At 71.2% G+C, this 56234-nt stretch carries 52 protein-coding genes and 1 pseudogene (1 of these 53 cut by a window edge); 27 read left to right on the top strand and 26 right to left on the bottom strand.

All coding sequences use genetic code 11. The features are described 5' to 3' along the window. The 3 genes in view from ACFSKW_RS16505 to ACFSKW_RS16495 are tightly spaced (at most 39 nt apart) and all read right to left on the bottom strand, a layout consistent with a single transcriptional unit that may run on beyond the window. A protein-coding gene (locus ACFSKW_RS16505) for a type I polyketide synthase (RefSeq protein ID WP_379573122.1) crosses the window boundary here: on the bottom strand, window positions 1-1083 show its 5' end (the start). 4302 nt of this gene lie to the left of the window's left edge; the window shows 1083 of its 5385 coding nt (coding positions 1-1083); its start codon is at window positions 1081-1083; its stop codon lies off the left edge, out of view. Between the two features lie 39 nt (window positions 1084-1122). Beyond that, entirely contained in the window at window positions 1123-5955 is a 4833-nt protein-coding gene (locus tag ACFSKW_RS16500) for an amino acid adenylation domain-containing protein (RefSeq protein WP_379573121.1), read from the bottom strand. Next, window positions 5952-7421, bottom strand: coding sequence for a thioesterase domain-containing protein (locus ACFSKW_RS16495; RefSeq protein WP_379573120.1), 1470 nt, complete (start codon window positions 7419-7421; stop codon window positions 5952-5954). Before ACFSKW_RS16495 ends, ACFSKW_RS16500 begins: the two co-directional genes overlap by 4 nt. A gap of 673 nt (window positions 7422-8094) precedes the next feature. On the opposite strand from ACFSKW_RS16495, the gene ACFSKW_RS16490 reads away from it, so the two are divergent. After that, on the top strand, window positions 8095-8298 hold the full coding sequence (locus ACFSKW_RS16490; RefSeq protein ID WP_379573119.1) for a DUF2283 domain-containing protein: 204 nt from the start codon (window positions 8095-8097) through the stop codon (window positions 8296-8298). A gap of 151 nt (window positions 8299-8449) precedes the next feature. Here ACFSKW_RS16490 and ACFSKW_RS16485 read toward each other — a convergent pair whose 3' ends face one another. Then, window positions 8450-9421 (bottom strand): LLM class flavin-dependent oxidoreductase, encoded by a 972-nt coding sequence (locus tag ACFSKW_RS16485; protein WP_379573118.1) that lies wholly within the window; start codon window positions 9419-9421, stop codon window positions 8450-8452. A gap of 77 nt (window positions 9422-9498) precedes the next feature. After that, entirely contained in the window at window positions 9499-10845 is a 1347-nt protein-coding gene (locus tag ACFSKW_RS16480; RefSeq protein WP_379573117.1) for an SGNH/GDSL hydrolase family protein, read from the bottom strand. A gap of 93 nt (window positions 10846-10938) precedes the next feature. Here ACFSKW_RS16480 and ACFSKW_RS16475 point away from each other — a divergent pair, with 93 nt between their 5' ends. Further along, the gene (locus ACFSKW_RS16475; protein ID WP_379573116.1) at window positions 10939-11568 is read left to right on the top strand and encodes a TetR/AcrR family transcriptional regulator; all 630 of its coding nucleotides are present in this window, start codon (window positions 10939-10941) and stop codon (window positions 11566-11568) included. Window positions 11569-11715: 147 nt separating this feature from the next. Then, a complete protein-coding gene (locus tag ACFSKW_RS16470; protein ID WP_379573115.1) occupies window positions 11716-13497 on the top strand; it encodes a serine/threonine-protein kinase in 1782 nt (593 codons plus the stop codon). Here ACFSKW_RS16470 and ACFSKW_RS16465 read toward each other — a convergent pair. Both ACFSKW_RS16465 and ACFSKW_RS16460 read right to left on the bottom strand, forming a co-directional pair. After that, entirely contained in the window at window positions 13487-14647 is a 1161-nt protein-coding gene (locus tag ACFSKW_RS16465; protein ID WP_379573114.1) for an MFS transporter, read from the bottom strand. The two genes, ACFSKW_RS16470 and ACFSKW_RS16465, sit on opposite strands and share 11 nt — an antisense overlap. Window positions 14648-14735: 88 nt before the next feature. Next, complete coding sequence (locus ACFSKW_RS16460) at window positions 14736-15164, bottom strand: nitroreductase family deazaflavin-dependent oxidoreductase (protein WP_379573113.1); 429 nt, start codon at window positions 15162-15164, stop codon at window positions 14736-14738. A gap of 57 nt (window positions 15165-15221) precedes the next feature. On the opposite strand from ACFSKW_RS16460, the gene ACFSKW_RS16455 reads away from it, so the two are divergent. Next, entirely contained in the window at window positions 15222-15743 is a 522-nt protein-coding gene (locus ACFSKW_RS16455; RefSeq protein WP_379573127.1) for a GNAT family N-acetyltransferase, read from the top strand. A 39-nt stretch (window positions 15744-15782) separates the two neighbouring features. Here the strand turns inward: ACFSKW_RS16455 and ACFSKW_RS16450 are convergent, their stop codons facing one another. The 5 genes from ACFSKW_RS16450 to ACFSKW_RS16430 all read right to left on the bottom strand — a co-directional run bounded on the left by ACFSKW_RS16450 (window position 15783) and on the right by ACFSKW_RS16430 (window position 19777). Then, window positions 15783-16307 carry an SMI1/KNR4 family protein gene (locus tag ACFSKW_RS16450; protein WP_379573112.1) on the bottom strand — a complete coding sequence of 175 codons (525 nt, stop codon included), beginning with the start codon at window positions 16305-16307 and terminating at the stop codon, window positions 15783-15785. Between the two features lie 77 nt (window positions 16308-16384). Then, on the bottom strand, window positions 16385-17566 hold the full coding sequence (locus tag ACFSKW_RS16445) for an ABC transporter permease (protein WP_379573111.1): 1182 nt from the start codon (window positions 17564-17566) through the stop codon (window positions 16385-16387). Continuing rightward, complete coding sequence (locus tag ACFSKW_RS16440) at window positions 17563-18222, bottom strand: ABC transporter ATP-binding protein (protein WP_379573110.1); 660 nt, start codon at window positions 18220-18222, stop codon at window positions 17563-17565. Before ACFSKW_RS16440 ends, ACFSKW_RS16445 begins: the two co-directional genes overlap by 4 nt. Beyond that, the gene (locus tag ACFSKW_RS16435) at window positions 18219-19259 is read right to left on the bottom strand and encodes a peptidoglycan-binding protein (protein ID WP_379573109.1); all 1041 of its coding nucleotides are present in this window, start codon (window positions 19257-19259) and stop codon (window positions 18219-18221) included. The genes ACFSKW_RS16440 and ACFSKW_RS16435 overlap by 4 nt, the downstream gene beginning before the upstream one ends. Continuing rightward, window positions 19256-19777 carry a hypothetical protein gene (locus tag ACFSKW_RS16430; RefSeq protein WP_379573108.1) on the bottom strand — a complete coding sequence of 174 codons (522 nt, stop codon included), beginning with the start codon at window positions 19775-19777 and terminating at the stop codon, window positions 19256-19258. The genes ACFSKW_RS16435 and ACFSKW_RS16430 overlap by 4 nt, the downstream gene beginning before the upstream one ends. Window positions 19778-19860: 83 nt before the next feature. Between ACFSKW_RS16430 and ACFSKW_RS16425 the strand changes: the two genes are divergently transcribed. Both ACFSKW_RS16425 and ACFSKW_RS16420 read left to right on the top strand, forming a co-directional pair. Beyond that, window positions 19861-20505: a response regulator transcription factor gene (locus tag ACFSKW_RS16425; protein ID WP_379573107.1), complete on the top strand. Its 645-nt coding sequence runs from the start codon at window positions 19861-19863 to the stop codon at window positions 20503-20505. Then, window positions 20502-21689 (top strand): sensor histidine kinase, encoded by a 1188-nt coding sequence (locus ACFSKW_RS16420; RefSeq protein WP_379573106.1) that lies wholly within the window; start codon window positions 20502-20504, stop codon window positions 21687-21689. The genes ACFSKW_RS16425 and ACFSKW_RS16420 overlap by 4 nt, the downstream gene beginning before the upstream one ends. Here the strand turns inward: ACFSKW_RS16420 and ACFSKW_RS16415 are convergent. Then, window positions 21679-22980 (bottom strand): serine hydroxymethyltransferase, encoded by a 1302-nt coding sequence (locus ACFSKW_RS16415; protein ID WP_379573105.1) that lies wholly within the window; start codon window positions 22978-22980, stop codon window positions 21679-21681. The genes ACFSKW_RS16420 and ACFSKW_RS16415 overlap by 11 nt on opposite strands. Window positions 22981-23053: 73 nt before the next feature. Here ACFSKW_RS16415 and ACFSKW_RS16410 point away from each other — a divergent pair, with 73 nt between their 5' ends. Beyond that, window positions 23054-24025, top strand: coding sequence for a helix-turn-helix domain-containing protein (locus tag ACFSKW_RS16410; RefSeq protein WP_379573104.1), 972 nt, complete (start codon window positions 23054-23056; stop codon window positions 24023-24025). A 418-nt stretch (window positions 24026-24443) separates the two neighbouring features. Here the strand turns inward: ACFSKW_RS16410 and ACFSKW_RS16405 are convergent. Beyond that, window positions 24444-24584 (bottom strand): annotated as a pseudogene (locus ACFSKW_RS16405) (ClpX C4-type zinc finger protein); the annotation flags it as partial. An 18-nt stretch (window positions 24585-24602) separates the two neighbouring features. Then, the gene (locus ACFSKW_RS16400) at window positions 24603-24929 is read right to left on the bottom strand and encodes a hypothetical protein (protein ID WP_379573103.1); all 327 of its coding nucleotides are present in this window, start codon (window positions 24927-24929) and stop codon (window positions 24603-24605) included. A gap of 346 nt (window positions 24930-25275) precedes the next feature. Here ACFSKW_RS16400 and ACFSKW_RS16395 point away from each other — a divergent pair, with 346 nt between their 5' ends. The 4 genes from ACFSKW_RS16395 (at window position 25276) to ACFSKW_RS16380 (ending at window position 29691) form a co-directional block, all read left to right on the top strand. After that, the gene (locus tag ACFSKW_RS16395) at window positions 25276-27114 is read left to right on the top strand and encodes a glycosyltransferase family 2 protein (RefSeq protein ID WP_379573102.1); all 1839 of its coding nucleotides are present in this window, start codon (window positions 25276-25278) and stop codon (window positions 27112-27114) included. Between the two features lie 68 nt (window positions 27115-27182). After that, a complete protein-coding gene (locus ACFSKW_RS16390) occupies window positions 27183-28193 on the top strand; it encodes an energy-coupling factor ABC transporter permease (protein ID WP_379573101.1) in 1011 nt (336 codons plus the stop codon). A gap of 2 nt (window positions 28194-28195) precedes the next feature. Beyond that, the gene (gene cbiQ / locus ACFSKW_RS16385) at window positions 28196-28954 is read left to right on the top strand and encodes a cobalt ECF transporter T component CbiQ (protein WP_379573100.1); all 759 of its coding nucleotides are present in this window, start codon (window positions 28196-28198) and stop codon (window positions 28952-28954) included. Further along, the gene (locus tag ACFSKW_RS16380) at window positions 28951-29691 is read left to right on the top strand and encodes an energy-coupling factor ABC transporter ATP-binding protein (RefSeq protein WP_379573099.1); all 741 of its coding nucleotides are present in this window, start codon (window positions 28951-28953) and stop codon (window positions 29689-29691) included. Before cbiQ ends, ACFSKW_RS16380 begins: the two co-directional genes overlap by 4 nt. Here the strand turns inward: ACFSKW_RS16380 and ACFSKW_RS16375 are convergent. Further along, the gene (locus ACFSKW_RS16375; protein WP_379573098.1) at window positions 29669-30685 is read right to left on the bottom strand and encodes a potassium channel family protein; all 1017 of its coding nucleotides are present in this window, start codon (window positions 30683-30685) and stop codon (window positions 29669-29671) included. The genes ACFSKW_RS16380 and ACFSKW_RS16375 overlap by 23 nt on opposite strands. Window positions 30686-30758: 73 nt before the next feature. Here ACFSKW_RS16375 and ACFSKW_RS16370 point away from each other — a divergent pair, with 73 nt between their 5' ends. The 4 genes from ACFSKW_RS16370 (at window position 30759) to ACFSKW_RS16355 (ending at window position 33576) form a co-directional block, all read left to right on the top strand. Further along, window positions 30759-31097: an STAS domain-containing protein gene (locus ACFSKW_RS16370; RefSeq protein WP_379573097.1), complete on the top strand. Its 339-nt coding sequence runs from the start codon at window positions 30759-30761 to the stop codon at window positions 31095-31097. Window positions 31098-31196: 99 nt separating this feature from the next. Beyond that, complete coding sequence (locus ACFSKW_RS16365; RefSeq protein WP_379573096.1) at window positions 31197-31970, top strand: SDR family NAD(P)-dependent oxidoreductase; 774 nt, start codon at window positions 31197-31199, stop codon at window positions 31968-31970. 10 nt (window positions 31971-31980) lie between these two features. After that, window positions 31981-32748, top strand: a complete 768-nt coding sequence (locus ACFSKW_RS16360) for a crotonase/enoyl-CoA hydratase family protein (RefSeq protein ID WP_379573095.1) — start codon at window positions 31981-31983, stop codon at window positions 32746-32748. Between the two features lie 204 nt (window positions 32749-32952). Continuing rightward, the gene (locus ACFSKW_RS16355) at window positions 32953-33576 is read left to right on the top strand and encodes a rhomboid family intramembrane serine protease (RefSeq protein ID WP_379573094.1); all 624 of its coding nucleotides are present in this window, start codon (window positions 32953-32955) and stop codon (window positions 33574-33576) included. 91 nt (window positions 33577-33667) lie between these two features. Here ACFSKW_RS16355 and ACFSKW_RS16350 read toward each other — a convergent pair whose 3' ends face one another. Further along, entirely contained in the window at window positions 33668-34276 is a 609-nt protein-coding gene (locus ACFSKW_RS16350; protein ID WP_379573093.1) for a TIGR00645 family protein, read from the bottom strand. 107 nt (window positions 34277-34383) lie between these two features. Between ACFSKW_RS16350 and ACFSKW_RS16345 the strand changes: the two genes are divergently transcribed. After that, window positions 34384-34509: a hypothetical protein gene (locus tag ACFSKW_RS16345; RefSeq protein WP_379573092.1), complete on the top strand. Its 126-nt coding sequence runs from the start codon at window positions 34384-34386 to the stop codon at window positions 34507-34509. Here ACFSKW_RS16345 and serC read toward each other — a convergent pair. Then, window positions 34506-35615: a phosphoserine transaminase gene (serC, locus tag ACFSKW_RS16340; protein ID WP_379573091.1), complete on the bottom strand. Its 1110-nt coding sequence runs from the start codon at window positions 35613-35615 to the stop codon at window positions 34506-34508. The genes ACFSKW_RS16345 and serC overlap by 4 nt on opposite strands. Window positions 35616-35752: 137 nt before the next feature. Beyond that, window positions 35753-36859, bottom strand: coding sequence for a citrate synthase 2 (locus ACFSKW_RS16335; RefSeq protein WP_379573090.1), 1107 nt, complete (start codon window positions 36857-36859; stop codon window positions 35753-35755). 233 nt (window positions 36860-37092) lie between these two features. Between ACFSKW_RS16335 and pdxH the strand changes: the two genes are divergently transcribed. Further along, window positions 37093-37734, top strand: a complete 642-nt coding sequence (pdxH, locus tag ACFSKW_RS16330) for a pyridoxamine 5'-phosphate oxidase (RefSeq protein WP_379573089.1) — start codon at window positions 37093-37095, stop codon at window positions 37732-37734. Between the two features lie 10 nt (window positions 37735-37744). Further along, window positions 37745-38977, top strand: a complete 1233-nt coding sequence (locus ACFSKW_RS16325) for an MFS transporter (RefSeq protein ID WP_379573088.1) — start codon at window positions 37745-37747, stop codon at window positions 38975-38977. Here the strand turns inward: ACFSKW_RS16325 and ACFSKW_RS16320 are convergent. After that, window positions 38946-39569 carry a UdgX family uracil-DNA binding protein gene (locus ACFSKW_RS16320; RefSeq protein ID WP_379573087.1) on the bottom strand — a complete coding sequence of 208 codons (624 nt, stop codon included), beginning with the start codon at window positions 39567-39569 and terminating at the stop codon, window positions 38946-38948. The genes ACFSKW_RS16325 and ACFSKW_RS16320 overlap by 32 nt on opposite strands. A gap of 77 nt (window positions 39570-39646) precedes the next feature. On the opposite strand from ACFSKW_RS16320, the gene ACFSKW_RS16315 reads away from it, so the two are divergent. From ACFSKW_RS16315 to ACFSKW_RS16305, 3 genes are all read left to right on the top strand, one after another. Continuing rightward, complete coding sequence (locus ACFSKW_RS16315; protein ID WP_379573086.1) at window positions 39647-40351, top strand: metal-dependent transcriptional regulator; 705 nt, start codon at window positions 39647-39649, stop codon at window positions 40349-40351. A gap of 120 nt (window positions 40352-40471) precedes the next feature. Then, window positions 40472-42700, top strand: a complete 2229-nt coding sequence (locus tag ACFSKW_RS16310) for an ATP-binding SpoIIE family protein phosphatase (protein WP_379573085.1) — start codon at window positions 40472-40474, stop codon at window positions 42698-42700. A gap of 17 nt (window positions 42701-42717) precedes the next feature. Beyond that, entirely contained in the window at window positions 42718-43509 is a 792-nt protein-coding gene (locus ACFSKW_RS16305; protein ID WP_379573084.1) for an alpha/beta fold hydrolase, read from the top strand. On the opposite strand, the gene ACFSKW_RS16300 is transcribed toward ACFSKW_RS16305, so the two are convergent. From ACFSKW_RS16300 to ACFSKW_RS16280, 5 genes are all read right to left on the bottom strand, one after another. Continuing rightward, the gene (locus ACFSKW_RS16300; protein ID WP_379573083.1) at window positions 43472-43636 is read right to left on the bottom strand and encodes a hypothetical protein; all 165 of its coding nucleotides are present in this window, start codon (window positions 43634-43636) and stop codon (window positions 43472-43474) included. The genes ACFSKW_RS16305 and ACFSKW_RS16300 overlap by 38 nt on opposite strands. Window positions 43637-43651: 15 nt before the next feature. After that, window positions 43652-44797 (bottom strand): acyl-CoA dehydrogenase family protein, encoded by a 1146-nt coding sequence (locus tag ACFSKW_RS16295; protein WP_379573082.1) that lies wholly within the window; start codon window positions 44795-44797, stop codon window positions 43652-43654. Window positions 44798-44890: 93 nt separating this feature from the next. Next, window positions 44891-45667, bottom strand: coding sequence for an ABC transporter permease (locus ACFSKW_RS16290; RefSeq protein ID WP_379573081.1), 777 nt, complete (start codon window positions 45665-45667; stop codon window positions 44891-44893). 44 nt (window positions 45668-45711) lie between these two features. Continuing rightward, entirely contained in the window at window positions 45712-47289 is a 1578-nt protein-coding gene (locus ACFSKW_RS16285; RefSeq protein WP_379573080.1) for an ABC transporter permease subunit, read from the bottom strand. Further along, the gene (locus tag ACFSKW_RS16280; RefSeq protein ID WP_379573079.1) at window positions 47286-48218 is read right to left on the bottom strand and encodes an ATP-binding cassette domain-containing protein; all 933 of its coding nucleotides are present in this window, start codon (window positions 48216-48218) and stop codon (window positions 47286-47288) included. Before ACFSKW_RS16280 ends, ACFSKW_RS16285 begins: the two co-directional genes overlap by 4 nt. 126 nt (window positions 48219-48344) lie before the next feature. Here ACFSKW_RS16280 and ACFSKW_RS16275 point away from each other — a divergent pair, with 126 nt between their 5' ends. From ACFSKW_RS16275 to ACFSKW_RS16250, 6 genes are all read left to right on the top strand, one after another. Next, entirely contained in the window at window positions 48345-49613 is a 1269-nt protein-coding gene (locus ACFSKW_RS16275) for a sensor histidine kinase (RefSeq protein ID WP_379573078.1), read from the top strand. Then, window positions 49610-50293: a response regulator gene (locus tag ACFSKW_RS16270; RefSeq protein WP_379573077.1), complete on the top strand. Its 684-nt coding sequence runs from the start codon at window positions 49610-49612 to the stop codon at window positions 50291-50293. Before ACFSKW_RS16275 ends, ACFSKW_RS16270 begins: the two co-directional genes overlap by 4 nt. Before the next feature lie 181 nt (window positions 50294-50474). Next, window positions 50475-51860 (top strand): hypothetical protein, encoded by a 1386-nt coding sequence (locus ACFSKW_RS16265; protein WP_379573076.1) that lies wholly within the window; start codon window positions 50475-50477, stop codon window positions 51858-51860. 13 nt (window positions 51861-51873) lie between these two features. Beyond that, window positions 51874-52644, top strand: coding sequence for a class F sortase (locus ACFSKW_RS16260; RefSeq protein WP_379573075.1), 771 nt, complete (start codon window positions 51874-51876; stop codon window positions 52642-52644). A 144-nt stretch (window positions 52645-52788) separates the two neighbouring features. Then, the gene (locus ACFSKW_RS16255) at window positions 52789-54150 is read left to right on the top strand and encodes a hypothetical protein (RefSeq protein WP_379573074.1); all 1362 of its coding nucleotides are present in this window, start codon (window positions 52789-52791) and stop codon (window positions 54148-54150) included. A gap of 4 nt (window positions 54151-54154) precedes the next feature. After that, window positions 54155-54904, top strand: a complete 750-nt coding sequence (locus ACFSKW_RS16250) for a class F sortase (protein ID WP_379573073.1) — start codon at window positions 54155-54157, stop codon at window positions 54902-54904. Between the two features lie 8 nt (window positions 54905-54912). On the opposite strand, the gene ACFSKW_RS16245 is transcribed toward ACFSKW_RS16250, so the two are convergent. After that, complete coding sequence (locus ACFSKW_RS16245) at window positions 54913-55830, bottom strand: ADP-ribosylglycohydrolase family protein (RefSeq protein WP_379573072.1); 918 nt, start codon at window positions 55828-55830, stop codon at window positions 54913-54915. Window positions 55831-56234 lie beyond the last annotated feature (404 nt).

The raw sequence follows: 56234 nt of genomic DNA, 5'->3' as shown, positions 1-56234 counted from the left end.
CGCGGACTGCCCGAGGTGGCCGATGTTGCTCTTGACCGAGCCGATGCCGCACCACTGGGTGTCGCTCGTGTCCCGCGCGAACACGCTGGACAGCGCCGCCACCTCGATCGGGTCGCCGAGCGCGGTGCCGGTGCCGTGCGCCTCGACGTAGGTGACCGTGCGCGGGTCCACGCCGCCCACGCCGAGCGCCTGGGCGATGACCGCGGCCTGGCCGTCCATGCTCGGCGCGGAGAAGCCCACCTTGCCCGCGCCGTCGTTGTTGATCGCGTTGCCGCGCACGACCGCGCGGATGTTGTCGCGATCGGCGATCGCCTCCGACAGCCGCTTCAGCACGATCACGCCGCCGCCGCTGCCCCAGATCGTGCCGCCCGCGTTGGCGTCGAAGGGGCGGCAGTGGCCGTCGGGGGAGACGATGCCGTCCTGGTCGTAGACGTAGCCCTGACCCTGCGGCAGGTCGAGCATGGCGGCTCCGGCCAGCGCGATGTCGCACTCGCCGTTGCGCAGCGCCTCGCACGCGATGTGCAGCGCCACCAGCGCCGTCGAGCACGCGGTGTGCACGGTGTAGCTGGGACCGCGCAGGTCGAGCTTGTAGGAGGCGAGCGTGGCGCAGTAGTCGACGTGGTTGCCGACCATGATGGCCAGCCATCCGGCGTTGGCGTGCGCCTGGGCGTTGCTGCGGATGTTGATCCACTGGTAGAAGTCCGAACCCGACCCGGCGTAGACGCCTATCTCTCCCGGGTAGCGGAACGGGTCGTAGCCCGCGTCCTCCAGCGCCGTGTGCGACAGCTCGAGGAACAGCCGGTGCTGCGGGTCGCGAACCTCGGCCTCCCTGATCGACATGCCGAAGAACGCCGCGTCGAAGCCCTGATGGTCGTCCATCACCATCGCCGCCGGCACGAAGGCCGGGTCGGCGAGTGTGCTCTCGGACACGCCCAGCGCCCGCTGCTCGTCCAGCGTGTAGGTGGTCAGCGACTCCACGCCGTCGGCGAGGTTGCGCCAGAACTGCTGCGCGTCACCCGCTCCAGGGACCCGGCACGACAGGCCGATGATCGCGATCGGCTCAACCGTGGGCTCGTCGGTCATGCGCCCTCCCTGTGTGATTGATGACCTGGACAAGCTCGGTCATGGGGTCGTCCCTTTCTCGGTTCGGTTCCTCAGCCGGTCTCGCCGCACGGCGAGGCGGCGGGCCGCCCTGTCCAGGCCGGGGCTGCCGCCCCCGCCGTCGAGGTGGGCGGCGAGCGAGCTGATCGTGGGGTGGCGGAACAGCTCCACGATCGGGATGTCACGGCCGGTCGCGGCCTTCAGCCGCGCCTGGACGGCGGCGATGGCGAGCGAGTGGCCGCCGATCTCGAAGAAGTTGTCGTCGGGCCCGAGCCGTGGCACGCCCAGGACGGCGTGCCACACCTGGGCGACCACCTTCTGCGTGGGCCCGTCCAGATGGCTGTCGCCCTTGGCCGTCTCGGCGGCCCGCGCGGGCCGGCGGCGCAGTGCGTCCCTGTCCACCTTGCCGTTGGGCGTGAGCGGCAGCGCGGGCAGCAGCACCACCTCGCCGGGGACCGCGTGCTCGGGCAGGACGCGGCGGAGCTGCTCCAGCACCCGGTGCGCGGTCAGTCCCGGTCTGGCGGGCACCACGTAGCCGGTCAGCGTCCCGCCCTCCGCCAGGGCGGCGGGCACGGCTGCGGCGGCCCGCACGTCCTGGCAGGCGGCCAGGGCGGCCTCCACCTCGCCGAGCTCCACCCGGAAGCCGCGGACCTTCACCTGGTCGTCGGCGCGGCCGGCCGGGGTCACGGTGCCGTCGGGGTTGAGCCTGCCGAGGTCACCGGTGCGGAACCTGTCGCCGTCGAAGCGGTCCTTCGTGAGCTCCTGGTCGAGGTAGCCGGTGGAGAGGTGGCGGCTGCGCACCACCACCTCGCCCAGCTCGCCCACCGCGGCGCGGCGGCCGTCCGCGGCGAGGACGAGGATCTCGCTGCCCTCGACCGGCCGGCCGATGGGCACCGGGTCCGCCGTGGGCTCGCCCAGCTCGTACCACGCGTGGGCCTGCGGCGTCTCGGTGGTGCCGTAGAAGGCGACCAGCCTGGCACCCGGCACGAGCCGCCGGAGCCTGGCGGCCTCGGCCCAGGTGAAGCGATCGCCGCCCACGCCGACGAGCCTGACGGCGGGCAGCGTGGTGCCGGTGCCCGCCAGCATGGCGGCGAGTTGCGGCGTCAGGTGCAGGACGGTGATCGCGTGCTCGGCCAGCCACGCGGCCAGCCGTACCGGGTCGCGGAGGAGCTCCTGTTCGGGGACGGACAGCGTCGCGCCCGCTCTGACCGGGACGAACATGTCGCGCAGCGCCGGATCGTGGCCGAGTCCCGACAGCAGCGCGAACCGGTCCTCCGGCGTTATCCCGAACGTCCTGACGTACCAGTCGGCGAAGTGGGCGAGCGGGCGGTCCGTGGTGACGACCGGCTTGGGGTCGCCGGTGGTGCCCGACGTCAGCGACAGGTAGCCGCGCTCAGGGTGGATCGTGGCGTCCTCCTCGTCGGTGAGGACGATCTCGGGCAGCCCCTCCAGGCCGGGCGCCAGCTTGATCACCGCCCGCGCCCCCGCCGCCTGCCTCTCCTGTACGGCGGGCGGATGGGCGGAGTCGACGACCAGCCACCGCGCCCCCGAGGCGAGCACGCCGAGCAGCAGCCCCGGCAGCTCGGGCACCCTGGACGCCAGCACGGCGACCGTCTCGCCGGGCCGTACCCCAGCGCGCCTGATGGCCGCCACGGTCCTGCGCCGCAGGCTGCCGTAGGCGTCGCCGTCCAGCAGCCCAGGGCCGTCCCAGCCGGGAAGCTCGGGCTCAGGGGCCTGCGGCTCACGACGTCCGGTCAGCAGCTCGCCGAGCAGGTCCACGTAGCCCTTGAGCATCGCGTCCATGCGTTCGGCCGAGTACAGGTCCGGGTTGTAGACCAGTTCGAGCGCGTAGCCGTCGGCGCGCTCGCTCACGTACATGGTCAGGTCGAACAGCGCGCCGGGCAGCCCAGGCCGCAGCGGCTCGCTCGCGCAGCCCGGCAGGTCCAGCCGCGCCTCGGCGAAGTTGTACATGTTGAACAGCACCTGCGTGACCGGGTTGCGGCCCAGGTCGCGCGGCAGGCGCAGCAACTCCATCAGCGGCGTCAGCGGCACGTCCCTGTGCCTGATGGCCGCGTTGAGCTCCCTCGCGCATGCCGTCACCTGCTCGTCGAACCCGTCCTTGGGCCGCAGCCGCAGCGGGAGGATCTGCACGCACATGCCCACCAGCCGGTCGAAGGCCACGTGCGGCCGGTCCGCGTACGCCGCGCCGATCACCAGGTCGTCGCGGCCCGACAGGCGGGCCAGCTGCAGGCCGAAGGCGGCCAGCAGCACCGAGTAGGGCGTCGCGCCCAGCCTGGCCGCCAGCGCGCCTACCTGGCCGGCCGTCGCCGCGTCCAGTCCCGCGCGGCAGGCCGCTCCCCTGAACGTCTGCTCCGGCGGCCTGGCGTGGTCCCTGGGCAGGTCGAGCACCAGCGGCGCGTCGTTCAGGTGGTCGCGCCACCAGGTGAGGGCGCCGCCGCCCTGCTCGCGCAGCCAGCGCACGTAGTCGGCGAAGCCGTGGTCCGGCTCGACCAGTGAGTGCCCGCGGTAGGCGGCCGCCAGGTCGCGGTACAGGACGTCCTGGGACCAGCCGTCGAAGACCAGGTGGTGGACGGTCAGGCAGAGGACGTGGTCGTCGGGTGCCAGCCGGATCAGCCTCGCCCGAAGGAGCGGCCCCGCGGCCAGGTCGAACCTCGCCCGCGCCTCGGCCTCCAGGAGCCCGGCGAGATCCTCCGCGTCGGCGAGCTCGTCGACCGGGAGCTGGACCTCGTACGGCGGCGCCACCGACACCTCGGGCATCCCGTCACGCGAGGCGACCCGCCAGCGCAGCACCTCGTGCGCGGTCACGACCGCGGTCAGCGCGCTCCTCAGCGCCGCCGGGTCCAGCGGGCCGCGGACCCGCTCGGCCATCGCGATGTTGTGCGCCGTCGAGCCTGGCGCGAGCTGCTCCACGAACCACATCCGGCGCTGGGCCGGTGACAGGGCCGCTGGGCTGCCGGTGGGCGGGGCGTCACCGGTGTCGAGCGGCGCCCGCTCGACCAGGGTGTTCAGCCCGCCGAAGGTGCGCGCCGCGTAGACGTCCTCGACGGAGACGTCCCTGCCGAGTTCCGCGCGGACCGCGGCCACCAGGCGCATCGCCCGCAGCGAGTGGCCGCCGTGCTCGAAGAAGTCGTCCTCGTCGCCGGGGACGGGCGCGTCGAGCACGCGGGCCCAGATCCCGGCCAGCCCGCCGGCCTCGCCCACCTCTTCGGCCCGATCGGCCCGCGCCGTCCCGCCGGCGGTCGGCCGCGCCTGCGCCGTCCCGGCCTGGGCCGCCGCCTTGAGCGCCGCCAGATCCACCTTGCCCGAGGCGTTCAGGGGCAGCATGGCCAGCCGTACCAGCCTGCTCGGCAGCATGTACGGCGGCAGCCGCACCGACAGGTCCGCGCGCAGGGCCGCCAGGTCGGGCGCGTCCTCCGGCGTCACGTAGGCGACCAGCTCGCCCGCGAAGTCCACGACCGCCTGCAGCACTCCCGGGTGCGCCCGCAGCGCCGACTCGACCTCGCCGATCTCCACCCGCTGCCCCTGGACCTTCACCTGCCGGTCGAGGCGGCCCATGAACGAGATACGGCCGTCGTCCTCCCACGCCACGTGATCGCCCGTCCGGTACAGCCGCGCCCCGGGCTCGGCCGAGAACGGGTCGGGCACGAAGCGCTCGGCCGTCAGGCCTGGACGGCCGAGGTAGCCGCGGCTGACCTGAGGACCTCCGATGAACAGCTCGCCCGGCACGCCCGGCGGGCACTCGTTCAGGTCCTCGTCCAGGATGTGCGCCCTGCAGCCGCCCAGCGGACGCCCGATCGGCAGCGGGCGCTCCCACACGCCGTCGAACGCGCCGCCGACCACGCACACCGTCGACTCGGTCGGGCCGTACCAGTTGTGGAAGCGCGCGTGCGCCGACCAGCGCGCCACCTGCTCGGGGCCGGGCGGCTCGCCCGCCGTCACGAGATCCAGCAGGTGCGGCAGCCGCGCGGGATCGACGAGCGGCAGCAGCGCCGGAGGGATGAAGCCCCAGGTGACCTCGTGCTCCTCGAGGAAGCGCTGCAACCTGGCGGGGTCCACCCTGTCCTCGTCGGGCACGAGCTGCACGCATCCGCCCGCGGTGAGAGGAGCCAGCATGTCCATCACCGAGACGTCGAACCCGAGGGCGGAGAAGGCGATCGAGCGGCAGGACCCGTCCAGGCCGAAGTGCGCGACGGTCGCGGTGGCGAAGGCGACGGCGCTGCGGTGGCTGACGACCACGCCCTTGGGCCGGCCCGTAGACCCCGAGGTGTAGAGAACGTATGCGGCGTTCCCCGCCACGGCCGGTCCCGCCGTGGCGCTGTCGCCTCCTGTGCCGTCCGTTCCGGGGCGCGTTCCTAGGCCGTGCGATCCGGCGCCGTGGGATGCGGAGCCGCCGGCCCCTGTGCCGTGGGCCGCGACGAGCGTGCGGCCGCAGCCGTCGAGCAGCTCCCTGCCGGCTCCGTCCACGACGACCACGGCGATCCCGGCGTCGTCGAGCACCTCTTCGAGCCGCCTGCGCGGATGCCCCGGGTCCAGCGGCACGTACGCGCCGCCGGCCAGCAGCACGCCCAGCACGGCCACCGGCATCAGCGGCGTCCGCCGCGCGCACAGGCCCACGCGCGTCTCCGGACCCACCCCGAGCTCGGCCAGCCGCGCCGCCAGGCGTGCCGCGCGCGCGACCAGCTCGGCGTACGTCAGCGTGGCGCCCCACTGCCGGATCGCCGGCGCGTCGGGCGTCCGCGCGGCCTGCGCCAGGATCAGGTCGCTCAGCAACCCGTCCGGTGGCGTGTGCGCGGGCCCGTGCGTCCAGCTCGTGCCGAGCGAGGTCAGCGTCATCCTGCGGCCTCCACGCGATGCGGTTCCGTCTGGCCCTGCCGTACCGTTTCGAAACGCAGGCGGAAGCGGGGGGAACGCACGGCGAGCGCGCCGATCGCCCGCCCCAGCGGCAGGTGCGTCACCCGCCACTCCGCCAGCCTCGCCACCTCGGGCGCCGCCTCGGGAACCCACGTCGCCCCCGGCTGCTGCCCCGCGAACCCGAACAGCGCGGGATCCACCCGCAGCCCGTCCCCGCTCGCCTTGAGCACTGCTTCCTTGGCCGTCCACGTGCGCAGCGCGCTCTGCAGCCGCAGCTCCTCGGGCAGCGCCGCGAACTCGGCCGCCTCCCGCTCGTCGAGCGCGCCCTCGCAGAACGCCTGCTCGTTGGCAAGCGGGCGGATCCGCTCGACGTCCGCGCCCACCTCGCGGCCCCAGGCCAGCGCCACCAGCACCAGCCCGCCCGACTGGCTCATGCTGAACGTCAGGTCCGTCCCCGTGTACGGCTTGCCGCCTGGCTTGATGCGCAACTCCTCGACGCCGGTCTCGACGCCGTAGTCGCGCAGCAGCCGCCTGAGGACCACCGAGCGGCCCACGTACCAGTCCTTGTGCTCCTGGCGCCGGAACCTGGCGGCCCGCGCCGCCTCCTTGGGCGACAGCTCGCCGACCGCCGCGCACGCCTCGGGCAGCCGCGCGAGGTCGGCCAGCCAGACGTGCACATCGTCCTCGCCGGGCTGGTCCGGGGTGCCCGTGCCGTGGAAGTCCTCGGCGATCGCCCTCGCCACCTGCTCGCCGTGCGTGTTGAGGAAGAGGTGGCCCGCGTCGAGCGTGTGGAGGCGGAACCCGGAGGAAGTGTGGCGGGCCCAGCCGAGCATCGACGGGTCAACCACTTCGCGGTCGTGCGCGCCGGCGAAGGCGACGATCGGGTGCGACAGGGGGGCCTGCCGCGTGTGGCGGTAGCCGCGCAGCCACGCCATGTCGGTGCGGAGCGCGGGGACGAGCAGCGCCTTGACCTCGGGCTGCGACCGTAACTCCGTGGGCGCGCCGAGCCGGTGGATCACCTCGTCGAGGAGTTCCTCGTCGTCCAGGCTGGTCCACCGGGCGAGCGTCTCCTGGCGCTCCGGCGGGTGCGCGGCGCCGACGTAGAGGCGCAGGGGCGGGTGCGCGCCGAGCCGCCGTAACTCGCGGACCACCTCGAAGGCCAGCCGCGCGCCCATGCTGTGCCCGTAGATCGCGTACGCCGGGCCGGCGACAGGGGGGAGGTGGGCGGCGATGGAGCGGGCGATGGATTCCGGGGCGAGTGCCCCGGGCCTCGCGATCCGGCCATCACGGCCGGGGAGCATCACCACCCGCACGTCGAAGGCGCCCTCGAAGGCATGCCGCCACGCCCAGAAGGCGGAGACGTCGCCGCCGGCGTAGGGGATGCAGAACAGCAACGGAGCGCCGGGCAGGGATCGCGTCAGCGAGGCGAACGGTGGATCGAGTAGCACGTCATCCTGTCGCATTGCTACGCGAAGTCACCCCCAGACGGATCCGTCAGCCCATGCGAGGTCGTCGCACGAACAGCGGAGTACGGGATCGCTCGTGCAGGGTTTCGTCCTGCCGAGGATCGGTCAGCGCCAAGCCACGCCCTTCCTATTATTTCGTCCGAAACTCAGTCAAGGGGTGAAGTTTCAAGCAATGTCTAAATATTGATTTCGGGCATTGTGACAAATTGGACATTCAATTGTCTCGAAACGAACAAGATCGAGGTCATGGGGGGTTTCGGTTGGGGCGAGGTCTGACGGTTGGGGCGCTGCGCTCCTGGTGCGACGTCGTATCGGACACTCCCTGTCACGGTGGATCACCAGGAGGATATGACCGAAACGAGTGTTCCGGTCCCTTACTTTCGGGCAACGGACGCCCGAATCGACCTGTGGAGTCGATTTTTGGTCAACCAATGTGTCAAACAGGGCATAAGTGCTGGCTGACGCGTTACCGGCGTGTTTACCAGGAGAAATGGCGCGTTCCATTCCGTCCGGTCAGGTGCTCAGTCCGTGGTCGACCTGACCGGTCGCCTGCCGCCGCCGGGCCGGCAGGCGGCTCGGCGACGCGACCGTGACGGGCAACTCTGCTTTCCTGTTCGTGCAGGACGACGTCGCTCGCCGGCCACCAGGAGGCTCGATGACGCTGGAAAAGCATCCAGGCATGTGGACCTACGATCCCGAGGCCGAGGCGGCCTACATCTACCTGCGCGGGCCGATCGCGCCCGGCGGGGTGGCCAGGACGGTCCCCGTGGACCACGCGATGGTGAACCTCGACCTGGACGAGGACGGTCAGGTGATCGGCATCGAGATCGTCGCCGCCTGGCCGGCGAAGGGGGCCTGAGGCGGGTCGAACGCTCTCCTGCGGCTCGGGCCGGTCACGCGGTGGCGGGGACGTCGTCCGGGGCTCGGAGTGGTCACGCGGTGGCGGGGACGTCGTCCGGAGCTCGGAGCGGTCACGCGGTGGCGGGGACGTCGTCCGGAGCTCGGAGCGGTCACGCGGTGGAGGGCAGGACGTCGTCGGCGATCCGCTGGAGTTGGCTCGCGAGCCGCTCGGGAGGGAACAGCCAGAGCCCCAGGGAGTCGGCGCCGGCGGCGCGCAGCTCCAGGAGCCGGTCCCGCACCCTGCCGGGGGTGCCGGCCACCGCGAACTCGTCGATCCAGGCGTCCTCGACGACGAGGGGCTCGCCGTCCGCCAGGCCCGCGATCCGCTCCCGTACCTCGGCGCCGTGCTTCGACCGCGTGACCAGCGCCGTGTGGGACTCCGCTCTGAGGAAGAAGCCGACGGCCTCCCGTACGGACTCCCGCGCCACCTGCTCGTCGTCGGACACCGAGGCCAGGACGAACGCCGTGATCGGCGGGGCCGGCCGGTCCGCGGCGGCCGACCGCTCCCTGGCCCAGGACACGTAGGAGGGGCCAGCGAGAACGGACAGCAGGATCCCGTCGGCGACGGCCCCCGCGGCTCGGAGCGCGCGCTCGTTGACGGCGCCGATCCACAGCTCGGGCGGCCGCTCCGGCGGGAACTCCAGTCGGATCCCGGCGAACTCGTGCGTGCTCGTCCGGCGGTCGACGGCGGCGCCGTTCAGAAGCTCCCGAAGGACGCCGAAGGTCTCCGTGACCGCCGTCAGCGGGCGCTCGGGCATCAGGCCCATCTGACGGAGCCAGTGGCCGTTGCCGAGCCCGACGGCGGCGCGGACGCGTCCGGGATGGATCCGGCTCAGGCCTGCCAGCTCCATGGCCAGGATCGCCGGATGCCTGGTCATCACGCTGGCCAGGCCGAGGCCGGCCGGCACCGTCCGCGTGGCGGCGAGGAGCCGGGTCAGCCCGGACAGGCCGCCGGTGAAGAAACAGTCCTCGGAGAACCACAGCTCGCCGAAACCGAGCCGCTCGGCGAGCGCCGCGCCCCCGGTCAGTTCCTCCGGCGGCGTCAGGCTGCCGAAGACGACCCCGATGTTGCTCGTGTCCATCGTGCTCCCTCCGGATCGGAGGCCAACCGGACGGTGTGCCCATTTGGCATGGAACCGTAACCGGACGGATCGTCCACTTATTCCGAGAGGCGCAGGGCGGTGGCGACCGCCTGGCTCATGGCGCGGTAGCCGGCGTCGTTGGGGTGCAGCTTGTCCCCGCTGTCGTAGGCGGGGTCGAGCAGGTCGGGGTCGGACGGCGCGGCCATCGCCCGGTCGAGGTCGGCCACGGCGTCGTACTCACCGGAGGTACGGATCCACCGGTTGAGCTCGTCACTGACGGCCGCCGCGTGCTCGCCCCAGTGGTCGGAGCCCTTGAACGGCAGCAGCGTCGCGCCGATCACCTTGAGGCCCCTGGCGTGCGCCTCCCTGATGAGCCGCCGGTGCCCGTCGATCATCTCGCGTGCCGACACGACGGGATTCGGCTTGTAGGTGGGTGTGTCCGACTCGCTGAAGCCGATGTCGTTGACGCCCTCCAGGACGATCACCGTGCTCGCCCCCGGCTGGTCGAGCACGTCGCGACGGAACCGGGCCGTCGACCTCTCCCCGTACCAGGCGGAGTCGTTGAGCACCATGTTCCCGCCGATCCCGGCGTTCAGCACGGGCCGTGGGTCGCCCGCGGCGGCGAGAAGCTCGGCCAGCTCGTCCGGGTAGCGGTTACCGGCGTCGTTCGTGGACCCGAAGCCGTCGGTGATGGAGTCGCCGAAGGCCACCACCGCGCCGCGGCCGCCCGCGCCGCCGATCACGTCGACGCCGGTGAGGTAGTACCACGAGTGCGTGGTCCGGGTGAACGCGGCACCGCCCTGGTCGTCGCGATGGTCGCCGGCCGCGCGGTAGCTGGTGGCGTATGCCTGGGAGTGGAAGGTGGCCGGACCGGTCGTCCCCGCGAAGTACAGGGTGACGGTCAGCGACTCCATGGGTTCGACCTGTAGCGGCACGGGGTCGCTGGCCGCCTGGCCGTGCGCGGGGACGAGCGTCGACCTCGTCCGTCCGAACGTCAGATGCCGGAGCGAGCCCGGCCGTATCGAGGCGCCGTCGCCCGCGCGGGCGACGGTCGCGCCCGTCAGCCGCAACGGCGAGGTGCCGTAGAGATTGGACAGCCGGACACGGAGCGCCGAACCGCCGGCGGTCATCCTGACGACCTGCCGCACGCTGTGCTGGGAGAAGCCCTCCTCCGACCAGTTCGGCTCGAACCCCGCGCTCGCCCGTTGCGGCGAGGCGATCCAGCCGGCGGTCCAACCGCGACCGCCCGCCGCGGCGGTGGGGGCCGCGCTGGAGGCCGGGGTGGTGGCCGTCGCGTGAGCGGGGGTGGGGGCGGCCTCGGGTGGCTGTGCGGCGGCACCCTCGACGCCGACCGCCATCGCGGAGAGCGCGAGCAGCGGAGCGACGAGCAGCCCTGCGCGGATCTTGCGCTTCAGCGGGCTCATGGAGATCTCCTTCGTTGCATTCCACCTAACGGGGCTGTTTTCCCGTTAAGATATGAACGACGGTAGCAGAATTAACGGAACTGGAGAACCGTTATGACCGGTGAAGGCGCGGAGCCCGGCACGACCAGGCCAGGAGGCCGCACCGCCCGGGTACGCGCGGCGGTGCTTCAGGCCACGGGGGACGCCCTGGTGGAGAAGGGTTTCGCCGCCCTCGACCTGGCCGACATCGCACGCCGCGCGGACGTGGGCAAGACGACGCTGTACCGGCGCTGGGGAACCACGGCCGCCCTGGTGGCCGACCTGCTGGTCGACATGGCCGAGCAGTCGCTGCCGCGCGCGGACACCGGCACCCTGCTCGGCGACCTCCAGGCCAACGCCCTCCTGGTACGGCGCACGCTGACCGACCCCCGGCAGGGAGAGCTCTTCAAGGCGATGATCACCGCCGCCACCTGCGACGAGAGGACGGCCGCCGCGCTGCACCGCTTCTACGAGATCCGCATCGCGGAATGGGCGCCCTGCGTCGAGCAGGCCGTAGAGCGGGGAGAGGTGCCCGAGGGAACGGACGCGCACGAGGTGATCCGCGCCGTCTCGGCCCCGCTCTACTACCGCCTGCTCGCCAGCGGCGACCCGCTGGACGAGGCGGCCGCCCACCGCGCCGCCGAGGCGGCCACCGCCGCGGCCCGCGCGGGGGTGTACGCCGGCGAGGCGGGGAGGGTTGTATAGGTTTCCACCGCGGACGGGGGTTCGAGGGATCACCTGCACATGGCGACTGCGGTTCCCGATCGGATACGGCCGCATCCGCGTGATCTTTCTGGCCCTGATGTACGTGACTATGGTGATCTAGTTCTGTTGAGGGGCGAAAGGCGAACAATGGCGACGGGCGGGTCCGAGGAGTCTCTGGGAAGCCGGTACGTCCTCGTGGAGGAGATCGGCGCCGGCGGGATGGGAACCGTCTGGCGGGCGCGCAGCCGGGACTCCGGCGAGATCGTGGCGGTCAAGCTGCTGCGCGACGGTCTGGCCGGAGACCAGGACCTGGTCCTGCGGTTCGTCCAGGAGCGCAATGTGATGCGGGCGCTGCGTCACCCCAACGTCGTCACCGTGCGGGACTTCGTGATCGAGGGCGAACGGCTGGCCCTCGTGATGGATCTCGTCGAGGGCGGGGACCTGCGCGCCCTGCTCCAGCGGTCAGGCACGCTGCCTCAGGCGGCGGCGGCCGAGCTCATGGCGCAGGTCGCCGACGCGCTGGCGGCCGCCCACGCGCTCGACATCGTGCACCGCGACGTCAAGCCCGGCAACGTCCTCATCGACGCCGCCACCGGCCAGGCGCGGCTGACGGACTTCGGCGTGGCCCGCATCGTCCACGGTCCCGGACTGACCCAGACCACCTCGGTCATCGGCACGCCGACCTACCTGGCGCCCGAGGTGGCCGACGGCAGCGCCCCCACGCACGCGGTCGACGTCTACGCCGTGGGCCTGATCCTCTACGAGCTGGTCGCCGGGCGGCCGCCGTTCGTCGGCGAGCATCCGATGGCGCTGCTCAGGCAGCACGCGAGCGCGACACCCCGGCGGCTGCCCGGCATGGCCGACGCGCTGTGGGCGGTCGTCGCGGCCTGCGTCGCGAAGAACCCGGCAGAGCGGCCCGGCGCGGCACAGGTCGCGACGGCACTCCGTACGGCGGCGCCGTCGCTGGAGGGGCTGCCCGCGCTGCCCCGCGTCGCCAGGCAGGAGCCCCCCTCCGCCACCTCGGAGCCCCTCCCGGTGTCGGCGGCGTCCGCATCGGGAGCGCCGGTTCCCCCGGTCGCGCCGGGTTCGCCCGGAGGAGCGTCGCGGCCTCTCGTGAGCGCCGAAGAGACCGTCGCCTCGGCTCGCCGCGGGCCTTCCCGCCGGCCGTTGACGGTCGCCCTCGCCGCCGTCGCGGCCCTGGCGCTGAGCGCGGCGGCCGTGGCCTTCGTGGCGCCGTGGCGGGCGCCGGAGGCCGTGGCGAACGCCCCGGGCGCATCCGGCGGGTCGACCGCCGACTCGAAGACCGACGTGGGGACGGAGGCCACCACCCCGCCTCCGCCGGTCGTGACGACGGAGACGAAGCAGGACAAGACCGGCAGGAACCCCCCGGACCGCTCGGAGACCACGAAGGTGGCGGAGGCGCGGCCGCCGCAGGACCACGACGAGAAGGAGACCGACACCGAGCAGGTGAAGACCACCAAGGAACAACCGCCGGAGACGCCGCGCCCCGAGGAGACGACGTTCGTGGACGGCGAGCCGGTGGGAGGGGATCGCCCGGACGGCTCCGCGAAGCCCGACTGGAAGTGCCGCCCGTGGATCTCCGCCGGGCCGGGCACCGACGTGGAGATGTCGCCCTGCATCGCGGTGAAGGGCGACACGATCCTCCTCAAGGGGAAGCTGAGAGGGCCCACCCGGGTGCTCTCCGACATCCACGTCCAGGTGTACGACACGGTCGCCGAACGGGTCGTCTCCCGGCCCTTCATCTGCAAGGGCCGTCCCCTGCCCGGAGGCGGCGGCATCGTGCACTGCGGCCCGCACGCCGCCACGGTCGCGCAGAGCGGTGCCACGCTCGACGTGCGGCAGCGGTGGAGGAGGACGGGAACGATCACGTGGGCAGGCGGTCGCGAGAGTCCCACGATCATCTGGTAGCGCTACGTCCCCGCGATCCGTAGGCGACGAGCGGTCCCACGGCCAGCAGGACGGCCAGGGCGGCGAAGCCGTACCCGAGACCGAAGACGGTCGCCACGCCCGCCACCAGCAGCGGGCCGCCCGCGTCGCCGAGCTCGCGGCCCAGCTCGGCCGACCCCATCGTCTGGCCGAGGCGCTCGTGCGGGGTGGCGGCTGCCAGGGCGGCGAACCCGAGCGGCGTGATCAGCCCTGTGCCCGCGCCGACCAGGGCGGCGGCGGTCAGGATCCCGGGCAGTCCCGGCAGGACCGCGCAGCCCAGTCCCGCGGCGGTGACCAGCAGTCCCGCGGTCAGCCCGGTGCGGGTGGTGAGGCGTCCCGCGTCGAGGGCGCGTCCCGCGGCCGGTTGCACGACGGCGGCGCACGCGGCAAGCAGGGACACGGCCGCGCCTGTCGCCACGGGGTTGAGACCCGCGGCGGCGCCTGAGACGGGCAGGAAGCCGACCCCGACCGACAGCGCGGCGGTCGCGCCCGCCAGGGCGGCGGTCGGGCCGAGAAAGGCGGGGGAGGCGAGCCGCCTGGCCAGGTCGAGCACCGTCTGACGGGCGCGGGGCAGCGGGGGCACGGCCGGAACGGCGACGGCCGACCAGCCCGCGACCACGAGGCCGAGCACGGCCATGATCGCGAACAGGAGCGACAGCCCGCCCGCCCAGACCACGACCCCGCCGAGCAGTGGTCCGAGCGTGTAGCCGATGGACTTGTAGAACCCGTAGCCGCCGAAGGCGCGGCCGTGCGCGGTGGCCGGGTTGAGCCTGGCGACCAGGGCGGAGGCCGAGGGGGAGAAGGCCGAGGCGGCGGCGCCCTGACCGAGGCGGGCCGCCCACAGCCAGCCGGGGCTGTCGGCCACGGCGTAGAGGGCGGAGGCGGCGGCGAAGGCGAGCAGGCCGCCGAGCAGGACGGGGCGGGCGCCGACGCGGTCGGCGAGCGTGCCGAAGACGGGTTTGAGCAGCACTTCGGCCCCGTCGTACAGGGCCAGCAGCCCGCCGAGCACCAGCAGCGAGGTCACCGCGTCGTCGCTGAAGCCGCCCAGGTTGGCGGCGACGCCGTGGGCGCCGAACGCGGTGGTGAACCCGGCGGCGTACAGCGGCCACATGGCGCGAGGACGCCCGCTCACGCCGCGCCCCTCCCGCGCGGGACGGCCGCCCGGCGCCGCGAAGGCTCCGCCGCGGGATCGGTCACCAGGATCGGCCGCCGCATGTCCGTTACACCCGTTCCATGATGACCAAGGGGATCTCGCGATCGGCCTTGGCCTGGTAGCTGTCGTACAAGGGGAAGATCGAGGTCATCGCCGCCCACAGCGCGGGCTTCTCCTCCGCTGTCGCGGTGCGCGCCCTGGCGGCGAACTTGTCCGCCTTCACCTGCAGCGTCACGTCCTGGTCGGCCATCACGTTGAGGTACCAGGCGGGGTGCGCGGCCGAACCGCCGTTGGAGGCGACGAGCAGGTAGCGGTCGGCGTCCTGACCGTAGATCAGCGCCGTCCTGCGCAGCCTGCCCGACTTCCTGCCGCGCGTGGTGAGCAGCAGGGTCGGCCAGCCCTGGTACATGTGGCCCTTCTCGCCGTCGGTCTCCAGGTAGGTGCGGATGTGGTCGGCGACCCAGCCCGTCGTGCTGTCGTAGATCTCTTCGTCCATGGGGATCAGCTTCGGACTTCAACAGGGGTTCACGTCAAGGGTGGATACGGTGTGTTCATGGTGGATTGGGTACGGCTTGAGCTGGATGTGGACGGATTCGACGAGGCGGTCTTCGAGCCGTACCTCCAGCGGGCGCAGGGCGCGGGGATCGTCTTCACGACGATGGCCGAGCTCGGCGACACGGCCGAGCACCGTCGCGCGCTCTACGACCTCAACAGGACGTGCAGCGCCGACATCCCTGAGCGGGGCACGTTCTACACCTACGACGAATACGTGGCCCAGCGTATCGAGGTGCCGTCGTTCGAGGCCTCAGGGGTCATGCTGGCGGTGCACGACGGGCGGTGGGTCGGCATGTCGGGGACGTCGCTGCACCCGGACAAGGGGTACGCGTTCAGCGAGATGACCGGCGTGCTCGCGCCGTACAGGGGGCGGGGGCTGTCGCTGGCGCTGAAGCTGCTGGCGGTCCGCTTCGTCAGGGCCGCCGGATACCGCAGGCTGGCGACGTTCCACCACCCTCTCAACGCGTCGGCGATCGCGATGAACCGGCGGTTCGGCTTCGTCGACCAGCCCGCCCGGTGACTCTCCTGGAGATCGCGGCGCACCTCCCGCCGGGGACCGTCAGGCGCGGCCGGCGACCTCCGTCCAGGGAGACATGACGATCTCCTCGTCGACGTTGTCCTCTTCGTACCAGCCGCGGCCTGCCAGCCATCGTTCGAGCCACTCGGCGAGGCCTGGCGCGTCGACGAACCAGGCGTCGGCCCAGTTGCCGTCGGAGATCGGGTTGGGCTCGAACAGCAGGACGGCGCCGTCGTCGCTCCTGCAGTCCACGCACGCGTACATCGCGCAGCCCCAGGTGAGGATCGGCAGCACGCCCTCGGGCCAGAACCAGCCTGGATCCGAGGGGTCGGCGTCGCGGCGGCTCCCGTACTCCTCGACCGCCGAGCGCAGGCCGAGCACGCCGTAGTCGGGGCCGAAACCGCCGTCGCCCACCCGCTCGTAGAGCGCGCGCAACAGGGGGTGGAGGGGAAAGCCGAGGCGGGTCTCGGCCTCGGCGACGGCGTCCTCCGAGGCCGGCCGGAGGTCGTCGCATTCGGCGGAGGCGCGGGCCAGGACCCTGCTCACCAGGTCGTCGGATTCGATCACCGGCCCATCATGCCCGCCGCCGGGCGGGATCGGGACGGCGGCACCGAGCAGGTCTCGATGCCGCCGCCGTACCGCGATCAGGTGGTCGACAGGGCCACGGTGGGGGACAGACGGGCCGCGCGCATGGCCGGGTAGAGGCCCGCGATGGTGCCGATGACCAGCGTGGCCGCGACCGCTCCGCCGATCGCCCACGGGGGCACGACGGGGGGCCAGTCGCGCGACATCGCGTACCCGATGGTGGCGAGCGCCCCCAGGAGCGCGCCCGCCACCCCGCCGAGTGCCGACAGCAGCAGCGACTCCGACAGGAACTGGATGCGGACCTGCCCGCGCGTCGCCCCGAGCGAGCGCCGCAGGCCGATCTCCCGACGGCGTTCGAGCACGGAGATGACCATCGTGTTGGCCACGCCCACCCCGCCGACCAGCAGCGCGACCGCGCCGAGGCCGAGCAGCAGGTTGGTGAAGGCGCCCGCGGCCGCGGCCTTGGCGGTCAGGGCGTCGGAGGGGCGGCTGACGTCGACCTCGTTGGGGTGCTCGGGGTTGACCGTGCGCGGCAGCACGTCGCGCACCGCCTCGACGGCCTCCTCGGCCGAGCGCTCGTAGAGCGTCGTGGGATGCCCGTCGAAGCCGAGCAGTTCCTCGGCGACGGGGAAGCCGACCAGCGCCGAGCGTTCGATCTCGGGCGCCAGCGGCGTGGGACGCAGGATCCCGATCACCGTGAACCAGCGCCCGCCCATCCACACCCGCACACCGGTGCGGGTGATGCCCAGCCGTTCGGCGGCCTTGGCGCCGAGGACGACGGCGGGCTGGCGGGAGGTGGCGTCGTTCAGCCAGGTTCCCCTGGCCACGCCGCCCTCCAGCGTGGCCAGCAGCGACGTGGTCGCCGCCTGCACGCTGATGCCGCTGGTCACCGCCTCGTCGATGTGGGAGGTCCGCCGCACGGTCGCGGGCACGGTCCCCGTGGCCGAGGCCGAGGTGACGGGGCCGATGCGCGCGACCATGTCCACGGCCTCGACGGGCAGCTTGGCGGGCTCGCCGAAGACGGTGTTTCCCGCCGAGACGGTCAGCATGTTGGTGCCCAGCTTGTCGAGCTGGCGCAGCAGCTGCTCCCGCGAGGACGACGAGATGCCGATCACCGCGATCATCGTGGCGATCCCGATGGCGATGCCGAGCGCTGACAGGATCACCCTGGTCGGGCGGGCGCGCAGCCCCGACGCCCCGACCCTGAAGACGTCGGGGAGGCTCAGCCTGGCCGGTTTCATGCCAGCACCAGCCCGTCCCTGACCCGCACCTGCCGGGGACACCATTCGGCGATCTCGTTGTCGTGCGTGATGATCGCGATGGTCGTCCCCGCCTCGCTGAGCTCTTTGATGATCTTCAGCACCTCGGCTCCCGCGGCCGAGTCGAGGTTGCCCGTCGGCTCGTCGGCGAGCAGCAGCGGAGGGTCGCCGACGACGGCCCTGGCCACCGCGACGCGCTGCTGCTCGCCGCCCGACATCTGGTTCGGCTTGTGGTCCAGCCGGTGGCCGAGGCCCACCCGGTCCAGCGCGGCCGCGGCGCGCTCGCGACGGACCCGCAGCGGGGTGCCGGTGTAGAGGAGGCCGTCGGCCACGTTGTCCAGCGCGCTCACCCCTGGCGCGAGATGGAACTGCTGGAAGACGAAACCGAGATGGCGGGCGCGCAGCGCGGACAGCTGGCGGTCGTTCAGGTCGAGGACGGAATGGCCCGCGATCCGTACGGTCCCCGAGGTCGGCCGGTCGAGCGTGCCGATGATCTGCAGCATCGTGGACTTGCCCGACCCCGAAGGCCCGATGATCGCCAGCAGCTCCCCGGCGGAGACCGTCAGATCCACCCCGCGCAGCGCGTGGACGTGCCCGTTGTAGGTCTTGGTGACCCCGCGCAGCTCGATGATGCTCATTCCGCGGGCACCCCGACCTTCATGCCCTCGGCCAGCCCCTCACCGGTGACCTCGACCATGCCGCTGCCGAACGCCCCGACCTTGACCGGCAGCAGCCTGGTGCGCGCGCCCTCGACGACCTCGACGCCGAACCCGCCCTCGCGGAGGGCGAGCAGCGCCTCCACCGGTACGGCGAGCACGTCCTCGCGCCGCTCGCTGACCAGCTCGACCTCGACGGGCGCCTGGTCCAGCTTGGTGCGAGGAGTCTTGTTCAGCGTGATGTCGACGTCGACGGTCGTGCTCTCCTTGGCGGTCTTGGCCACCGTGCCGACCGAGGTGATCCTTCCGGCCATCTTCTCGCCGCCCGGCAGCTCGACGCTGACCTTGGCCCCCTTCTTGGCCAGCGTCTGGTCGTCGGTGTCGAGGTCGACGTGCACGACCCTGTCGAGGCCGCTGACCGTGAGCACCTGCCGGCCAGGGGCGGTCCTGGCGCCGACCTCGCCCCTGGCGTCGGTCACCCTGACCGGCGACGGCAGGAACACCACCTGCGCCGCGTCCACCCGTCCCGTCTCGGGCAGTCCCCTGTCCTCCTGCCACTCGACGACGGCCTCGTAGGTGGCGTAGGTGAACTCGTCGTCCACCGTGAAGCCGTCGTAGCCGAGCGCGGCCAGGTTGCGTTCGAGCTGCTCGACGTCCGGCCCGTCCTCGACGCCGAGCTGCAGGGTGCGGTAGAGGGGGAGCTTGCCGTACATCAGGACCGTGGGGTGGCGGTCGGTCCTGAACAGGGGGCGGCCCCGCCTGATCACGGAACCCTCGTCCGCGACCCAGGTGAGGGTGCCCGTCGCGCCCGCGGCCACCTGGCGTTCGCCCGAGTAGGTGAGCGCGCCGTCGACGGTCTTGGTGTCGATCAGGTCCTGCTTGGTGACCTGTGCCGTGGCGGGCGCCACCGCGGCGGCCGGCGCCGCCGCCCCGGTGCCGCCATCGGCCAGTACGGCGACCGCCGCACCCGCGACGGCGACCGCGAGGACGCAGGCGCCGGCGAGAGCGACCTTCTTCACGATCCGCCCCCCTTCATCATGCCGGGGGCGAACTCCTTGCAGGCTTCCTGGGCGGCCTTCATCGCCTGCTCGCCGCCCTCGTTGCCGAGCATCTTGATCATGCCGTCGGCGCCGGGGTCCTCCATCTTGACGCCGTGCTCGCGCATGCACTGCGCGAACTTCAGCAGCTGGTCGCGTTGCGCCGGGTCCATGGCCTTGCGCTCGCCCGCCGCCGCGTCGAGGTACTGCTTGCACGCCTTCATGGCGGCTTCGGTCTTGGCCTGCTCGCCCTTCTTCCCCTGGATGCGGATGCCTCCGCTGCCGTCGGGGTCGGGCATGTCGACGCCGTTCTCGCGCATGCACTGCGCGAACTTCAGCCGTGCCTCGTCGCGGTCCATGCTGGCCGAGGCGCTCGGCCTGGCGGCGGCGGCGGTGCCACCGTCGCCCGTACTGGCCACCTGCGCGGTGGTGGAGGGGGCCGATCCGCACGCGGCGGCGAGGAGCAGTGGCAGCGCGGCCACGAGTACTCGTGTTCTCATGCGGCTCACTTCACCCAACCGGGCGCTAAAGCCAGATAAGCGGCTTACTCGCGGCTAACAGCCCTTGCTGCACTCTCGTCAGCATGCGGGTGCTGATCGTGGAAGACGAGGAACAGCTGGCCGACGCCGTGGCGCGCGGTCTCAGGCTGCACGCCATGGCCGTCGATGTGGCCTACGACGGTCAGGAGGCGCTGGAGCGCGCCTCCTACACCGACTACGACGTCGTCGTCCTCGACAGGGACCTTCCCGAGGTGCACGGGGACGACGTCTGCGGCGAGCTGACGCGAAGGAGCAGCATCCTGATGCTCACGGCGGCAGGGCAGGTACGCGACAAGGTGGAAGGGCTGTCCCTCGGCGCGGACGACTACCTGGTCAAGCCGTTCGCCTTCGCCGAGCTGGTGGCAAGGATCAGGACGCTGGCCCGCCGTACCTCTTCCGCGGCGCCGCCGGTGCTGGAGCGGGCGGGGGTCAGGCTCGACCCCGCCCGCCGTACGGTCACCAGGGACGGGCGGCCTGTCTCGCTGAGCCGCAAGGAGTTCGACCTGCTGAGCGAGCTGATGCGAGCGGAAGGCGCGCTGGTGACCTCGGGTGAGCTGCGCAGGAGCGTGTGGGACGAGTACGCGGGCACCGACACCAGCGTCCTGCGCGTCACCATGACCGCGCTGCGCAGGAAGCTCGGCGCGCCCGCCCTCGTCGAGAACGTCCCCGGCAAGGGGTACCGGTTGTGAGGCTCGGGCTGCGCGCCAGGCTCACCGTCCCGTACGGCGTGCTGTTCTTCGTCGCGGGCACGGCGCTGCTCTGGCTCACCTACCTCCTGACCGCCAACGCGCTGAGCAAGCAGTTCGTGCTGGCCTTCGCCAAGATCGGCCCGGAAGCGGCGCTGCCGACCAGGGAGCAGATGCAGACCGCGCTCAAGAGCGACGTGCAGGCGCGGGCGAACGAGGTGCTGGCCGAGATGCTGCGCTCCTCTCTCATGGTCATGATCCTCATCGGCATCATCGCGGTGGGGCTCGCCTACCTGATCGCCGACCGCGCGCTGCGCCCGATCGACAGGGTGACCGAGACCGCGCAGCGCCTCTCGGAGAGCACCCTGCACGAGCGGATCGGGCTGAACGGCCCCGACGACGAGGTCAAGCGCCTGGCCGACACCTTCGACGCGATGCTCGACCGGCTGCACAAGGTGTTCGACGCGCAGCGCAGGTTCATCGCCAACGCCTCGCACGAGCTGCGCACGCCGCTGGCGATCAACCGCACGGTGCTGGAGGTGTCGCTGGAGGAGCCCGAGGCCTCGCCCGACCTCAAGGCGCTGGCCAGGGCCCTGCTGGGCACCAACGCGCGCTACGAGCGGCTGATCGAGGGACTGCTGCTCCTGGCGCAGTCGGAGCAGGAGCTCACCGCGCGCAGGCCGGTCGAGCTGCGCCACATCGTGCGCACCGTGCTGGAGCAGTTGGAGCTGCAGCCGCGCAGACGCCGCGTCACCATCCACCAGGACCTGTCCGACGCCGAGGTCGAGGGCGATCCGCTCTTCCTCGAAAGGGCCGTCTTCAACCTGGTGGAGAACGCGATCAAGTACAACGTGCGCGACGGCCAGGTCTGGATCAGGGTGTCGGCCGACGGGCTCATCACGGTGGAGAACACCGGGCCCGTGGTCCCGCCGTACGACGTGGACGACCTGTTCGAGCCGTTCAGGCGGCTGTCGGGCGAGCGCGTGCGCTCCGACAGGGGCGCGGGGCTCGGGCTCTCGATCGTGCGCGCCATCGTCGAGGCGCACGGCGGCACCGTCACCGCGCTGCCCCGGCCGGAGGGCGGTCTGGGCGTCACCGTGAGCCTGCCCGGACCCGCGGCGGCGAGCGCCGCGGCCCCGGGCAGGCCACTGAGGGGGACCGGTGGTCTCAGAGAGATCAGCAGGTGAAGTGGACGCCGGAGAAGTTCCGCCGCCACGCCGTGACCTCCGGCGCGACCGACGCGGGATCCACGGAGGGGTCCAGGCTACGGGCGATGAATCCGGCCAGGGCGGGCATGTCGTCCTCGGTCATGCCCAGGCGCGCCACCTCGGGCGTGCCCAGGCGCAGCCCGTTGACGTCGCCGGGCACCGCCGCCATGGGCAGTCCGATGCCGCAGGCCAGCAGGTTCGCCTGGCGCATCCTGCGGGCCGCGGCCTGGCCGCCGCCCCTGGCGACGAGCGCGAACTGGTGGGAGTTGGTGCCGCCGCCGAAGACGGGCAGGCCGAGCTCCTGCAGGCCGGTGGCCAGCTGGTGGGCGGTGCCCACCATCATCTCCGCGTACGCCTTGCCCGCCACCTTCCAGTCCAGCAGCGCGATGGCCAGCGCCGCCGTACGGCCGGCGTCGAAGTTGGCCGTGAGCCCCGGGTAGGCGATCGCGTCGAGCCGCTCGGCCAGCGCGGCCGAGTCGGTGACGACCAGGCCGCCCGCGGGGCCGCCCAGGCTCTTGTAGGTGCTCATCGTCATCAGGTGCGCGCCCTGGGACAGGGGGTTCGGCCAGACACCCCCGGCGATCATCCCGCACACGTGCGCGGCGTCGAACAGCAGGGAGGCCCCGACCTCGTCGGCGATCTCGCGAACGGCGGCCACCGGGTGGGGGAAGGGGTTGAGGCTGCCGCCGATGGTGATCAGCCTGGGCCTGGCCCGTACGGCGAGCTCGCGCAGGGCGGGGACGTCGACGGTGTAGCCGTCGGCCATGACGGGGGCGTCGAGGGTGGTCAGGCCGTACAGCCCGGCCGCGCCCGCCGCGTGGTGGGTGACGTGCCCGCCGATGGAGGGCGGCGGGGCGATGATCGTGTCACCCGGCTTGCAGGTCGCCATGAACGCGTAGAGGTTGGCCAGCGCGCCCGATCCCACGCGGACCTCGGCGTAACGGGCGGAGAACACCTCGGCGGCCAGCTCGGCGGCGATGATCTCGATCTGCTCGATGGCCTCGAGACCCATCTCGTACTTGTCGCCCGGGTAGCCGAGCGAGGGCCTCGAGCCGAGGCCGGCCGACATCAGGGCCTCGGCGCGGGGGTTCATGATGTTGGTCGCGGGGTTGAGGTTGACGCATTCCACGTCGTGGATCCGGTGGTTGCGCTCGGTGAGCCTGCTGATCTCGGCGAGTGTGTCCGAGGCGGGCTGGGAGGAGACGGTCGCCGCGCCGCGCTGCACGAGGTCATCGGAGGCGGCGGGCACCCATGAACGAGGGGCGAGCATACGGCCAGGTTAGGCACACGCCTGCCGCGAGCGCATGGTGTGGATGAAGGGACCCGCTCCTACACTTGTCGGAATGCAGGCATGGCTCGACGCGCTCGCCGCGGCCATCGAGAGGAGCGTCTCCGTCGACGACTCCGACGGCCGCCTGATCGCCTACAGCTCCCGGCATGCCGACGCCGACCCCGTCAGGGTGGCGGCGATCCTGTCCAGGCAGGTGGCGCCCGAGGTCAGGCGGTGGCAGGACCTGCACGGCATCGCCACCGCCACCTCGCCGGTGCGCGTGCCCGCCAACGAGGAGCTGGGGATGGGCGCCAGGGTCTGCGTGCCCATCAGGGACGGCGGGCGGACGCTGGGCCATCTGTGGCTGCTCGACCCCGGCCAGACGCTGGACGGCAGGGCGCTGGCGCTGGCCGAGGAGACGGCCCGCGAACTGGCGGCGGCGTGGCACGAGGACCCCGACGCGATGGTCCGCCGCCTGCTCACCACGGGCCAGGGCTGGAACAGGACGGCGCCGAGGCTCGTCCAGGTGTGCGTCGTCCTTCCCGGCTCGGGGCGGCCTGAGCGCAACGCCATCGGCGGGTTCGTGACCGATACCCATGCCGCCTACCTGCTCCGCCAGCCGGCGGACGGCATGCCGGAGGAGGAGGGCGTCACCCGTGGTTACAGCGAGACGACGGGGCCCGAGGCGGCTCCCGAGGCGTACCGGCAGGCGTTGACCGCCGCCCACCTGGCCGCCGCGGATCCCGCGCTTCCCCGCCACGTGTCGTGGGCGGGGCTGGGGCCGTACCTGATGCTGCTCGGCGCGGCGGACGACCCGCTCGCCGCGCTGGACGGCGAGCAGGCGCACACTCTGGAGACCTATCTCGACCTCGGCGGTAACGCGCAGCGCACCGCCGCCGCACTCCACCTGCACAGGACGACCCTCTACTACCGGCTCGGCCGCATCGGTGACGCGCTCGGCGCGGACCTGGACGACGGCATGACCAGGCTGCATCTCCACCTGGCGCTGAAGAAGAGAAGGCTCGACTCGGGCTTTCCGGAGTGAGCCCCCTGCTCCAGCTCCCCTGCCGGAGGCGGAGAGCTGGAGCCCGTTCATTCGGCGGCTAGCCGTTCGGCCTCCTCGTGCAGCGCGACGACCAGCAGGAGCTCCAGCCCCAGCTCGGTCAGATCGGGCGCCGCGAGGCCATCGAGAACCTGCATGGTGGGCCTCCCTGATCAAGAGACGCCCCAGTGGTCACAGTGGTTTACCTGAACCTTTCCCACGCCGACTGGCGGGTCATGTTCAGGGAGGCGCCGATGCGCTCCCAGCTCACGTCGCGGGTGCGGAGGTGGCGCACCCAGTCGTGGAGGTTGTCGTCGATCTGCACCTGCACCGCCGCGATCTTGGGAAGGTGGTCGAGGATCTGGTCCACGGACATCTCCTCCCACATGGGCAGCCGCGGCCCTGACTGCGCGGCGAGCCGCTCGGTCTCGAGGATCTCGTTGCACAGGGCGACGCACTGGTCGCAGATGTGCACGCCTGGACCCGCGATGAGCTTGCCGACGTCCGCGCTCTTCTGGTGGCAGAACGAGCAGCGGAGCTTGTCCTTCCAGTTGTCAGGCATGGCCTGACGTTAACTCTGTCAGGCCACACCTGACAAGCCCTCGTGGACGGCGGTTCTGGTCTCCTGGACCTGGGCCATGATGATGGCGTTGCGCTCCTCGCCGATCTTGCGGCAGATCGTGGTGTATGCCTGCAGGATCCTGCGGTAGGCCGCACGTGCCTCCTCGAGTTGGGAGCTGAGCGCCAGCACTCTGATGGGGTCGTCGTACAGCTCGGCCTCGGCGAGCATGGCACGCGCCTCGTTCACGATCTGCTCCGCCCGCTGACGCGTACGGCGTAGCAACGCCGAGCACTCGTAGAGCTCGGCGAGTCGTGCGGAGGAGACGACGCGTTCGGCAGATCGCACGGCTGGATCCTCGGTCGTCTGACGGCTGAGTTCCGTTCCCATTCCCGCCACCTCTCAGTCAAGGTTGCCTGAGTGTAGACGCGCCATTCCCGCCTCTGGATCACGCAGGTTGGCAGGGGGTAGGGCACTGTTCCCTGAGGGGATGATTCTCTACGCGCGGGGGAATTCAGCGCCACCGCGGGACGGCTATTCACCCAACTTAATCAGCAAATTTGCGCTGTCGGGGGATATGTCGGTTGTCCTGAAAGTAAAGCCGTCAACACGCCGGATCGGCCACGCGAAACCCCGGCATGGTCACATACTGAATCGGAGTGGAAGCGGAACGTGACGGCTGAGGGGCGCGGCTGTGGCTGAACAACCAGCGGGGTGCGACGAGGACAGTGTGGACGTCAGCGTCATCATCCCCGTCCGCAACTGCCGTGACTATCTTGATCGCAGCCTGACCTCCGCACTGGTCCAACGAGTGAAGAAGGAGATCGTCGTCGTCGACGACGGGTCCACCGACGGCAGTGCCGACCTGCTCGAGCTCTACTCCCACTACCACCGCGGCGTCGTGCGGGTCATCCACAAGAAGCACGCGCTCGGCGCCGGCGGCCCGCGCAACACGGGGCTCGAGCACGCCAGGGGCCGCTACGTCTTCTTCTGCGACGCCGACGACTACCTCGGTCCCGAGGCGCTCGAGCGCATGGTCGCCATGGCCGACAGGAACGGCTCCGACATCGTGCTCGGCAAGATCATCGGGCACGGCCGCCGCGCGCCCGTCTCGATGTTCCAGCGCAGCGTCGACCGGGCCGACCTGGGCGAGAGCGCCGTCTACAACAGCCTCAGCTGCTTCAAGCTCTACCGCAGGGAGATGCTCGACCGCCACCGCGTGAGGTTCGCCGAGGGGCAGCTCATCGGCGAGGACATCGTCTTCAGCGTCCACGCCTACTGCCACGCCGAGGTCATCTCGATCGTGGCCGACTACGACTGCTACCACCTGGTGGCCAGACCCGACGGCAGCAGCATCATGCAGCAGCCCGCCAGCCGCGACCCGCTCGGGTGGCTCAGCATGATCAGCAAGCCCATCGAGCTGATGGCCGCCCACGTCGAGGCGGGCCCGCTGCGCGACCACCTGCTCCGCCGTCACTTCAGGCTCGACATCTTCGCCCAGCTCGGCGCCCCCTTCCTGGCGGCCGACGACATGCGACGCAAGGAGATCGCCCACGAGGTGGCCGCGCTGTGCGACAGGTGGCTGACCCCCGGCGTCGAGGACAGGCTCACCACGACCGACCGGAAGCGCCTCGCCGCGCTCGACGACCTCGACAGGCTCGTACGGCTGGCCGGGATCGAGGCCGCCACCGTGCGCAGGCGGCTGACCGGGCTCAGGTGGGAGGGCGACAGGCTGATCGTCGAGGGCGAGGCCGCGCTCGAGGGCCCGCAGCGGCACGGCGGCCTCGCGCTGGTGCTGCGCTCCAGGCAGGAGGAGGGCGGCGAACTGGTCATGCCCGCCGATCCGGTGGGCGAGAGCGGATTCACCGCGACGATCCACCCCGGCGAGCTCTCCTCCGGCGTCTGGGACTTCCACGTCGCCGTCGAGTGCGAGGGCGTCATCCGCCTGGCCAGGCTGGGCGGCGAACGGGACGGCGGCATCACCAGGCCGGCACCGCGCCTGGTCGGCACCGTGATCGCCCTGCCGTACTTCACCAGGACCAACGGCAATCTGAGCCTCGACGTCGGCGGGCACGTGCTCACCGTGCCGGGCAGCGTGCGCCTCACCCGCACGCGGTGGACGCTGGGGCACCGCCTGATCCTTGACGGGGAGATCACCGTGGGCGGCGGGGGGATCCCCGAGGCGGGAGCGGTCAGGCGGCTGGTCTGGAGGGAACGTCACACCGGCAGGGAGCGCGCGGAGCGGGTGGTGGCGCTGCCCGGCGGCGTGTTCGCGGCCAGGCCCGCGATCGGCAGGTTCGCGCCAGGCACCTGGGACGCCTACCTGGAGCTCGAGCTGGGCGGGCCGCCCGCGAGGTTCAGGATCGAGGCCGACGCGGGCATGGTGGCCGAGCCGCGCAGCTGGTGGCGGGGCCCGGTACGCAGCAGCGCCAGGCCCTACGCCACGGCGGGCAAGGGCAGGCTGAGCGCGGTCGTCCGCAAGCTCACCCCCATGGCCATCCTGCGACGGCTGCTGGGCGGTTCCAGTTGCTAGTCATATGCAGGTGCAATGCCATGTCTTAAAGTAAGGAGGGTTTCATCCCCCTTACTGGAGGCTTGGTCGTGCACGTACCCGATGGCTTCTTCAATGCCGCAACATCCATCTCGGCAGGTGTCGTCGCGGCCGCGGGCGTGGCGGTCTGCCTGCGCGGAGCCCGGCGGGAGCTCGACGACCGCACCGCGCCCATGGCGGGGCTGGTCGCCGCCTTCATCTTCGCCGTCCAGATGCTCAACTTCCCCGTCGCCGCCGGGACCAGCGGACACCTGCTGGGCGGCGCGCTCGCCGCGATACTCGTCGGTCCCTACACGGGCGTGCTGTGCATGACCGTCGTACTCCTCGTGCAGTGCGTCTTCTTCGCCGACGGCGGGCTGACCGCGCTCGGCATCAATGTCGTGATCATGGGCATGGTCACCGTGCTGGTCGGGTGGGGGCTGTTCCGCCTGGTCACCAGGGCGGCCAAGGGCAAGGCGGCGATCAGCGCGGCCACGTTCCTCGCCGCGCTGGTCTCGGTGCCGGTCTCCGCGCTGGCGTTCTCGCTGCTGTTCGCCGTCGGCGGCACCGCGCCGATCGACGCGACCGCCGTCGCCGCGGCCATGGGCGGCGTCCACGTGCTCATCGGCATCGGAGAGGCGCTGATCACCACCGCGACCGTCGGCGCGGTGCTGGCCGTACGGCCCGACCTGGTGTACGGCGCCCGCGGCCTTTCCACGCCGCTCGTCCTGAAGGGCGCCGACGGCACGACCTCGCCCGTCGACGCGGCCCCCGCCGCCAGGCCCGCCGCCCGCGGCATCAGGCCGTTCCTGGTCGGCGGCATCGGCGTGACGCTCGTGCTGGCCGGCCTCGTCTCCTTCTTCGCCTCCTCCAACCCCGACGGCCTCGAGGCGGTCGCCGAGAACAAGGGCTTCCTCGACCAGGCCACCGACCATCTGTTCGGCTCGTGGGCGCTGGCCGACTACGGGGACGTCGGCGGCATCCCCGTCGGCATCGCGGGCGTGGTAGGTGTCGGCATCACGCTGATCGTCGCGGGCGCCGTCGCGTTCGCGGCCCGCCGCCGTTCCGGCGTCGGGGTCTAGCGATGGGCGCGGGACACCACCACCAGCTCTACCGGCCCGGCGACACGCCCGTCCACCGGCTGCCGCCGCAGTGCAAACTGGTGGCGGTGCTGGTGTTCGCGGGCGTCGTCGTCGCCACGCCGCGCGAGGCCTTCTGGGCGTTCGGCGCCTACGCGCTGCTGCTGGCGCTCGTGGCGGGCATCGCGGGGGTGCCGCTGCCCTACGTGGCAGGGCGGATGGTGATCGAGATCCCCTTCGTGCTGTTCGCGCTGGCGATCCCGATCATCGGGATGGGGGAGCGGACCGAGGTCCTCGGGCTCTCGCTCAGCGTGCAGGGGCTGTGGGCGGCGTGGAACATCCTGGCCAAGGCCTCTCTCGGCGTCGTCGCCTCCATCCTGCTCGCGGCCACGACCGAACCTCGGATGATCCTGCTCGGCGCGCAGCGGCTGCGGCTGCCGTCGCTGCTGGTGCAGATCGCGATGTTCATGCTGCGGTACCTCGATGTGATCATGGACGAGATGCGGAGGATGCGGGTGGCGAGGGAGTCGAGGGGCTTCGAGGCGCGCAACCTCAGGCAGATCCCGGTGATCGCCAGATCGGCGGCCGCGCTGTTCATCCGCTCCTACGAGCGGGGCGAGCGCGTCCATCTGGCCATGCTCAGCAGGGGCTACACCGGCTCCCTGCCGATCATCCATGACCTCGCGGGATCCGGGCGGCAATGGGGGATCGCGCTGGCCCTGCCCGTCACGGCGCTGGCCGTCCTTGGAGTGTCACTGTGGTGAAGTCTCTGGAAGTGAGCGAGCTCGCCTACGCCTATCCCGACGGCACCCAGGCGCTGTTCGGGGTCGACCTGTCGATCGGCAGGGGCGAGCGCGTCGCGCTGCTCGGGCCGAACGGCGCCGGCAAGACCACGCTGGTCATGCACCTCAACGGCATCCTGACCGCCGGGCACGGCACGGTGAGCGTCGCCGGCACGCCCGTGCGCGCCGACACGCTCAAGGAGGTCAGGCAGCGCGTGGGGCTGGTCTTCCAGGACCCCGACGACCAGCTGTTCATGCCGACCGTGCGCGACGACGTCGCCTTCGGCCCCGCCAACATGGGCGTCAGGGGCGAGGAACTGGAGCGCAGGGTCAAGAACGCGCTCGACAGGGTGGGCATGGCCGACCACCTCGACAGGCCGCCGCACCACCTGTCCTTCGGCCAGCGCAGGAGGGTGGCGGTGGCCACGGTGCTCGTCATGGAGCCCGAGATCCTGGTGCTCGACGAGCCGTCGTCCAACCTCGACCCCGCGGCGCGCAGGGAACTGGCGGAGATCCTGCGCTCGCTCGACGTCACCGTGCTGATGGTCACCCACGACCTGCCGTACGCGCTGGAGCTGTGCGAGCGCTCGCTCATCCTGTCAGGCGGCGTGATCGCCGCCGACGGGCCGACCCGCACCCTGCTGGCCGACTCCGCGCTGCTGGCCGAGCACCGCCTGGAGCTGCCGTACGGCTTCGCTATTCCTGAGGAACGTGGATGACCACCAGACGGTCGCCCTCCCTCACCGAGGCGGCCCTCGGATCGGCGTAGGGAACGATCTCGCCGTCGCGGACCACCGCGATCACCATGCCGTCGCACTCGATCGCCGCCTTGCCGACCTCGTGCGGCCTGACGGGGCGCTCGGTCAGGTCGAGCCCCTTGCCGTAGACGAGGAAGTCCTCGATCAGCGCGCTGACGGCGGGGCTCTGCGTGGCCACGCCGAGCATCCTGCCCGCCGCGTCCGACGAGGTGATGACGACGTCGGCGCCGCTCTGCCGGACGAGAGGGTCGTTCTCCGCCTCGCGAACGGCGGCGACGATCGTGGCCGACGGGTTGAGCTGGCGGGAGGTCAGCGTGACCAGCGCGGTGGTGTCGTCGCGCTGGACGGCGATGATGATCTCCTTGGCCAGGCGGACGCCCGCCCTGTTGAGCACCTCGCTGCGGGTGGCGTCGCCGACGACGCCCACGAAGCCGTCGGCGTTGGCCTCCTCGATCGCTTCGGCCCGCGGGTCGACGACGACGATCGACTCCTTCGCGCGGTCGTTCTCCAGCAGCGTGCGGGTCGCGGCCCTGCCCTTGGTGCCGTAGCCCACGATCACCGTGTGGTCGCGCAAACCGGACCTCCAACGTTGGATCAGGAAGTTCTCGCGGGTGCGCTGGGTCAGCACCTCCAGTGTCGTGCCCACGAGGATGACGAGGAAGACGATGCGCAGCGGCGTGACGGCGACGATGTTGATCGCCCTGGCGAGCGGTGACACGGGGGTGATGTCCCCGTACCCCGTCGTCGACACGGTGACGGTCGCGTAGTAGAGCGCGTCGAGCAGCGAGACCTTGCCGTCGTAGCTGTCCTTGTACCCGTCGAGATCCACTGCGACCAGCAGGAACACGGCCGCCAGCGCCCCGCAGGCGTACAGGACCCTGCGCAGGACCGCCCTGATCGGGCTGATCGCGAGGTTCGGCAGGCGGACGCCGGTCTCGGGAAGGTCGTCCCGCATGTTGGTGATCGTAGTTTGTCCATGGCGCCCGTCTGGGGATGTCGAAGTACAGTGGCTCATCGAGGAGGGCCGAATGAAGCTACGGCTGGCGCGCCATGCCATGGGAGACGCCGTGGTGGTCGCGGTGGAGGGGGAGCTGGATCTGTTCACGGCGCCCTTCCTGCGCGACGAGGTCCGTGACGCGATCAAGCAGGACGGCGCGCGGCTCGTGCTCGACCTGCAGGAGCTGTCGTTCATGGACTCCAGCGGGCTGTCGGTGCTGATCGAGGCGTGGCGCCTGGCGACCGGCGAAGGCGGGTGCGTCTCGCTGGCCGCGCCCCAGGCGCCGGTGGCCCGCATCCTGCGCACCACAGGGCTCGACCGCCGCATCAAGGTCTATGCGGACGTCGACACCGCCGTGGGCGCGATCTGACGAGAACCGAGCGCCGTGCGGCCGCTTGGGGCAGGCGTTTCTCATTAGTGGGCCACCCGAAGTAGAACTTCGTTCGGTTCTCGCGTTAAGGTCCGTGACATGGACGTCAACGGAGCAGTAGCAATCATCTCGGGTGGGGCCAGCGGCCTGGGCGAGGCCACGGCCCGCGAGCTTGCCCGCCAGGGCGCGACCGTGGTCATCGCCGACCTCAACGAGGAGCGCGGCAAGTCGATCGCCGACGAACTCGGCGGCGTCTTCGTCAGGACGGACGTGTCGGACGAGGGCGACGTGCAGGCGGCCGTCGACGCGGCCGTGGCCACCGGCAAGCCGGTCCGCGTGATCGTCAACAGCGCGGGCATCGGCTGGGCCGAGCGCACCGTCAACCGCGACGGCGCCCCGCACAGCCTCGCCAGCTACCGCAAGGTCATCGAGGTCAACCTGATCGGCACCTTCAACCTGATGCGCATCGGCGCGGCCGCCATCGCCAAGACCGAGCCCGTCTCCGAGGACGGGCACAGGGGCGTGGTCATCAACACCGCCTCCGTCGCGGCGCTGGAGGGCCAGACGGGTCAGCTCGCCTACTCCGCGTCCAAGGGCGGCATCGTGGGCATGACCGTGCCCGCGGCCCGCGACCTGGCCGCCATCGGCGTGCGCGTCAACACCGTCTGCCCCGGCATCATCGACACCCCGATCTACGGCTTCTCCGGCAACGCCGAGGAGTTCAAGGCCAAGCTCGTCGCCCCCGTCGTCTTCCCGAAGCGCATGGGCCGCGCCGACGAGTTCGCCCACCTGGTGCGCTCGCTGATCGAGAACGACTACATGAACGCCGAGGTCATCAGGTTCGACGGCGGCATCCGCTTCCAGCCCAAGTGATGAGGTGCCCGTGTCCTCCGACGAAGTTCTGATCGAGGAGTCCGACGGCGTCGCGGTGATCACCATCAACCGCCCGTCGGCCCGCAACGCCGTCAACGGAGCCGTCGCGCGTGGCCTCGCGGCCGCGCTCGACACGCTCGACACCCGCTCGGACATCTCCGCCTACGTCCTCACGGGGGCGGGAGGCACGTTCTGCGCGGGCATGGACCTCAAGGCCTTCCTCGCCGGCGACTTCCCCGTCATCGAGGGCAGAGGCTTCGGCGGCATCGCCGAGTCGCCGCCCAAGAAGCCCCTGATCGCGGCCGTCGAGGGGTACGCGCTCGCGGGCGGCTTCGAGCTCGCGCTGTCGTGCGACCTGATCGTGGCCTCGTCCGAGTCGAAGTTCGGCCTGCCCGAGCCCAAGCGCGGGCTCGTGGCGGGGGCGGGCGGCATCATGCGGCTGCCGCGCAGGATCCCCTACCACGTGGCCATGGAGATCGCCCTGACCGGCGACCACTACCCGGCCTCCCGGCTGTACGAACTCGGGCTGGTCAACAGGATCACCTCCCCTGGCGAGGCGCTGGCGGGCGCGCTGGAACTGGCCAGGAAGATCGCGGCCAACGCGCCACTGGCGCTGGCGGCGACCAAGAAGGTCATCATCGAGTCGGTGGACTGGCCGTTGGAGGAGATGTTCACGAAGCAGGGGCCGATCATCAACCCGGTGTTCGGTTCGAAGGACGCGATGGAGGGCGCGGCCGCCTTCGCCGAGAAGCGCGCTCCCGAGTGGAGGGGCGAGTAGGTCCTCCCGGCTCCTCCCCCGTGGCGGGAGGAGCCGTCCTCGCGGCCGGCCGCGGTCCGCCTTCTCACGGTGCCCGGTCGGCCGGACGCCGCGGTACGGCAGGCCGTCGCGAGAGGCTCGCCGCCGAAATGGACGCCGCGCGCAGGGGACGTCCCGCATTACCGTGAAGGGAGACGTTTTCAACCCCCGGCGGCAGGAGAGCCCATGAGTTCCCCTTACGAGTCGGCCAAGCGCGGCGCGAGCGGCCTCCTGCAGGGCGCGCTCGGTGCCCTCCTGCTGGTCGGTGGCATGCTCGTCGTGATGTGGGCCGTCGAGATCTTCGACTACGTCACCCCGGGCAGCCTCGACTACGAGCTCGGCATCATCGCCTGGTCGCCCGACGGCCTGGTCGGGATCCTGTTCGCGCCCTTCCTGCACGACGGGTTCGGGCACCTGATGGCCAACTCGCTGCCGCTGCTCGTCCTGGGCTTCCTCGCCGCCTTCCGCGGCCTCGGGAAGTTCCTGTGGGCGACGCTGATCATCATGGTGATCGGCGGCGTCGGCACCTGGGTCGCCACCACGCCCGGCGTGCCCACCGTGGGCGCGAGCGGGCTCATCTTCGGTTACTTCGGCCTTGTGGTGGCCCGCGGCCTGTTCGACCGGCGCCTGCTCGACATCGCGGTGGGTCTCGGCGTGGCCGTGGCGTACTACTCGCTGGTGTGGGGCCTGCTGCCCAACGACCAGAACATCTCCTGGCAGGGCCATCTGTTCGGGCTCGTCGGCGGTGTGGTGGCCGCGTGGGTGCTGCGGCGCAAGCGGGCGATCAGCTCGGCGTCGCCGTCCTTCTGACGCCCTGGACAGCCGATCTTCCTCCGGCGCAGGGTCGGAGTCCCGGCCGCCGCCCCGAAGCCCTCAGCGGGCCTCTGGGCGGCGCGCAGCGTCAGTGGACCGCGGGCGCGTGGGTGCGCTCGGCAGGGGAGGCGGACAGCAGCCGGTCGATGTAGGCCAGCCCGATGGCCGAGGCCACGAAGGCCAGGTGCATGAACGTCTGCCACATCATGGTCTGCGTGGGCGTGTCCTTGGCCCTGATGAACGTCTGGAGCAGGTGCACCGACGAGATGCCGACGATGGCGGTGCCCAGCTTCACCTTGAGCACGTTGGCGTTGACGTGGGAGAGCCATTCGGGCTCGTCGGGGTGGTCCTTGAGGTCGATGCGCGAGACGAACGTCTCGTACCCGCCCACGATCACCATGATGAGCAGGTTGGAGATCATCACGACGTCGATGAGCCCGAGGACGGCCAGCATGACGATGACCTCGGGACCGGGAAGGGACTCGGCGCCGCCGAAGGCCTTGATCGTCGCCGCGCTCACGTGGCCTGTGACGATCGTGTCGCCCAGATGCCACAGCTCGACCATGAACTGCCACACGTAGAGGGCCTGCGCCGCGATCAGGCCGAGGTAGAGCGGCGCCTGCAGCCACCGGCTGGCGAACATCACGTAGCCGAGACCCCGCATCCTCACGGCGCGCGCCTCCGAGGTGGACGTCACTCCTGTCACTCCTGTCGCAGTGCTCGCGCCGCGCTCTGGCAGGCTCGAGCGAGATAGGTAACGATTGGTCCGCGGCCCACACACGCGACGAGCACGTCACCCAGCTGATGCTCGAGGCGCCGGCCGCCGGCACCGACAGGCTGCCGGTGCCGGCGAGGTTCGCGCAGAGCGTCGAGATGGAGGACGCGCTCGCGTTGCCCGACGAGCCGACTCGCCGGGCGGAGGAAGGCTAGAGGCGCTCGACCACGTAGTCGACGCAGGTGGTCAGCGCCTCGACGTCGGACGGCTCGATCGCCGGGAACATCGCGATCCGCAGCTGGTTGCGGCCGAGCTTGCGGTACGGCTCGGTGTCGACGATGCCGTTGGCGCGCAGCACCTTGGCCACCGCGGCGGCGTCGACGGCGTCGGTGAAGTCGATCGTGCCGACCACCTGCGAGCGGAACTCGGGAGCGGCGAACGGCGTGGCGAACGACGACTTCTCCGCCCACGTGTAGAGGCGCTGGGCGGAGTCGGCGGTACGCGAGGTGGTCCACGCGAGGCCGCCGTTGCCGTTCATCCAGTCGATCTGGTCGGCGAGCAGGAACAGCGTGGCCACCGACGGCGTGTTGTAGGTCTGGTCCTTGCCGGAGTTGTCGATCGCGACCGGCAGGCTGAAGAACTCGGGCACGTAGCGGCCGCTCGCGGCGATCTCCTCGACCCGGGCCAGCGCCCGCGGCGACATGATCGCGATCCACAGGCCGCCGTCGGAGGCGAAGCTCTTCTGCGGGGCGAAGTAGTAGACGTCGGTCTCGGCGATGTCGACGGGCAGGCCGCCCGCGCCCGAGGTGGCGTCGACCAGGACGAGGGCCTCGTCGCCGCCGACCCGCTTGATCGGCATCGCGACGCCGGTGGAGGTCTCGTTGTGGGTGAGGGCGTAGACGTCGACGCCGTCCTCGGCGACGGCGGCCGGGTGGGTGCCGACCTCCGACTTGATGATGGTCGGGTCGGCCAGCCACGGCGCCTTGCTGACGACCGCGCCGAACTTCGAGGAGAACTCGCCGAAGGACAGGTGCTGGGACTTCTCGCGCACCAGCCCGAAGGCGGCGATGTCCCAGAACGCGGTGGTGCCGCCGTTGCCCAGCACGACCTGGTAGCCCTCGGGCAGGGAGAACAAATCGGCGAGCCCGGCACGGACCCTGCCGACCAGGTTCTTGACCGGCTTCTGCCGATGGGAGGTGCCCATCACGCCGGCGCCGGAGGCGGCGAGCGCGGACAGCTGCTCGGGTCGGACCTTCGAGGGCCCGCAGCCGAAGCGGCCGTCGGCGGGCTTGATGTCAGCGGGAATCACGATGTCAGCCACCTGCCCAAGCCTACTGAGCCGTCCCGCGTGGCTTGTCCTGGGTCCGGGATATGAGATGCGTGCCGACCTGCGGCCTGCGGGTGGAAACGAGAAACGGCCCGCTGATGACCAGCGGGCCGTTACCGAGGAAGAAGGCGTCAGATGGTGCCGACGACCTCGCCGGCGCCAGGGACGTCGCTCAGCGGACGCGTGGCGGGGCCGACGTAGTTCGCGCTGGGGCGGACCAGCCTGCCCGTGCGCTTCTGCTCCAGGATGTGCGCGGCCCAGCCGGCCGTGCGCGCGCAGGTGAACATCGAGGTGAACATGTGCGAGGGAACCTCGGCGAAGTCGAGGACCACGGCGGCCCAGTACTCCACGTTGGTGGCGAGCACCCGGTCGGGCTTGCGCGCGTGCAGCTCCTCCAGAGCCGCCGTCTCCAGTGCGGCGGCGACCTCGTAGCGAGGAGCGTCGAGCTCCTTCGCGGTACGGCGCAGCACGCGGGCGCGCGGGTCCTCGGCGCGGTAGACGCGGTGACCGAAGCCCATCAGGCGGTTGCCCTTGTCCAGCTCGCTCTGGACGTACTTCTTGGCGTCGCCGAGCTGCTCGACGCCCTCGATCATGTGCAGCACGCGGGCGGGGGCGCCACCGTGCAGCGGACCGGACATCGCGCCGACCGCGCCGGAGAGCGCGGCGGCCACGTCGGCGCCCGTGGAGGCGATGACGCGGGCGGTGAACGTGGAGGCGTTCATGCCGTGTTCGGCGGCGGAGGTCCAGTAGGCGTCGATCGCCTTGACATGCTTGGGGTCGGGCTCGCCCCGCCAGCGGACCATGAACCTCTCGGTGATGGTCTTGGCCTCGTCGACCCTGCTCTGCGGCACCATCGGCAGGCCGAGGCCACGCGCCGACTGCGCCACGAACGACAGGGCCATCACCGACGCGCGCGCGAGGTCGTCGCGGGCCTGCGCGTCGTCGATGTCGAGCAGAGGCTTGAAGCCGTAGGCGGGAGCCAGCATGGCCAGCGCGCTCTGCACGTCGACGCGGATGTCACCGGAGTGGACAGGGATGGGGTACGGCTCCGCAGGGGGTAGGCCCGGCTGGAACTTGTTGTCGACGAGCAGACCCCAGACGTGCCCGAACGGGACACGGCCGACCAGATCTTCGATGTCGACGCCCCGATAACGAAGGGCGCCCCCCTCTTTGTCCGGTTCCGCGATCTCGGTCTCGAAAGCTACGACGCCTTCGAGGCCGGGTTTGAAGTCGGACATTCTCGGCCGCCTCCCTTTCTTGCCGTGTGGGCAATCCTGTTCTCATGGTCGCGGCCGCCTCGGAGCGTGTTCGCATCCCCGGAGCTCGTCCGCTTCTGTTGATGTCGAGATACCGGCGGGTCAATTTAACCCCCTAACCGGACGTGCTTCGTCTTCGGGCACGCCGAAACGCCATAGGCGCTGGTAGGGGGTTGTGTGTGGGATCGCCACCAAGCGCGCAAGAATACCTTCTCGTGGACGCACCATCGCTGGCGGGGCTCCGCCGTACCTATGAGGGACAGCCGTTGCTCGAATCAGACGTCGCGGCCGACCCGATCGCGCAATTCACCCAGTGGTTCGACGAGGCGCTCGACGCGGGGCTGCCCGAGCCCAACGCGATGGTGGTCGCCACGGCCTCGGCCGGCGGACGGCCGAGCGCCCGTACCGTGCTGCTCAAGGGCTACGACGAACGCGGGTTCGTCTTCTTCACCAACTACGAGTCGCGCAAGGGTCGTGACCTGGCCGAGAACCCCCGCGCCTCGCTGCTGTTCCCCTGGCATCCGATCAGGCGTCAGGTCCGCGTCGAGGGCAGCGTGATCCGCCTGCCGCACGAGGACTCCGCCGCCTACTTCAACTCCAGGCCGTACGGCTCCCGCGTCGGCGCGTGGGCCTCGCGCCAGTCGGCCGTCGTGCGCTCGCGCGAGGAACTCGACGCCCGCTACGCCGAACTCGCCGCCCGCTGGCCCGAGAATCCGCCCGTCCCCGACTTCTGGGGCGGCTTCAGGGTGGTGCCGACCGAGGTGGAGTTCTGGCAGGGCCAGCTCGACCGCATGCACGACAGGCTGCGCTACCGGCGGGTTCACCCTGGTTGGGTATTGGAGCGACTCGCCCCCTAATGTGCCGTGAGTGGCTTTCGGGGATTTTGTTGTCGACACGCGCCCTCTTCGGGTCGCCGCCTACCGGCGGCTCTGGTGGGGACAGGCCGTCTCCCACATCGGGGTGGCGGTCACCGTGGTCGCGGTCAGCCAGCAGGTGTGGGACCTCACGAGGTCGTCCTTCTGGGTGGGGATGCTGGGCCTGGCCAACCTGATCCCCCTGGTCGTCTTCGGCCTCTGGGGCGGCGCGGTCGCCGACGCCATGGACCGGCGCAAGCTGCTGATCGTCGGCTGCGTGGTCGCGTGGGCGAGCACGCTGCTCCTCGTCGCCCAGGCGCTGCTCGGGCTCGGCAACGTCTACGTGCTCCTCGTCGCCGTCGCGCTGGGCGCGGCCGGGTTCGCGATCAGCTCCTCCACCAGGGGCGCGATCATCCCCAGGCTGCTCGTCCCCGAGTACGTGCCGGCCGCCAACGCGCTCAACTCGCTCGTCTTCAGCATCGGCGCGGTCTTCGGCCCGATGATCGGCGGTGTCGTGCTCGCCACGGGCGGGTTCGCCTCCGCGTACGCCATCGACGCCGTGCTGTTCAGCGCCAGCCTCTACGCGGCGCTCCGGCTGCCGACACTCGAACCGCTCGGCTCGGTGGTACGGCCGGGAGCCAGGGCCGTGTGGGAGGGGCTGCGCTTCATCACGGGCAGTCCCGTCCTGCTGATGTCCTTCGTCGTGGACATCATCGCCATGGTCTTCGCGCTGCCGAGGGCGCTGTTCCCCGAACTGGTCGCCGAGCGCTTCGGCGGCTCGATGATCGCCCTGGGCTGGCTGACCTCGGCCATGGCGATCGGCTCGGTGGTGGGCGCGGTGTTCTCCGGCTGGGTCGGCACGATCAGACGGCAGGGAGTGGCGCTCGTCGTCGTCATCGCGGTGTGGGGGCTGGCGGTGGCCGCGGCGGGGATGGCGCACGAACTGTGGCTGGTCGTGACGTTCATGGCCGTCGGCGGCATGGCCGACGTGGTGTCCTCGGTGTGGCGGCAGTCGATCCTGCAGCTCCACGCGCCCGACGAGATGCGCGGGCGGATGCAGGGCGTGTTCATGGTGGTCGTGGCGGGCGGGCCGCGGCTGGGCGACCTGCGCGCGGGCGCCACCGCCACGGCCTTCGGCCTGACGGGCTCGTGGGTGGGCGGGGGCCTGGCGTGCGCGCTGGCCGTCCTGCTGGTGGGGCTGGCCGTACCGGCCTTCAGGAACTACAGGAGCGGCGGGCGAGAATGAGGTCGGACAGGAAACCCTTGTAGGCCTCCTCGCGGTCGGGCGCGCGCAGGACGGCGGAGGGATGGATCGTCGCCACCGCCAGCGCCTCGTCGAGTTCCAGCACCTCGCCGCGCCGCTGGGTCACTCTGAACGCCGGGCCCAGCAGGGCGCGGGCGGCCGTCGCGCCGAGCACCACGACCATCTTCGGCTTCACCAGCGCGAACTCGGCGGTCAGCCACGGCGTGCAGGCCTCGATCTCGGCGGCCGTCGGCTTCTGGTGGATCCTCCTCTTGCCCCTGAGCGTGAAGGAGAAGTGCTTCACGGCGTTGGTCAGGTACACCTCGTCCCTGGCGATGCCCGCCTCCTCCAGACCCCTGTCCAGGATCCGGCCCGCGGGGCCCACGAAGGGGGCTCCCTTGCGGTCCTCCTGGTCGCCCGGCTGCTCGCCCACGATCAGGAAACGCGCCCCCTCGGGCCCTTCGCCGAACACCGTCTGGGTGGCGTTCCGATAGAGCTCGCAGCCCCGGCAACCGGCCGCCGCACTCCGCAGCTCGGTCAGGGTGAGCCGCTCGGGAAGGAACGGGGCCGCCCCGGTGTTTCCGTCCTTTGCCATCGTCGGTCGTTCTCCCACTAGGGTTTCTACGGCTTCTGTGCCCCATGACCGACGTAGCATTCAGGACGGGAGGAGCCTTGACCGCACACGGCTTGATCGATACGACGGAGATGTACCTCCGCACGATCTACGAACTCGAGGAAGAGGGGATCGTTCCCCTTCGTGCGCGCATCGCCGAGCGGCTCCAGCAGAGCGGCCCCACCGTGAGCCAGACCGTGGCCCGCATGGAGCGCGACGGGCTGGTCCGTGTCGAAGGCGATCGCCACCTCGCGATGACCGACCTCGGCCGCACCCTCGCCACCCGCGTCATGCGCAAACATCGCCTGGCCGAATGCCTGCTGACCCAGGTCATCGGGCTGCCATGGGAAGAGGTGCACATCGAGGCGTGCCGCTGGGAGCACGTGATGTCCGAATCGGTGGAGGAGCGGCTGGTGAAGCTGCTGGACAACCCCACCTTCGACCCCCATGGCAACCCGATCCCCGGGCTGGAGGAGCTGGGCGCCGCGGGCCCTGAGGCCGAGGCGTGGTCCGCCTTCCCCAGCATGGCCGATGTGGCGGGACCCAGGGATGTACCCGTTGTCGTGCGTCGAATTAGCGAACAAGTGCAAAGCGATCCCGCTGTGATGCTTAAACTCAAGCAAGTTGGGATACAACCCGGACGCGAGGTGACGCTCGCGGCGAGCGACGACGGTGTGCGGGTGACAGGTGATAACGACGCGACGAACACTCCCGCGGAGCTTCCGCGTGAGGTTGCCGCGCACGTATTCGTCTCCAAGCGCTGACGGCGGCGCTGCTGCTTGGTTGAATCCCACATGGGAGTCCCTCCACTCCCCGGACACGACTGTTGCAGGAGCGCCCGTGGTTCGCTTTGCGCACATGCCTCCCCGAGGAGTGGTCGCCGGATGAAACGCTGGGGGGATCTGTCCCAGGAAGCGGCCGACTTCTTGTCGGCGTCGTCGGTCCTCGACCACGCAGAGATGGCGGTCGTGGTCACGGATCGCTTCAGCAACCTGCTCTACTGGAACCCGTTCGCGGAGAAGCTGTTCGGCCGTCAGGGCAAGGGGTCGGTGCGAGAGGGCTCCGTCCTCTCGCTCGGGATCATGGAGAAGGACCACCCGCTCGCCGTCGAGCTGGCCAAGCACGTGCTCAAGGGCGGCGTGTGGGAGGGCACCTTCGACGTCAAGCGCGGCGACGGCACGATGATCTACGTGCGGGCCCAGGCCGTACCGCTCAGGCACGACTCCGGCTCGGTGACGGGCATCGTCATCACCGCCCGCGAGGCCATGCGCAGCAACGAGCGGGAGAAGGACCGCTTCGGCCTGCTCGAGCGCATCGGCGAGCGGCTGGCAGGCTCCCTGTACGTCGAGGAGACGCTCAAGCGGGTCGCCGAGATGCTCGTGCCCCAGTTCGCCGACCACTGCTTCATCGAGCTGATGGAGGGCGAGCGGCTGGTGCGCAGGGTATCCCAGCACGTGCAGGGATGGACCCCGCCGCCCGACACGTGGAAGCCGGTCGGCTCGGAGATCCGCTACCCGGCGGGCCACTACGCCGACACCGCGATGCGCCGCCAGGAGACGATCCTGGTCGAGGACTTCGCCTCCAGCAGCTTCCCCAGCCCGCACGAGGGCAGCGCGCGGCTGTGCGGTGAGATCGGGATGACCTCCGCCGTGGTCGCGCCGCTGTGCGTGCGCGGCGAGACGCTCGGGCTGATGTACCTCGGCCTGTCCAACCTCACCGACCGGCGCAGCCCCCACTACGACGCCTTCGACCGTGACTTCGTCGGCGCCATCGCCACCAGGGTCGCCCTCGCCGTCGACAACGCGCTGCTGTTCGAGGAGGAGCGGCACACCGCCGAGTCCTTCCAGAAGCACCTGCTGCCCAGGGCTCTGCCCACCCTCGACGGGCTCGACATCGCCGTCCGCTACTACCCCGCCGCCCCCCTCGCCTCGCACGGCCAGGGTATCCAGACCCAGGTCGGCGGCGACTGGTACGACGTGATCCCGCTGTCGGCCGGACGGGTCGGCATCGTGATCGGCGACGTCGAGGGACGCGGCGCCAAGGCCGCGGCCATCATGGGCCAGCTGCGGGCCGCGCTGCGCGCCTTCGCCCAGGACGACAAGCCGCCCGCCGAGATCCTGGCCAGGCTCGACGAGTGGACCCGCATCATCGCCACTCCCGAGCAGGACGAGTCGGGCGCCGACATCAGCGTGCCGCCGATCGTCACCTGCCAGTACCTCGTCTACGACGCGTGGTCGCGGCAGCTGTCCTTCGCCAACGCCGGCCACGCGCCCCCGCTGCTGCTGCACGACGGCCAGTGCCTGGAGATGAACATCGAGGAGGTCGGCCAGCCGCTCGGCGTCCGCGCCAAGGGCATGCACGCCGACCTGGTCTACAAGGAGGAGTCCCGCACGCTGCCGCCCGGCGCGGCCCTCGTCCTCTACACCGACGGCCTCGTCGACCGGCGGCCGGGCCGCGACTTCGGCGGCCGGATGCCCTCCGACGAGGAGACGCTGGCCATCCTCCAGGAGAAGCTGGCCGCCTGCACGAAGGAGAACGTCGAGCGCATCGCCGACACCGCGACCCGCGCGGTGCCCGGCGAGATCGACGACGACATGGCGATCCTGGTCCTGCGCGCCAGCCCCGTCGACCTCGACGTCGAGGAGCGCGACTTCCCCGCCCAGCCGATCATGGTGGGCGAGGCCCGCAGGATGGCCGCCGAGGCCTTCGCCGGATGGAACGTCCCCGAGGAGCGCGCCGAGCTGGCCTGCCTGCTGGTCTCCGAGGTCGTCACCAACGTCGTGCTGCACGCCGCCACCGCGAGCATCCCGCGCAGGGAACTGGTCGTCGAGGGGCCGCCGCTGCCGTTCGAGGAGTCGTGGGACGTGCCCGGCTTCGAGGAGGAACTGGTCGGCGACAAGACGTTCACGCTCAGGCTGCGCAGGGGCGAGGAGTCGGTGTGGGTCGAGGTGTTCGACCAGGACCTGCGCCTGCCGCGCATCCGCAGCGCCGGCGAGAACGACGAGGGCGGCCGCGGCCTCTACCTGGTCGACCAGCTCGCCAAGCGGTGGGGGTCGCGACCCACCAAGGAAGGCAAAGCCGTCTGGTTCGAGATTCCCATGCGCAGCAGGTGAGTGGTTCACTCGATGGCATGGAGCTGGCCTTCGAGCGGCGCGGCAGCGGCCCGCCGCTGATCCTCGTCCACGGCATCGGCCACCACTGGCAGGCGTGGTTGCCCGTCATGGACCGGCTCGCCGCCTCCCGTGACGTGATCGCCATCGACCTGCCGGGGTTCGGGAACTCGCCGGAGCTGCCGGCCGGCACGCCGTACACGGCGGAGTCGCTGGCGGACGCGGTGGAGTCGTTCTGCGCGCTGCTGGACGTGCGGGAACCGCACGTGGCGGGCAACTCCCTCGGCGGCTACCTCGCGTTGGAGCTGGCTTCCAGAGGGGTGGTCCGTACGGCCACCGCGCTCTCTCCCGCGGGGTTCTGGTCGCGCAGCGAGCTGTTGTGGTGCCAGAACGTGCTGCGCTCGATGCGCGCCTCGGCGGAGTCCGCCTCCAGCTCCCACAGGCTCGGCCGCCTGATGTCCTCCGAGGCCTTCGGCCTCGCCGGCGCAGCGCTCCTGGTCGCCCACCCGTCACGGCTCGACCCCGTCGCCCTCGCCGCCGCCACCCAGGCGCTCGCCTCGGCGCCCGGCTTCCACCCGACGCTGGAGTCGTTCTCCTGCGTGATGCCGCCCGCGCCGCCGAAGGCGCCGATCACGATCGCGTGGGGCGCGCGCGACCGGCTGCTGCTCCGGCGGCAGGCCGTCAGGGCGGCCAAGTGGTCGGGACAGCGGGTGAAGCTGCTGCACGGCTGCGGGCACGTGCCGATGAGCGATGACCCCGAGCTGGTCGCCAGGGTCATCCTCGAAGGGTCTGCCCCCAGATGGCCAGCATGACGATCACGAACACGACGACCACGCCGACGTAGCCGACGGGGCTCAGTCGCAGCGCTCGCCGTACGCGATTGAGGGCCCAGGCGAACAGCAACGCCAGGAAGACCAGGAGGATCAGGCCGCCGTCCATATGGACCAGTATGGGCTAGAAGTCGAAGGAGCGGCCGATAATCTCCTTCATGATCTCGGTGGTGCCGCCGTAGATGGTCTGCACCCTGCTGTCCACCCACGCCTTCGCGACCGGGTACTCCATCATGTAGCCGTAGCCGCCGTGCAGCTGCAGGCAGCGGTCGATCACCTTGTTCTGCAGCTCCGTCGTCCACCACTTCGCCTTCGCCGCGTCGACCGCCGACAGCCGCCGGGCGTTGAGTGCGGTGATGCACTTGTCCACGTAGTGGCGGGCGATCTCCGTCTCGGTGGCCAGCTCGGCGAGCACGAACCGGGTGTTCTGGAAGCCGCCGATGGAGCGGCCGAAGGCCTGGCGCGTCTTGCAGTACTCGATCGTCTGCTCCAGCACCGCCTCGGCCGCGGCGACCGCGCCGACCGCGATGGACAGCCGCTCCTGCGGCAGGTTGTTCATGAGCTGGAAGAAGCCCTGGCCGTCATCGGCGCCCAGCCTGTTGGCCGCGGGCACCCGCACGTTCTCGAAGAACAGCTCGGCCGTGTCCTGCGCCTTCATGCCGATCTTGTCGAGGTTCCTGCCGCGGGTGAAGCCCTCCATGCCCCGCTCGACGACGAACAGCGTCGTCCCCCTCGCGCCCTGCTCCGGATCGGTCTTGGCGACCACGACGACGAGGTCGGCGTTGATGCCGTTGGTGATGAACGTCTTCTGCCCGTTGATGACGTAGTGGTCGCCCTCGCGGACGGCGGTCGTCCTGATCCCCTGCAGGTCGCTGCCGGCGCCCGGCTCGGTCATCGCGATCGCGGTGATCAGCTCGCCCGTCACGAAGCCGGGCAGCCAGCGCTGCTTCTGCTCGTCGTCGGTGAGGTCGACCATGTAGGGGGCCATCACGTCGTTGTGCAGCGAGAACCCGAGTCCTGACGCCCCGGTGCGGATGATCTCCTCGACGATCACCGTGTTGTACCTGAAGTCGGTGACGCCCGCGCCGCCGTACTCCTCGGGGACGGAGAAGCCGAACATGCCGATCTCGCCGGCCTTCTTCCACACCTCTCTCGGGACGATTCCCTCCTTCTCCCACCGGGCGTGGTGGGGGAGGACCTCGCGGGCCATGAACTCGCGCACGGTCTCCTGGAAGAGCAGGTGCTCCTCCTCGAAGAGGTCTCGCTGCATGTGTTGCCTCCATGGTGGGGTACGGCAACAGAATACGATTCTGTTCGCTGGTACGGCGAGATCCCGCCGCCATGCCGTCCGGTGGAGCACCGGTCAGGCGTCGCGGAGCCGTAGCAGCAGGCCGGCGCCGAGAAGGGCCGCGAGCGCCCAGCCGGCCAGGACCGAGAGGCCCGCCCACGGGCCGAGGGGAAGGGCGGACAACTGCGTGGTGGCCTGGATGGTGAGCCCCGCGTTCATCGGCGAGATGCTGTACAGGAGCCGCTGCCCGTCCGGGTCGGAGATCAGGTGCATCACGACCGTGGGGATGTACAGCAGGCCGAGCACGGCGCCGATGGCCATCGCGGAGTCGCGGACGGCGGTGGCGACGCCGAGACCGAGCAGCCCGACCAGCGCCAGATACAGGACCGACCCGGCCGCCGCGCGCAGCGTCGGCCCGTCCGCCAGGGACAGCAGCTCGTGGCCGTGGGCGGGGGTGAAGCCGCCCAGGGGCAGGATGAGCCGTCCGGCCAGCACGGAGGCGAGGACGGCGACGGTCCCTGCGGCGAGCGTCAGGCCGGTGAGGACGGTCGCCTTGGCGGCCAGGACGGTGGCCCGGCGCGGGATTGCCGTGAAGGTCGTGCGGACCATGCCGGTGCCGTACTCGCCGCTGATCGACAGCACGGCCAGCATGGCGACGAGCGCCTGGCCCAGCTGGACCCCGATGAGGCTCAGCTTGGGCACGTCGTAGGCACACCCTTCGGCGGGGCAGGTCACGGCCGCGCTCGACACGGCGCTCACGGTCACGGTCAGCGCGACGATCGCCAGCAGCAGCCAGCCGGTGCCCGCGACGGTGCGCGCCTTCGTCCACTCCGCGTGCAGCGCGCGTCTCATGCCCGTCTCCCTTGCGGCCCGGCGGCGGTCGGGTTGTGCGCGCCTCACGCGTCCCTCCTTCGCAGCCGGACGACCGCCAGGCCGAGGGCGAGCGCGGCGTAGGCGCAGAGCACGGCGAGCCCCGCCCACGGCGGCAGCGGGAAGTAGCCCATCTGCGGCGCGTAGTGGCTGAGCACCTGCGGGTACTCGGGGACGCTCTGCTGGATCGCGAAGCCGGCGGCGGGAGTGACCCGCAGCAGCCACTGCGCCACGCCCAACGGCAGGACGGAGGTGGTGGCGAGGATGTAGGGCAGGACGATCACCGCGATGGCGGTGATGACCGCCACGGCGCCGCGCCGGAACAGGGCGCCGAGCGCGAGGGCGAGGACGGCGGTGGCGGCCAGCAGAGCCGCGGTGCCGACGATGACACGCAGTTCGGTGAACCAGGACACAGGGAGGATCTGGTTGCCGTTGGCGCGCAGGATCGAAAGGCAGACGGGGACCGTGACGGCGACGGCGGCCAGGCCGGTGGCGAAGGTGACCGTGCCGATCACGAGGGCCTTCGCGACCAGCACCCGGCCTCGGCGCGGGCTGGCCAGCAGGGTCGTGTGGATCAGGCCGCGCCGGTACTCGGCGGCGACGAACCCGACCGCGACGACGATCACGACGATGAGGCCGGTCAACGCCCCTGAGAGGGTGCGTTCGACGGGCTGGGCGTACTCGGCCCCCGCCGGTCCGACGTCGCCGACCCCTGTCACGGCGAACCTGCCTCCCGACTCGACGAGCCTGCCCGGATGGTGTGGCGTCCCGTCGAGCTCCGTCGTGACGCCGATGTCGTCCCTGCTCCAGGCGCCACGAGCGCCGCCGCCCCGCAGGCTGACATGGTCGAAGACGCCGGTGGCCTCGGTGAAGCGGGACGCCGCGATGGCCCCGCCGAGAACGTCCTGGGTGACGCGCAGGTCGCCGGGGGAGGTGGCGAACAGCCCGATCCTGACCGTGGCGGGCAGCCCCGGCAGGCGGGCGGACCCGACCTCGGTCCACCGCCTGCCGTCCGGGGACTCGTAGCCGGTGAGCGTGTCGCCGGAGCGGGTCAGCCGCAGCCAGCGGGGGGCGGTGGCGGAGACGCCGCCTGGACGGCCCGCGACGTCCTCGGTGAAGTCGTGCTGCATCCGCACCCCGTGCGCGCCGGTGAGCATCACCGCCGCGTAGGGCGATCCCTGCGCGGTGCTCTCCTTGACCATGAGTCCGGCCTTCGCCCACGGCACGAGACCCGCGACGACCCGACGGACCCCCGGGTTGGCGTCGGGCAGGCGGATCTGGCCGGTCAGGGAGGTCAGACGGGCGGTGATGCCGCCGTCTCCGGTCAGCGACCGGTGCACGAGGTAGAGCCGGTCGTTCACCGCCTCGCCGCCCGGCCCCGTCGGCAGGGCGGGACAGGGCACCTCGACGGGACCCTTGCTGCACGACATGTGGCTGCCCGCCGCGGACAGCAGCCCGAGCCCCAGGACGACCAGCGCGGAGAGCGTCATGCCGATCACCCAGCCGCGGACCGTCCTGAACTTGGTCCACTCCGCCAGCAGCAGGCGCCCGAAGCCGTCGCGCCCCGCCCGCAGGCCCGACCGGTAAGGGGTGACGGTGGTCATCGTGCCGCCTCCCGCCCCGTCGCCGCGCGGAACTCGACCGCGTCCCTCGTGAGGTCCATGTAGGCCTCTTCGAGCGTCGCGCGGTGGGCCGCCACCTCCGAGAACGGCACCGCGTGCGCGCTGAGGACCGCCACGACCCGCTCGGCGGTCAGCCCCGAGACGATGATCGTGTCGCGGTCCGTGACGGCCACGGCGGCGCCGGCGTGCGTCAGCGCCGTCACCGCCTCGGGGCGCGCCGAGGTGCGCAGCGTGACCCTGCCGTCGGAGGCGGCCGCGATCAGCTCGGCGACGCTGGTGTCGGCGACGACCCTGCCCCGGCCGACCACGACGAGATGGTCGGCCGTGTCCTGCAACTCGCTCATCAGGTGGCTGGACACCAGCACGGCGCGGCCCTCGGCGGCCAGCGACCGCAGGAAGCCGCGCATCCACACGATGCCCTCGGGATCCAGGCCGTTGGACGGCTCGTCGAGCATGAGCACCGGCGGGTCGCCGAGCAGCGCCGCGGCGATCCCGAGCCGCTGCCGCATACCCAGGGAGTAGCCGCCCGCCTTCCTGCGGGCCGCGGACCGCAGCCCGACCTGCTCGATCACCTCGTCGACCCGCCGGGCGCCCAGCCCCTGTGAGTGGGCCAGCCACAGCAGATGGTTGCGTGCCGTACGGCTCGGCTGCAGTGCGGCGGCGTCCAGCAGCGCCCCGACGTGGTGCAGGGGATCGCGCAGGCTCGCGTACGGCCGCCCGCCGACCAGCGCGCTGCCCTCGTCGGCCGCGTCCAGGCCGAGGATCACCCGCATCGTGGTGGACTTGCCCGCGCCGTTGGGGCCGACGAAGCCGGTCACCTGCCCGGGGGCCACGACGAAGGACATCCCGTCCAGGGCCATGGTCTGGCCGTACCGCTTGCGCAGCCCGGTGACCTCGATGGTTGCTTCCATGCCAGGAAGGTTAGGCAGCGGCGAGGGGCGCGGTCGTCCCGCCGCCGAGCCATCTTCGCCGTCACTGGCGCCAGGGACGCGGTGTCCCTCCCACGAGGGATGCCAGAACGCGGGGAGGCCGACAGAATGACGTTCGTGGAGGTGGCGGACATGCGGCGAGGCGGACGGGCCGCCAGGTGGGCGCTTCCCCACGCGCCCGTCGTGGCGAGCGTTCTGCTGGCGGTGCTCGCGCTGGCCGAGTCGATGGTGCACGCCCGCGGCGCCCGGCTGGTGTCCTCCTTCGGGTACACAGTGGCCAGGCCGGTGGGCGAGACGCTCGCCCACACGGGTGGCGCGCCCCTGGTGGAGAACGCGCCCACCGGGCTGTACTTCGTGGTGTTCGGGCTGCTCGGCCTCGCCACCACGCTGCCGATCGCGCTGCGGGGACAGCAGGCGGTGGCCGCCGTGGTCGTCTCCGCGTCGGTCGTGCTGTCGCTCGTGGCCTTCCAGACGCTGACGGTGGCGGGCGTGGTCGCGCAGTTGGTCGCCGGGTACCGGCTGGGCCGTACCGGCTCGCGGTGGCCCGCTGTCCTTCTCGCGGCGCCGTACGCGGTGCTGGCGCTGGCCGACACGGCAGTCGGCGCGGCACGGGTCCACACCCTGCTGCTCGCCTGCCTGGCCCCTGCGGCGGCACTGGCGGGGATCGCCAGGCGGGCGCAGCACGAGGCCGAAGGGAACAGCGCCGCCCGGCAGGTGGTCGCCGACAGCCTGCTGGAGCACACCGCGCGCGGCGAACGCGCGCGCATCGCCCGTGAGCTGCACGACGTCGTCGCCCACCACATCTCCATGGTCGCGGTGCAGGCGGAGACGGCAAGGCTGACCACCCCCGGGATGCCGGACGCGGGCGCGCAGCGGCTGTCGGCCATCGGCGACACCGCCAGGGCGGCGCTGACCGAGATGCGGCGGCTGCTCGGGGTGCTGCGCGAGGACGCAGGAGCGGAGGCGGGGGAGCGCAGGCCCCAGCCTGGCCTGCGCCTGCCGGAGCTGATGGGGCTGCTGGACGAGTCCCGCGACGCGTCGGGCACCGGCGTCCGCCTCATCCTGTACGGCACGCAGGTCACGCTCGATCCCGGCGTCGAGCTCGCGGCCTACCGCATCGTGCAGGAGGCGCTCACCAACGCCAGGCGGCACGCGCCAGGAGCGGCCGTCGACGTCGAGCTGCGCTACACCGGCGAGGCGCTGAGCCTGCGCGTCCGCGACAACGGGCCTGGCCCCCGCGACGCCGTACCTGGAGGTGGGCACGGGCTGTCCGGCATGCGCGAACGCGCCGCGGCCGTCGGCGGCGAGCTGCGCACGGGTCCGGCCACGGGCGGCGGCTTCCTCGTCGAGGCACGCCTGCCAGGGGCGGCCGGATGACCGCCACACCGCCGGCCGTGCGCATCGTCGTCGCCGACGACCACCTGGTCGTCCGCACCGGATTCGCCGAACTGCTCAACACCCAGCCCGACTTCGACGTCGTCGGCACCGCCTCCGACGGGGCCGAGGCCGTACGGTTCTGCCGCGAGCTGTCGCCCGACGTCGTCCTCATGGACATCCGGATGCCGGGCACCGACGGCATCGAGGCCACCAGGCAGCTCGCCGGCTCCGCCGCCGCGGGCCCCCGCGTGCTCATCCTGACGACGTTCGACCTGGACGAGTACGTCTACGACGCGCTGCGCGCCGGAGCGAGCGGCTTCCTGCTCAAGGACGTCACGGCCGAGCGGCTCTTCGACGCGGTACGCGTCATCGCCGCCGGCGAAGCGCTCCTGGCCCCGGCCGTCACCCGCCGCCTCATCAGCGAGTTCGCCCAGCTGGGCCCCAAGCCCGCGGCCTCGGCCGCGCTCACCACGCTCACCCCTCGCGAGACGCAGGTCCTGCGCCTGGTCGCCGAAGGGCTGTCGAACCCGGAGATAGCGGGCCGCTTGACCGTCACCGAGGAGACCGTCAAGACGCACGTGAGCCGCGTGCTGAACAAGCTCGGGCTGCGGGACAGGACACAGGCGGTCGTGGCCGCCTACGAAAGCGGGCTGGTCGTCCCGCGGTCCCGGCCTTTCTGAAGCGAACATGATCACCCGATGACCGTGATTGACACGGTCGGACACGGCTTCATCACAAGTGTCATTCGCCGCCCGTTTCGCCTGTGTCCCAGGTGCTTGAAACCTTAAGATCTCCTCTTGGCTTTCTGTGAGATCGGAGTGTGCGGTGGCTCGATGGCGGAGCGCTTTAGCAGCCGGATCGGTGGGGCTCGTGGCCGGCGTATGCGTGGTCCTGCCGTCAACACCCGCGTCGGCCGCGCCGGCTGACCTGGTCATCGACTACGACTGCTACGACGTCGGCAACGCCTACTCCATCGCCAAATACGCGCCGGTCAGGCTGCGGACCCGGCTGACCTTCGCGACGGACCTCGTCGTCGGCGGGGCGCTCGACCTGAAGTGGTCGATCGCCTACAAGGACGGCAGCCGCTTCTCCTCGCCCGGCTACTACGCCAAGGGCGCGCAGATGAACGTCCTGGGCAACGCCCAGATCACCGGCGCCTGGCAGGGTGTGCTCCAGCCCACGGGTGCCACGACGATCGCCAACGGCCTGCGCATGGACGACCCGCTCGCGCTGCCGGCGGGCATCGCCGACCCCGGGCAGATCACCAGGGCCGGCGTGATCAAGATCGAGCCCAAGGACATCGTCGTCGACTTCGCTCCGCCGGACGGCGAGGCGACCGTCAACAACGGCAACGACGACGACAACCCGCGCAACCACACGATCACCTACAACGGCGCGTGGACCGAGTTCAACGACCGGCTCTCCTCCGAGCACCACGTCCACAACGACTACCACGAGACCGCGCAGCAGGGGGCTTCGGCGGAGCTGAAGTTCATCGGCACGGGCGTGCAGTACATCGGCCCGCACGACCGCGAGGGCGGCCCCGTCAAGGTGTACCTGGACGGCGCGCAGCGGGCCGAGGTCGACCCGTCGAGGGACGCCAACGACGACCCGGTGAACGAGGTGCGCAACGGCGGCTTCACGCTGTGGGAGTCGCCGCAGGACCTCGCGTACGGCGAGCACACGATCAAGATCGAGAACGGCAGCACCAGCAAGGCGTGGCTCGACGCGTTCCGGGTGACGACCAACACCTCCAAGGTGCCCACGGACTTCCACCGGGCCTCGTGCAAGCTGGTGAGCGCGCCGGTGGCGGTCGAGGTGACGGTCAGGGACAAGCCCGGCTCTTCGCCCACCGGTACGCCCACGACCACCACATCGCCTTCGCCGTCCGTCACCCCCACGCAAACGCCCACGGGGACGACGACCACGCCGCCGGGCAACAACAACGGCAACCACAACAACAACGGGAACCAGACCACGGCCGACCGGCTGGTGTCGGTGCACGGCAACACGACGGTCACCGCCACGCCGACGGCCAAGACGTCGACGGGGCCCACGGCGACCACCTACATCGCCGCTCAGGTGAAGAAGACGCCGTCCGGTGGCGTGCCGTCCGGACAGGCGCCCGAGCCTTCGCGGCAGCCGTACGCGCTGATGGCCGGCGGCGGCGTGCTGCTGCTCGGCAGCGCGGCGGGCGGACTGGCCATGAGACGGCGGCGGGCCGCGCACGCCGGGAACCTGCGCTGAGGGAGGGCGAATCATGACCGAGCAGAAGTCGCTGCTGAACAAGGCCCTTCCCGGGCTCCTGATCGCTGGGTCGCTGGGTGGCGTGGCGGCCATCATGGCGGGGCTGCTGTCGTTCATCACGCCGGTCGACGACGGATCCGACGGCGCCGCGCCTCTGGCGCAGGCGGGACAGGACCCCGAGACCGTCGCCATGTACAACGTGGCCAACTCGTTCGTCCTGCCGTCGGTGGGGCCGGGCGGGCCGAACTCGCCGCTGGCGCCCGCCGTGCTGACCGCGCCGCCGCCCGCGCCCGCGGGCGCCGTCGTCGCGCCCATCAAGCCGAACGCCAAGGCCAAGCCGCTGCGCATCAAGATTCCCAAGATCAAGGTCAACGCGCCCATCGGGAGCGTGACCGTCGACGCCAAGGGCGAACTGCAGGCGCCGCCGCTGAGCAAGCCGAACCTCACCGGTTGGTACCGCTTCAGCCCCGTGCCAGGCGCGAAGGGCCCGGCGATCATCAACGGGCACGTGACGACGAAGAGCGGCGCGGCGGTGTTCAGGCGGCTGAAGGAACTGGCCAAGGGCGACCAGATCTACGTGTACCGGACCGACGGCAAGGTCACCCGCTTCACGGTCAGCGGGATCGAGCAGGTGAAGAAGTCGGCGTTCCCGACCAAGCGGGTGTACGGGAACACGGACAACTCCCAGCTGCGGCTGATCACGTGCGGCGGAATGGTCGGCGGCAACGGCCATTACGAGGACAACGTCGTCGTCTACGCCACCCTGTCGAAGAAGAAGGGGTGACGGCAGGGAAATTTGTGCTGAATTTTGGAGTTTCAAGACGATTCACAGGGACAGTTCGTAGGATCTCTACCGAACCGTGACCATGGACTGGAATCCTGTTACGCCAGTTGAAGTGGTCACCTGCTGTTGAAACGGAGAGAGACAGTGCTGAAGTCCGTGGCGCGGCGCCGCCTCGCCCTGAAGACCTCCGCCCTGGGCCTCGCGGGAACGCTGGCTCTCTTCGTCGGATCGATCGCCGGCCTGGCATCCCCAGCCGAAGCCTCCACGGCCGCTCGTGCCGCGGACAAGACGATGACGATCCCCTTTAACTGCACAGGCGGTCCCTTCGCGGGAACCGACACGGTCCAGGCCAAGATCACCATGCCAGACAATGTCGCGACCGGCGCAAGTGTCCCCATCAAGTGGGAGTTCGTCACCATGAGGGCGAGCCAGGTCATCACCGCGCAGTCGAAGCTGGTGATTGATGCGGATCTCGACGTGACCGGCTCGACCACCGCTGAGGGGGGGACCAGCACGGAGCTGACCTGGGATCAGGACGTGACATTGAGTGCCCAAGTGCCGGTGGGTTCTTCGCCGACCCTTCAGCCGAAGACCGTGAACGCGAAGCCTGACACGGGCGCCACATCTGTAGTGGCCAAGCCGGTCCCGACTCAGACGAGCCTTTGGTTGAGTGTGACTCCCAGTGGGCAGACGACCGAGTCGGAGTCGGTCTGCGTCGCCGGAACCGCGACCCCTGCGAGCTTGACGACAACGGTCGGCGGAACGGGTGGAGGCACTGGTGACAGCACCGTCGCCTACAAGTGCGCGACCACCACGAATTCGGACCCAAAGGACACGAGCCTCCTGGTCACCATGACCATGCCGACCGCCGCCAAGGCCAACGAGGAGCAGTCCATCCCCTGGAGTGCCACCTATGCGAGCGGCGCGACGCAGCTGACGGTGCCGGCCAGCGGGTTCACCTCGGGCACGAAGCTCATCGTCGGTGTCTCCGTGAGCGGGGGCGGCGTGTCGGGGACATCGGTCACGGGTGAAAGCGCCCCCCTCACCACGCTGACGGCAGGCACGGCGATCACCACCTTCCCCACGGTCACGCTGAAGGTGAAGCCCACGACCGCGAGCCCTGTCACGATGAAGGCAGCCGATCTGTACTTCGGCACCTCTAGCAGCACCTTCCAGTACAAGTGCACCGCCCAGACCACCCCCACGCCCAAGAGTTACACCTTCCAGGTCGGGGCTGGGACGGGCACAACGCCTACGCCGACCCCGACGCCCACGCCGTCGGCGACGCCGAAGCCGACCCGTACCGTCACCGCGACCGTCACCCAGACGCCCGTCGGGGCGGGCAACGGCAAGGTGACCAAGACGCCGAAGGGCGCCGCCGAGACCGGTGGTGGTGGCGAGCTGGGTCCTGACGGGCGGATGTTCGTGGTCACCGGTTCGCTGATCGTGCTGGCCGCCGCCGTGGGCGGGCTGGTGCTGCGCCGCCGTACCACGTCTCGGGGCTGACCCGGTGAGCGGGCAGTACCCCGAGCCGCACTACGACGATCGCGGCAGCCAGATCCTCAGGTCGACGCTGATCTTCGCGGCGGTGGCGGGGGTGCTGACCGTGGTCGTCGGGCTGGTGTTCATGCTGATGAGCCCCGAGGAGTACGGCCTGGCGGAGGGACGGCAGTCGCTGTCGCTGTCGAGCCAGCCGGACGCGATCGCTCCGGGGGGTGAGCCGAAGCAGGTGCTGTTCGAGGCGCCGCCGACGGCGCCGCCGCCGCTGCCTCAGGTGGTTCCCGCGCCGCCGATGCAGCCGTCGAACCCGATCAGGGTGGTCATCAAGCGGCTCGGCATCAACGCGCCCGTCACGTCGGTGGGCGTGGACAGGAAGGGCGCGATCCAGACGCCGCCGATCGACAACCCGAACCTGGTCGGCTGGTACCGGCACGGGTCCACGGCGGGCGAGGCGGGCCCCGCGGTCATCCTGGGGCACAAGGACACGCGCACCAGGAGCGCGGTGTTCAGCAGGCTCGGTGAGATCCGCAACGGCGACGTCATCGAGGTGAAGCGGCGCGACGGCACGACGGCCGTGTTCACCGTGGGCGGGGTCGAGCAGGCGGGGAAGGCGACCTTCCCCACGCAGCGTGTGTACGGTGACCAGGCCAACGCCCAGCTGCACCTGATCACGTGCGGCGGGATCTACAACCGCTCCACGGGTCACTACACCGACAACATCATCGTCTACGCGACGATGACGAGCTCGCACCGCTCCTAGGCGGGCGGTCAGAGGCGTTCGGCGAGGTCGCGCAGGTCGTCGGCGCGGAGCACGCGGGCGGGTGTGGCGCCGGGCAGCGGGACGTGCAGCGGTTCGAGCCAGCGGCCGGGGATCGCGTCGATCCCGTGGACGGCGCCCGCGAGCCCGCCGGTGACCGCGGCGACGGTGTCGGTGTCTCCGCCGACGTCGACGGCCGCGCGCAGGGCCTCCTCGTACGACGAGGTGGTGCGCACCGCCCACACCGCCGAGCCGAGGCACGGCCAGACGGCGCCGTTGAGTTCGGTGGCCTGGTCGGGACGCCATCCGGGGGCGAGGACGACCGCGTAGCGCTCCCGCTCGCCGGGGTCCACGTGGGCGAGGATGTCGGGCACCGCGGCGAGGGGGTCGTCGCCGTCCAGCGCGATCCGCACCAGGTCGTGGAAGATCGCGGTCCCCTCCCACGCCGCGGGGTCGCCGTGGGTGAGGGCGGCGATGCGCCTGGCGGCGTCCATGGTGGCGGCGCGGCCCGCACTCGCGAAGTGGACGGCCGGCGGGGTGGCCCGCATCAGCGAGCCGTTGCCCGCTGCCCGTCCGGTCGAGCGGAAGTGGGCGGCCGCGGCCTGGTCCCATGGCAGGCCGCTGGTCAGCACGGCCTCGGTCTGGAGCCCGATGTCCTTCGGCTCGGCCGCCGCCCAGCGCAGGAACCGGTCGAAGACGTCGGGGAGGTCGAGCTTCCCGCGTTCGAGCAGCGACTCGGCGACGTGGACGGCCATCTGCGTGTCATCGGTCGCCTCGCCCGCCTCCCAGCCGCCGCCGGGACGCATCTCCCCTGCGCCGGGGAACGCGGAGGAGAACGCGCCCGCGGGTCCGAACTCGTACGGTGCCCCCAGCGCGTCGCCGACAGCCGATCCGACCACCGCGCCCACGGCCCGCCGTACCCGATCCATGCTCGTCCTCCCTCTCGAGACCCTGATCCTTTCTACCCGACGATAAATAGGTTGCGGGGGGTACGAGAGAGCACCTAATGTCGTCGACATGCGCCTTTACCAGTAATGCGCGGGGCTGACCTGATCAGCCGACCGCCTCTCAGCAGTCAGACCTCGTCCGTTCAGACGCGGCAGCTGAGCTTGCCAGACCGGCCATCTCCGTGATGCGGCCGCGTCGCAAGTCGCGTAAAGGAGCATTCTCATGCGAGTTCGTTCAGGCAAGAAGAATCACGGCACCGCCCTGCCAGGCAGGGAGATGCCGCAGGTTCCCCGCCAGATGCCCAAGATGCCGCAGCGGCCCATCGCGCCGCCGCGCCGCATCCCGCCCAAGGGGCGGTAGTGGGCGGTGGGCCGCTCCCCGTCCT

It is taken from the genome of Nonomuraea mangrovi, assembly GCF_042681425.1.
In the GTDB taxonomy this organism is placed as follows: domain Bacteria; phylum Actinomycetota; class Actinomycetes; order Streptosporangiales; family Streptosporangiaceae; genus Nonomuraea; species Nonomuraea mangrovi.
This window is presented reverse-complemented; position numbering and strand designations above follow the sequence as displayed.

Coding starts and splice junctions, on each gene's coding strand:
- ACFSKW_RS16305 (WP_379573084.1), top strand. CDS start 42,718: ATGGAGCTGGCCTTCGAGCGGCGCGGCAGCGGCCCGCCGCTGATCCTC.
- ACFSKW_RS16245 (WP_379573072.1), bottom strand. CDS start 55,830: ATGGATCGGGTACGGCGGGCCGTGGGCGCGGTGGTCGGATCGGCTGTC.
- ACFSKW_RS16260 (WP_379573075.1), top strand. CDS start 51,874: ATGACCGAGCAGAAGTCGCTGCTGAACAAGGCCCTTCCCGGGCTCCTG.
- ACFSKW_RS16355 (WP_379573094.1), top strand. CDS start 32,953: ATGAGTTCCCCTTACGAGTCGGCCAAGCGCGGCGCGAGCGGCCTCCTG.
- ACFSKW_RS16430 (WP_379573108.1), bottom strand. CDS start 19,777: ATGAGAACACGAGTACTCGTGGCCGCGCTGCCACTGCTCCTCGCCGCC.
- ACFSKW_RS16370 (WP_379573097.1), top strand. CDS start 30,759: ATGAAGCTACGGCTGGCGCGCCATGCCATGGGAGACGCCGTGGTGGTC.
- ACFSKW_RS16415 (WP_379573105.1), bottom strand. CDS start 22,980: ATGCTCGCCCCTCGTTCATGGGTGCCCGCCGCCTCCGATGACCTCGTG.
- ACFSKW_RS16475 (WP_379573116.1), top strand. CDS start 10,939: ATGACCGGTGAAGGCGCGGAGCCCGGCACGACCAGGCCAGGAGGCCGC.
- ACFSKW_RS16270 (WP_379573077.1), top strand. CDS start 49,610: ATGACCGCCACACCGCCGGCCGTGCGCATCGTCGTCGCCGACGACCAC.
- cbiQ (WP_379573100.1), top strand. CDS start 28,196: ATGGGCGCGGGACACCACCACCAGCTCTACCGGCCCGGCGACACGCCC.
- ACFSKW_RS16425 (WP_379573107.1), top strand. CDS start 19,861: ATGCGGGTGCTGATCGTGGAAGACGAGGAACAGCTGGCCGACGCCGTG.
- ACFSKW_RS16445 (WP_379573111.1), bottom strand. CDS start 17,566: ATGAAACCGGCCAGGCTGAGCCTCCCCGACGTCTTCAGGGTCGGGGCG.
- ACFSKW_RS16275 (WP_379573078.1), top strand. CDS start 48,345: ATGACGTTCGTGGAGGTGGCGGACATGCGGCGAGGCGGACGGGCCGCC.
- ACFSKW_RS16295 (WP_379573082.1), bottom strand. CDS start 44,797: ATGCAGCGAGACCTCTTCGAGGAGGAGCACCTGCTCTTCCAGGAGACC.
- ACFSKW_RS16320 (WP_379573087.1), bottom strand. CDS start 39,569: ATGGCAAAGGACGGAAACACCGGGGCGGCCCCGTTCCTTCCCGAGCGG.
- ACFSKW_RS16345 (WP_379573092.1), top strand. CDS start 34,384: ATGCTCGAGGCGCCGGCCGCCGGCACCGACAGGCTGCCGGTGCCGGCG.
- ACFSKW_RS16280 (WP_379573079.1), bottom strand. CDS start 48,218: ATGGAAGCAACCATCGAGGTCACCGGGCTGCGCAAGCGGTACGGCCAG.
- ACFSKW_RS16310 (WP_379573085.1), top strand. CDS start 40,472: ATGAAACGCTGGGGGGATCTGTCCCAGGAAGCGGCCGACTTCTTGTCG.
- ACFSKW_RS16470 (WP_379573115.1), top strand. CDS start 11,716: ATGGCGACGGGCGGGTCCGAGGAGTCTCTGGGAAGCCGGTACGTCCTC.
- ACFSKW_RS16490 (WP_379573119.1), top strand. CDS start 8,095: ATGACGCTGGAAAAGCATCCAGGCATGTGGACCTACGATCCCGAGGCC.
- ACFSKW_RS16375 (WP_379573098.1), bottom strand. CDS start 30,685: ATGCGGGACGACCTTCCCGAGACCGGCGTCCGCCTGCCGAACCTCGCG.
- ACFSKW_RS16455 (WP_379573127.1), top strand. CDS start 15,222: ATGGTGGATTGGGTACGGCTTGAGCTGGATGTGGACGGATTCGACGAG.
- ACFSKW_RS16365 (WP_379573096.1), top strand. CDS start 31,197: ATGGACGTCAACGGAGCAGTAGCAATCATCTCGGGTGGGGCCAGCGGC.
- ACFSKW_RS16440 (WP_379573110.1), bottom strand. CDS start 18,222: ATGAGCATCATCGAGCTGCGCGGGGTCACCAAGACCTACAACGGGCAC.
- ACFSKW_RS16300 (WP_379573083.1), bottom strand. CDS start 43,636: ATGGACGGCGGCCTGATCCTCCTGGTCTTCCTGGCGTTGCTGTTCGCC.
- ACFSKW_RS16460 (WP_379573113.1), bottom strand. CDS start 15,164: ATGGACGAAGAGATCTACGACAGCACGACGGGCTGGGTCGCCGACCAC.
- ACFSKW_RS16290 (WP_379573081.1), bottom strand. CDS start 45,667: ATGAGACGCGCGCTGCACGCGGAGTGGACGAAGGCGCGCACCGTCGCG.
- ACFSKW_RS16480 (WP_379573117.1), bottom strand. CDS start 10,845: ATGAGCCCGCTGAAGCGCAAGATCCGCGCAGGGCTGCTCGTCGCTCCG.
- ACFSKW_RS16485 (WP_379573118.1), bottom strand. CDS start 9,421: ATGGACACGAGCAACATCGGGGTCGTCTTCGGCAGCCTGACGCCGCCG.
- ACFSKW_RS16410 (WP_379573104.1), top strand. CDS start 23,054: ATGCAGGCATGGCTCGACGCGCTCGCCGCGGCCATCGAGAGGAGCGTC.
- ACFSKW_RS16335 (WP_379573090.1), bottom strand. CDS start 36,859: ATGTCCGACTTCAAACCCGGCCTCGAAGGCGTCGTAGCTTTCGAGACC.
- ACFSKW_RS16500 (WP_379573121.1), bottom strand. CDS start 5,955: ATGACGCTGACCTCGCTCGGCACGAGCTGGACGCACGGGCCCGCGCAC.
- ACFSKW_RS16285 (WP_379573080.1), bottom strand. CDS start 47,289: ATGACCACCGTCACCCCTTACCGGTCGGGCCTGCGGGCGGGGCGCGAC.